The sequence below is a fragment of the Rhizobium bangladeshense genome (assembly GCF_001662075.1).
Classification (GTDB): domain Bacteria; phylum Pseudomonadota; class Alphaproteobacteria; order Rhizobiales; family Rhizobiaceae; genus Rhizobium; species Rhizobium bangladeshense_B.
Map to the genome: position 1 here is coordinate 1 of NZ_LYPL01000024.1, position 54,241 is coordinate 54,241.

Annotated in this window: 50 protein-coding genes and 3 pseudogenes; 24 read left to right on the top strand and 29 right to left on the bottom strand. The window is 61.9% G+C overall.

Annotated features, from left to right (window positions below):
- The 14 genes and pseudogenes from A7X77_RS33255 to ccoN form a co-directional block, all read right to left on the bottom strand.
- A pseudogene (locus A7X77_RS33255) lies at nucleotides 1-125 on the bottom strand (5-aminolevulinate synthase); the annotation flags it as partial.
- 371 nt (nucleotides 126-496) lie between these two features.
- A complete protein-coding gene (locus tag A7X77_RS29530; protein ID WP_064686374.1) occupies nucleotides 497-1,174 on the bottom strand; it encodes a CBS domain-containing protein in 678 nt (225 codons plus the stop codon).
- A gap of 74 nt (nucleotides 1,175-1,248) precedes the next feature.
- Complete coding sequence (locus A7X77_RS34240; RefSeq protein WP_280950412.1) at nucleotides 1,249-1,371, bottom strand: hypothetical protein; 123 nt, start codon at nucleotides 1,369-1,371, stop codon at nucleotides 1,249-1,251.
- Complete coding sequence (gene ccmE / locus A7X77_RS29535; protein WP_064686375.1) at nucleotides 1,368-1,850, bottom strand: cytochrome c maturation protein CcmE; 483 nt, start codon at nucleotides 1,848-1,850, stop codon at nucleotides 1,368-1,370. The genes A7X77_RS34240 and ccmE overlap by 4 nt, the downstream gene beginning before the upstream one ends.
- A 462-nt stretch (nucleotides 1,851-2,312) precedes the next feature.
- The gene (locus A7X77_RS29545) at nucleotides 2,313-2,978 is read right to left on the bottom strand and encodes a Crp/Fnr family transcriptional regulator (RefSeq protein ID WP_064686377.1); all 666 of its coding nucleotides are present in this window, start codon (nucleotides 2,976-2,978) and stop codon (nucleotides 2,313-2,315) included.
- 30 nt (nucleotides 2,979-3,008) lie between these two features.
- Entirely contained in the window at nucleotides 3,009-3,167 is a 159-nt protein-coding gene (gene ccoS / locus A7X77_RS29550; protein ID WP_064686378.1) for a cbb3-type cytochrome oxidase assembly protein CcoS, read from the bottom strand.
- Nucleotides 3,164-5,449: a cation-translocating P-type ATPase gene (locus A7X77_RS29555; protein WP_064686379.1), complete on the bottom strand. Its 2,286-nt coding sequence runs from the start codon at nucleotides 5,447-5,449 to the stop codon at nucleotides 3,164-3,166. The genes ccoS and A7X77_RS29555 overlap by 4 nt, the downstream gene beginning before the upstream one ends.
- Nucleotides 5,446-5,931 carry a FixH family protein gene (locus tag A7X77_RS29560; protein WP_064686380.1) on the bottom strand — a complete coding sequence of 162 codons (486 nt, stop codon included), beginning with the start codon at nucleotides 5,929-5,931 and terminating at the stop codon, nucleotides 5,446-5,448. Before A7X77_RS29560 ends, A7X77_RS29555 begins: the two co-directional genes overlap by 4 nt.
- On the bottom strand, nucleotides 5,928-7,496 hold the full coding sequence (gene ccoG / locus A7X77_RS29565) for a cytochrome c oxidase accessory protein CcoG (RefSeq protein WP_064686381.1): 1,569 nt from the start codon (nucleotides 7,494-7,496) through the stop codon (nucleotides 5,928-5,930). Before ccoG ends, A7X77_RS29560 begins: the two co-directional genes overlap by 4 nt.
- 169 nt (nucleotides 7,497-7,665) lie before the next feature.
- Nucleotides 7,666-7,851 (bottom strand): hypothetical protein, encoded by a 186-nt coding sequence (locus A7X77_RS32780; protein WP_082928883.1) that lies wholly within the window; start codon nucleotides 7,849-7,851, stop codon nucleotides 7,666-7,668.
- A 10-nt stretch (nucleotides 7,852-7,861) separates the two neighbouring features.
- Nucleotides 7,862-8,725, bottom strand: a complete 864-nt coding sequence (ccoP, locus tag A7X77_RS29570) for a cytochrome-c oxidase, cbb3-type subunit III (RefSeq protein WP_064686382.1) — start codon at nucleotides 8,723-8,725, stop codon at nucleotides 7,862-7,864.
- A gap of 1 nt (nucleotide 8,726) precedes the next feature.
- Nucleotides 8,727-8,879: a CcoQ/FixQ family Cbb3-type cytochrome c oxidase assembly chaperone gene (locus A7X77_RS29575; RefSeq protein ID WP_003568501.1), complete on the bottom strand. Its 153-nt coding sequence runs from the start codon at nucleotides 8,877-8,879 to the stop codon at nucleotides 8,727-8,729.
- A gap of 8 nt (nucleotides 8,880-8,887) precedes the next feature.
- Entirely contained in the window at nucleotides 8,888-9,622 is a 735-nt protein-coding gene (gene ccoO, locus A7X77_RS29580; protein ID WP_064686383.1) for a cytochrome-c oxidase, cbb3-type subunit II, read from the bottom strand.
- A gap of 8 nt (nucleotides 9,623-9,630) precedes the next feature.
- The gene (gene ccoN / locus A7X77_RS29585) at nucleotides 9,631-11,253 is read right to left on the bottom strand and encodes a cytochrome-c oxidase, cbb3-type subunit I (protein WP_064686384.1); all 1,623 of its coding nucleotides are present in this window, start codon (nucleotides 11,251-11,253) and stop codon (nucleotides 9,631-9,633) included.
- 237 nt (nucleotides 11,254-11,490) lie between these two features.
- Between ccoN and A7X77_RS29590 the strand changes: the two genes are divergently transcribed.
- The 3 genes from A7X77_RS29590 (at nucleotide 11,491) to A7X77_RS29600 (ending at nucleotide 14,850) form a co-directional block, all read left to right on the top strand.
- Nucleotides 11,491-12,222: a Crp/Fnr family transcriptional regulator gene (locus A7X77_RS29590; protein ID WP_064686385.1), complete on the top strand. Its 732-nt coding sequence runs from the start codon at nucleotides 11,491-11,493 to the stop codon at nucleotides 12,220-12,222.
- 26 nt (nucleotides 12,223-12,248) lie between these two features.
- Nucleotides 12,249-14,174, top strand: a complete 1,926-nt coding sequence (locus A7X77_RS29595; RefSeq protein WP_064686414.1) for a hybrid sensor histidine kinase/response regulator — start codon at nucleotides 12,249-12,251, stop codon at nucleotides 14,172-14,174.
- Nucleotides 14,175-14,406: 232 nt separating this feature from the next.
- Nucleotides 14,407-14,850 (top strand): pseudoazurin, encoded by a 444-nt coding sequence (locus tag A7X77_RS29600; protein WP_064686386.1) that lies wholly within the window; start codon nucleotides 14,407-14,409, stop codon nucleotides 14,848-14,850.
- 527 nt (nucleotides 14,851-15,377) lie between these two features.
- On the opposite strand, the gene hemN is transcribed toward A7X77_RS29600, so the two are convergent.
- Nucleotides 15,378-16,730 (bottom strand): oxygen-independent coproporphyrinogen III oxidase, encoded by a 1,353-nt coding sequence (gene hemN, locus A7X77_RS29605; protein WP_064686387.1) that lies wholly within the window; start codon nucleotides 16,728-16,730, stop codon nucleotides 15,378-15,380.
- Nucleotides 16,731-16,975: 245 nt separating this feature from the next.
- Here hemN and A7X77_RS29610 point away from each other — a divergent pair, with 245 nt between their 5' ends.
- Nucleotides 16,976-17,308, top strand: a complete 333-nt coding sequence (locus A7X77_RS29610; protein WP_064686388.1) for a hypothetical protein — start codon at nucleotides 16,976-16,978, stop codon at nucleotides 17,306-17,308.
- A gap of 131 nt (nucleotides 17,309-17,439) precedes the next feature.
- The gene (locus tag A7X77_RS29615; RefSeq protein ID WP_064686389.1) at nucleotides 17,440-18,165 is read left to right on the top strand and encodes a response regulator; all 726 of its coding nucleotides are present in this window, start codon (nucleotides 17,440-17,442) and stop codon (nucleotides 18,163-18,165) included.
- Nucleotides 18,166-18,221: 56 nt separating this feature from the next.
- Here the strand turns inward: A7X77_RS29615 and rbsK are convergent, their stop codons facing one another.
- From rbsK to A7X77_RS29645, 6 genes are all read right to left on the bottom strand, one after another.
- The gene (rbsK, locus tag A7X77_RS29620) at nucleotides 18,222-19,151 is read right to left on the bottom strand and encodes a ribokinase (protein WP_064686390.1); all 930 of its coding nucleotides are present in this window, start codon (nucleotides 19,149-19,151) and stop codon (nucleotides 18,222-18,224) included.
- Nucleotides 19,148-19,609: an RbsD/FucU family protein gene (locus A7X77_RS29625; protein ID WP_064686391.1), complete on the bottom strand. Its 462-nt coding sequence runs from the start codon at nucleotides 19,607-19,609 to the stop codon at nucleotides 19,148-19,150. The genes rbsK and A7X77_RS29625 overlap by 4 nt, the downstream gene beginning before the upstream one ends.
- 43 nt (nucleotides 19,610-19,652) lie before the next feature.
- A complete protein-coding gene (locus A7X77_RS29630) occupies nucleotides 19,653-20,681 on the bottom strand; it encodes a LacI family DNA-binding transcriptional regulator (protein WP_064686392.1) in 1,029 nt (342 codons plus the stop codon).
- Between the two features lie 16 nt (nucleotides 20,682-20,697).
- On the bottom strand, nucleotides 20,698-21,609 hold the full coding sequence (locus A7X77_RS29635; protein WP_064686393.1) for a carbohydrate ABC transporter permease: 912 nt from the start codon (nucleotides 21,607-21,609) through the stop codon (nucleotides 20,698-20,700).
- Entirely contained in the window at nucleotides 21,609-22,727 is a 1,119-nt protein-coding gene (locus tag A7X77_RS29640) for a carbohydrate ABC transporter permease (protein WP_064686394.1), read from the bottom strand. The genes A7X77_RS29635 and A7X77_RS29640 overlap by 1 nt, the downstream gene beginning before the upstream one ends.
- A 71-nt stretch (nucleotides 22,728-22,798) precedes the next feature.
- Nucleotides 22,799-24,439, bottom strand: coding sequence for an extracellular solute-binding protein (locus A7X77_RS29645; RefSeq protein ID WP_064686395.1), 1,641 nt, complete (start codon nucleotides 24,437-24,439; stop codon nucleotides 22,799-22,801).
- Nucleotides 24,440-24,780: 341 nt separating this feature from the next.
- Between A7X77_RS29645 and A7X77_RS29650 the strand changes: the two genes are divergently transcribed.
- Nucleotides 24,781-25,848, top strand: a complete 1,068-nt coding sequence (locus A7X77_RS29650; protein WP_064686396.1) for an ABC transporter ATP-binding protein — start codon at nucleotides 24,781-24,783, stop codon at nucleotides 25,846-25,848.
- Nucleotides 25,849-25,926: 78 nt separating this feature from the next.
- On the opposite strand, the pseudogene A7X77_RS29655 reads toward A7X77_RS29650, so the two are convergent.
- Together A7X77_RS29655 and A7X77_RS29660 are read right to left on the bottom strand one after the other, a co-directional pair.
- Nucleotides 25,927-26,906, bottom strand: a pseudogene (locus A7X77_RS29655) (zinc-dependent alcohol dehydrogenase family protein).
- 60 nt (nucleotides 26,907-26,966) lie between these two features.
- Nucleotides 26,967-27,803, bottom strand: a complete 837-nt coding sequence (locus tag A7X77_RS29660) for a universal stress protein (RefSeq protein WP_064686397.1) — start codon at nucleotides 27,801-27,803, stop codon at nucleotides 26,967-26,969.
- A gap of 197 nt (nucleotides 27,804-28,000) precedes the next feature.
- Here A7X77_RS29660 and adhP point away from each other — a divergent pair, with 197 nt between their 5' ends.
- The gene (adhP, locus tag A7X77_RS29665) at nucleotides 28,001-29,068 is read left to right on the top strand and encodes an alcohol dehydrogenase AdhP (RefSeq protein WP_197486912.1); all 1,068 of its coding nucleotides are present in this window, start codon (nucleotides 28,001-28,003) and stop codon (nucleotides 29,066-29,068) included.
- A 270-nt stretch (nucleotides 29,069-29,338) separates the two neighbouring features.
- On the opposite strand, the gene A7X77_RS29670 is transcribed toward adhP, so the two are convergent.
- Nucleotides 29,339-30,163, bottom strand: a complete 825-nt coding sequence (locus A7X77_RS29670) for a universal stress protein (protein WP_064686398.1) — start codon at nucleotides 30,161-30,163, stop codon at nucleotides 29,339-29,341.
- A 231-nt stretch (nucleotides 30,164-30,394) separates the two neighbouring features.
- Between A7X77_RS29670 and A7X77_RS29675 the strand changes: the two genes are divergently transcribed.
- The 4 genes and pseudogenes from A7X77_RS29675 to A7X77_RS29690 all read left to right on the top strand — a co-directional run.
- Entirely contained in the window at nucleotides 30,395-30,733 is a 339-nt protein-coding gene (locus A7X77_RS29675) for a TraR/DksA family transcriptional regulator (protein WP_064686399.1), read from the top strand.
- A gap of 165 nt (nucleotides 30,734-30,898) precedes the next feature.
- The gene (locus A7X77_RS29680; RefSeq protein WP_064686400.1) at nucleotides 30,899-31,354 is read left to right on the top strand and encodes a pyridoxamine 5'-phosphate oxidase family protein; all 456 of its coding nucleotides are present in this window, start codon (nucleotides 30,899-30,901) and stop codon (nucleotides 31,352-31,354) included.
- 164 nt (nucleotides 31,355-31,518) lie between these two features.
- On the top strand, nucleotides 31,519-31,845 hold the full coding sequence (locus A7X77_RS29685) for a hypothetical protein (protein ID WP_064686416.1): 327 nt from the start codon (nucleotides 31,519-31,521) through the stop codon (nucleotides 31,843-31,845).
- Nucleotides 31,846-31,900: 55 nt separating this feature from the next.
- Nucleotides 31,901-32,664: pseudogene (locus tag A7X77_RS29690) on the top strand (DUF4010 domain-containing protein); the annotation flags it as partial.
- Between the two features lie 64 nt (nucleotides 32,665-32,728).
- On the opposite strand, the gene A7X77_RS29695 reads toward A7X77_RS29690, so the two are convergent.
- Nucleotides 32,729-33,313, bottom strand: coding sequence for a cysteine hydrolase family protein (locus A7X77_RS29695; protein ID WP_064686417.1), 585 nt, complete (start codon nucleotides 33,311-33,313; stop codon nucleotides 32,729-32,731).
- A gap of 159 nt (nucleotides 33,314-33,472) precedes the next feature.
- Nucleotides 33,473-35,845, bottom strand: a complete 2,373-nt coding sequence (locus A7X77_RS29700; RefSeq protein WP_064686401.1) for a putative bifunctional diguanylate cyclase/phosphodiesterase — start codon at nucleotides 35,843-35,845, stop codon at nucleotides 33,473-33,475.
- A gap of 121 nt (nucleotides 35,846-35,966) precedes the next feature.
- On the opposite strand from A7X77_RS29700, the gene A7X77_RS29705 reads away from it, so the two are divergent.
- Complete coding sequence (locus tag A7X77_RS29705) at nucleotides 35,967-36,773, top strand: transporter substrate-binding domain-containing protein (RefSeq protein ID WP_064686402.1); 807 nt, start codon at nucleotides 35,967-35,969, stop codon at nucleotides 36,771-36,773.
- Between the two features lie 104 nt (nucleotides 36,774-36,877).
- Here A7X77_RS29705 and fdhA read toward each other — a convergent pair whose 3' ends face one another.
- Nucleotides 36,878-38,068, bottom strand: coding sequence for a formaldehyde dehydrogenase, glutathione-independent (fdhA, locus tag A7X77_RS29710; protein ID WP_004674667.1), 1,191 nt, complete (start codon nucleotides 38,066-38,068; stop codon nucleotides 36,878-36,880).
- 612 nt (nucleotides 38,069-38,680) lie between these two features.
- Between fdhA and A7X77_RS29715 the strand changes: the two genes are divergently transcribed.
- Nucleotides 38,681-39,115 carry a hypothetical protein gene (locus A7X77_RS29715; RefSeq protein WP_064686403.1) on the top strand — a complete coding sequence of 145 codons (435 nt, stop codon included), beginning with the start codon at nucleotides 38,681-38,683 and terminating at the stop codon, nucleotides 39,113-39,115.
- 273 nt (nucleotides 39,116-39,388) lie between these two features.
- On the opposite strand, the gene A7X77_RS29720 is transcribed toward A7X77_RS29715, so the two are convergent.
- Entirely contained in the window at nucleotides 39,389-40,294 is a 906-nt protein-coding gene (locus A7X77_RS29720; protein ID WP_064686404.1) for a DMT family transporter, read from the bottom strand.
- Between the two features lie 111 nt (nucleotides 40,295-40,405).
- On the opposite strand from A7X77_RS29720, the gene A7X77_RS29725 reads away from it, so the two are divergent.
- Nucleotides 40,406-41,278 carry a LysR substrate-binding domain-containing protein gene (locus A7X77_RS29725; protein WP_064686405.1) on the top strand — a complete coding sequence of 291 codons (873 nt, stop codon included), beginning with the start codon at nucleotides 40,406-40,408 and terminating at the stop codon, nucleotides 41,276-41,278.
- On the opposite strand, the gene A7X77_RS29730 is transcribed toward A7X77_RS29725, so the two are convergent.
- Nucleotides 41,256-42,245, bottom strand: coding sequence for a GlxA family transcriptional regulator (locus A7X77_RS29730; protein ID WP_064686418.1), 990 nt, complete (start codon nucleotides 42,243-42,245; stop codon nucleotides 41,256-41,258). The genes A7X77_RS29725 and A7X77_RS29730 overlap by 23 nt on opposite strands.
- 105 nt (nucleotides 42,246-42,350) lie before the next feature.
- Here A7X77_RS29730 and A7X77_RS29735 point away from each other — a divergent pair, with 105 nt between their 5' ends.
- From A7X77_RS29735 to A7X77_RS29780, 10 genes are all read left to right on the top strand, one after another.
- Nucleotides 42,351-43,253, top strand: a complete 903-nt coding sequence (locus tag A7X77_RS29735; protein WP_064686406.1) for a 3-keto-5-aminohexanoate cleavage protein — start codon at nucleotides 42,351-42,353, stop codon at nucleotides 43,251-43,253.
- 7 nt (nucleotides 43,254-43,260) lie between these two features.
- Nucleotides 43,261-44,751 carry a carnitine 3-dehydrogenase gene (locus tag A7X77_RS29740; RefSeq protein ID WP_064686407.1) on the top strand — a complete coding sequence of 497 codons (1,491 nt, stop codon included), beginning with the start codon at nucleotides 43,261-43,263 and terminating at the stop codon, nucleotides 44,749-44,751.
- Between the two features lie 9 nt (nucleotides 44,752-44,760).
- Nucleotides 44,761-45,921, top strand: coding sequence for an acyl-CoA dehydrogenase family protein (locus A7X77_RS29745; protein ID WP_064686408.1), 1,161 nt, complete (start codon nucleotides 44,761-44,763; stop codon nucleotides 45,919-45,921).
- Between the two features lie 4 nt (nucleotides 45,922-45,925).
- A complete protein-coding gene (locus A7X77_RS29750; RefSeq protein WP_064686409.1) occupies nucleotides 45,926-47,980 on the top strand; it encodes an acetate--CoA ligase family protein in 2,055 nt (684 codons plus the stop codon).
- A 7-nt stretch (nucleotides 47,981-47,987) separates the two neighbouring features.
- Complete coding sequence (locus tag A7X77_RS29755; protein WP_064686410.1) at nucleotides 47,988-48,770, top strand: carnitinyl-CoA dehydratase; 783 nt, start codon at nucleotides 47,988-47,990, stop codon at nucleotides 48,768-48,770.
- Nucleotides 48,771-48,888: 118 nt separating this feature from the next.
- On the top strand, nucleotides 48,889-50,478 hold the full coding sequence (locus A7X77_RS29760; RefSeq protein ID WP_064686411.1) for an ABC transporter substrate-binding protein: 1,590 nt from the start codon (nucleotides 48,889-48,891) through the stop codon (nucleotides 50,476-50,478).
- Between the two features lie 97 nt (nucleotides 50,479-50,575).
- Nucleotides 50,576-51,583: an ABC transporter permease gene (locus tag A7X77_RS29765; protein ID WP_064686412.1), complete on the top strand. Its 1,008-nt coding sequence runs from the start codon at nucleotides 50,576-50,578 to the stop codon at nucleotides 51,581-51,583.
- Nucleotides 51,580-52,407, top strand: a complete 828-nt coding sequence (locus tag A7X77_RS29770) for an ABC transporter permease (protein WP_040113022.1) — start codon at nucleotides 51,580-51,582, stop codon at nucleotides 52,405-52,407. Before A7X77_RS29765 ends, A7X77_RS29770 begins: the two co-directional genes overlap by 4 nt.
- A complete protein-coding gene (locus A7X77_RS29775) occupies nucleotides 52,400-54,031 on the top strand; it encodes an ABC transporter ATP-binding protein (RefSeq protein ID WP_064686413.1) in 1,632 nt (543 codons plus the stop codon). The genes A7X77_RS29770 and A7X77_RS29775 overlap by 8 nt, the downstream gene beginning before the upstream one ends.
- Before the next feature lie 26 nt (nucleotides 54,032-54,057).
- Nucleotides 54,058-54,241 (top strand): CocE/NonD family hydrolase (locus tag A7X77_RS29780; RefSeq protein WP_156668167.1); only part of this gene is annotated, 184 nt, incomplete at its 3' end.

Consider the following 54,241-nt stretch of genomic DNA (forward strand, 5'->3'; position numbering starts at 1 on the left):
TCGGCCGTATGGCGCGTCGCGCGCGGAAAGTTGCCGCGGTGACGCTCGAGATCGGCAAAAACGCGGTAGCGGCCCTCGGCATGAAGCCCGTCCAGCTCGTTTTTGAAAAATGCTTCGAAATCCATCACATGCTCCTTTTGCATGGCCCAAGCGATACATGGGACCAGCCGGTCGGTATTTGATCTCCGTCAAGTTCGGCGCAAGTCGCCCGCTTTGCTGGTCGTGATCGCAGCTTTCAGAATTTGGTTGTCCCGCAAACGCTGCGACAGATCAGCGTGCTGGCCGAGGCCCGCCGGCTGCATGACAGGAACACGCCGTCGACGTGATTGCTTTCCATCGAAGATTGGAGCCCGGCAACCGGGCGAATGTCAAAAGGCGAGTCGGGATTTTCCGTGTCAAACAGGGAAGTTGACAGACGGCTTGCTCGATCTTGATAGATCGAGCAAGCCTCCTCGTCACTTGGCGCGATGACGGCGCGCCAATGCGACCCGAGCCTTCAATCCTGGCTGTGAACCGGCGACACCAGCAGGCAATCCTTGTAGCCGGCGATGCCGCCAAGCCCTTCGACGAGAACCTTGATCGCCCTGCGCTTGAGCTCGGATTCCACCTGGCCGTCGACCGTCACCTGGCCGTTGCGGACGGACACCTGCACCTTTTGCGGGGTGAGACCGAGATCTGATCTGAGCCGGGTGCGCACCGCCAGCCGGATGGCATCGTCTTCTCGCGGCAATACCGTCGTCGGAGCCTCGGCGATGACTCGCAAAATATCCCTTCGGCTGACGATTCCGACCAGACGTTCGTCTTCGACGATCGGCAGCCGCTTGATGCGGTGCACCTGCAGGCTTTCGGCGATATCGGAGACTTCGCTGTCCGGCCGCGCGACGATGACATCCTGGGACATGATGTCGGCGACGCACCATCCGTTGCTGCCGATATAGCGTTCGAGATCGATTTCGGAGATCAATTCCGGTGCGCGCGCGTGACGGGGCGCAAAACGAACTTCCCGGCGTAACAGCAGATCGCCTTCCGTGACCATGCCGCAGACGCGTCCATGATCGTCAACGACGGGAAGGCCGCTGACGTGGTTTTGCAACATCATCGCGACCGCATGACGTACGCTGACATCAGGGCTGATCGAAACCACATTCGTGGTCATTATATCCCTTGCTTGCATGGTCGCTGCCTCACTGCTCATGATTATCGTCAGAATATGCTAGAGGCCGGCCGGTCGGATTGCTTTGATCTTCGTCAATCTGTTCCGGCCATCATCGCCCGGTCATGGCGGCGCGCACCGATGACAGGCACGATCGAGACGATCAGCGCCGTCGCCAGCGCCAGCACCAGGGCGTAATGGCCGATCTCGATGATCATGGCGTCGCCTTCGCCTCCTTCCGCTGGTTTTGTCCCCCTTGGCCTTCCTGCCACAGCCCCTGCGCCTTCAGCCGGTCGGCCACCTCCTTCGGCATATAGGTCTCGTCATGCTTGGCGAGCACGGTGTCGGCGACAAAGACGTTCGTGCCTGACGCAAACATGCCTTCGGTGACCACACCCTGGCCCTCGCGGAACAGATCCGGAAGGATGCCGGTATATTGGACCTTGACCGCATTGGTGCTGCCGTCGGTGACTGTAAATTCCACCGTCGAGCCGGTGCCGCGCACGACGCTGCCCGCGCCCACCAGCCCGCCGAGCCGGATGCGGGTCTCCGGCGCCACCGGGGTCTTGGCCAGATCCGCCGGCATGTAGAAATAGGCCACCGACTGGCTGAAGGCGAACATCACCAACAGCACCGCCGCAAGGATGAAACCCATCCCGCCCGCGATCACCGCAAGGCGCTTCTGCTTGCGCGTCATCTCGAATCTCCTTGAACTGTCATGCGAGGCTCCCGCGCCAAGGCGGTCAGCGGCTTCGCGAGCGGAAGAACTGCGACGATGGCGAGCTTCGCCCATCGGCGCGCATGCGGCAGTTTCCGGCGGTCCTCAGGCTGCTGTTCGCTTGCCCTGAATAGCCGTGCAACTTCGGCACGGGCATATTCGTACTCGTTGCGCCCGAGCTGGTTCGTCTCCACCTCCCCGTCGAGTTCGCAAAGCTGTCTCTATAGACCCGGCATGCGTCGTCGGCGCCACGGTCGATGCGGGCCGGGCTCGAAGCAAGCGGATGAAGAAGGGAGGCGATGACGGCAGTCGCGATGACCGCAAAAACAATCCAGATAAGCATGACGTCCAGGTGCCTTTTGCGCCTGAACATAACGGAGCAAGCGATCGCCACATTGACGCCGGTCAAATTCCGGCGCTGTTACCGCCCTGCTTTCGAGGTCAACACGCTTTGCGCAGCAGATCGACGCTGTCGACCAGGACGACCTTGCCTCTGACTTCGACCCCTGCAGGAACAAGCGCGGCGAAAGCCCGCGAGAGGGCTTCGGGCGCAAGCCCCAGTTTGCCGGCCAGAATTCTCTTCCGGTACGGCAGCCGAAACGTGGCCTGCGATGCTGACGCCGGGCACCGGCTGGCGAGGTAATTTGCAACACGCTGGGCGGCCGTGTGCAGCCGGGCTCCCGCAATGCAATCCATCGCGCCGAGCAGATGCCGGGTCATGATGCGCATGACGTTGTGATGCATGACGGGATATCGGTCGGTGAGCGCCCGCAATTGCGAAAGTTCGAACAACGCGACCTCCGCCCCGTCTGCTGACCACGCGCTATAGGCGTAGGCGCCGCCTCCCGACAGCAGATATTCGCCGAACGTGTCGCCCGGCTCGCAGATGCAGATATCTGCCTCGCGCCCGGCGGTCTCCGACTTTGAAAGCCGCACGAAGCCGCGCATGACGCAATAGACGAAGGAACCCTGCTCGCCCTCGGCGATGATCCGCTCGTCCGGTGCGAAGCTCCGGAACTGAGCCGTGGCGGCAAAGTCTTCTATCGTCGCCTCGTCCAGGCTGTCGAACAGATCAGACCGCAAAAGTATGGGATTTTTCGCAAGCATCGGTCGTCCTTTCGTTGGCCTGTGTGCGGTTCAAGATTTTTTCCGATCGGTCTCGTCCTCGTCGAGGATTCGCCAGGCGGCGCCCTCAAGATCGTCGTACTGGCCGCTTTTCAGCGACCAGAGGAACGCCAGCAGGCCCATTCCTCCCATCAGCAGCGCGATCGGTATCAGATAGATCAGCATGTTCATGCGGTTTTGACCTCCGCATTCTCGCGGGCGCGCGCCACGGTCGGCAGGCCGGGCCGGTCGCCGAAGGCGTTCAACCGGAGCGCGTTCGTCACGACGATGATCGACGATGTCGACATGGCCACCGCCGCGATCAGCGGCGTCGCCAGTCCGGCGATCGCGATCGGCACCGCCAGCACGTTGTAACCGATGGCGAGGGCAAAGTTCTGCCGAATGAGGCTGGCGGATCGTCGCGCAACGGCGATCGCTTCCGGGACGGCATCAATCCGGTCGTGGAAAAAGACGAGGTCGGCGGCCTGCCTGCCGATGTCGGATGCCGTGGCAGGCGCCATCGAGACATGCGCGGCGGCAAGCGCGGGAGCGTCGTTGATGCCGTCGCCGATCATGAGCACGCGGTGGCCTTCGGCGCTCAGCTTCCGGCATTCCTCGACCTTCTGTTTCGGCGCCAAAGCGCCCATGGCCATGTCGATACCGAGAGCTTGCGCCGTATTGTCGACGACGGTCTGCCTGTCGCCTGAAATCATCAGCGTTTCAAGGCCGGTTGCGGCAAGCTGGCGGACGGCCGAGGCCGCGCCCGGGCGAAGCGTGTCGTCGAACAGGAAACGGGCGAGATCGGCGCCGTTCTTCGACAGGACCACTTCCGAAAACGGGCTTTCGGCCCCGGGCGTGAAGGCCGTTCCGCAGGCAAAGGCCCGGTTGCCCAGCCGGTAGACGTCCGCTCCTTTCCGGGCTTCCAGTCCCCCGCCGGGGATCTCCGTGACCCTGTCGAAGGCGACGGAGGAAACAGGCTCCATGTCCCGCACCAGAGCCTGGGAAAGGGGATGGCGTGAATGTGCCGCCAATGCGCAGGCGATGGCGGTATTGTCCGCGTCGATCCTTTCGGCCCGCACGAGGCGGGGCCGGCCCATCGTCAGCGTGCCGGTCTTGTCGAAGGCCACGATATCCGCCTCGGCCAGCCTTTCGAGGGCCGAACCGTCCTTGACCATGATGCCATTGCGGAAAAGCTCGCCGGCGGCGACCACCTGGACGACGGGCACGGCAAGACCCAATGCGCAGGGGCAGGTAATGATCAGCACCGCGACCGCGACCAGCATAGCCTGTTTCCAGTCGCCGCCACACAAGCCCCAGGCGAGGAAGGAGGCGAGCGCCAAAAGGTGCACGGCCGGGGAATAGAGTGCTGCGGCCCGATCGGCGATCCGGCGATAGCGAACCCTGCCACCCTCGGCCGCTTCCATCAGGCCGATGATCTCCGAAAGAAGCGAATCCCTCGCCACTTTCGTCGCCCGCAGAACGAGCGAGCCGGTCAAGTTCATCGCACCCGAATTCACCGCGCTGCCTGCGGCGACAGCGACCGGGCTGCTCTCGCCGGTGACGATGGAGAGGTCGACGTCGCTCTCGCCGCTGACGACTTTGCCGTCGACGGGAACACGTTCGCCGGCCGCAATCGCGATGTCATCTCCGACCGCGATCTCTTCCACCGCGACGTAGTGCCGCGATCCGTCCGGCATCATCAAGAGCGCCCCACGCGGCGCCAGTCTCGCAAGCCCGTTGATCGCCGCGCGCGCCTTTTCCCGCATTACATGATCGAGGGTTCTGCCGATCAGCAGGAAGAACAGCAGGGACACCGAAGCGTCGAACCAGGCATGTTCACCATGATGCATGGTCTCCCACAAGGAGACGGCATAAGAGAGCGCCACGGCAAGCGAGATCGGAACGTCCATGTTGGTGCGCCCACGTTTCAGCGCGTTCCAGGCCGATTTGAAGAAGAAGCGTCCTGCATAGACCAGCGCGGGCGCCGCGATCATCGCCGAGATCCAGTGAAACATGTCGCGCGTCGCCGCATCGGCGCCCGACCAGACCGACACCGAGAGCAGCATGATGTTCGCGGCGGCAAAGCCGGAGACGCCGATCGCCAGCAGCAGCTGGTTCCGGATCCTGTCGGTTTCGGGCGCCGTCGACGTGATGAGATGCGCGCGGTATCCGGCCGCATTGACCACCGCGAGCATTTCGGAAGGATCGGTCGTCCGCCCGTCGATCTCCTCCTGATAGACGCAGCTAACCCGTCTGGCGGTGAGATTGACCCGTGCTTTCCGGACAAAGGCGAGCGCCGACAGCGCGCTTTCGATGGTCGATATGCAGCCGCCGCAATGAATGTCGGGTACGCTGAGGTCGAGCTGGTGCAATCCGGCCCCGAGCGGATGGCTGGCAAGGCGGACTTCCTCGGCGCTGGAGGATGTCGCGCTGAGGGCGAGAACGCTTTCCGTATCCATCGAGCAGCAGGTCATTGGCCGAACTCCGCGGTATCGAAGCGCTTGGCCTCGTGCATGATGACCACGCCGTTCCGCCTCGATATAGCTTCGACGATCCAGTCGCCATCGGCGACCTCATGATCGGCTTCGAACCGTCCCCCGCCGGTCTTGCGCAACGTCAGGCTGAAATCCTCATGATCGCCGACGGGCCGTCTGAAGTTCAGCGTGACATCGTCGATGATCGCAGGCGCGCCCCCCTTGCCGTGGATCTCGTAGCGGATCGCGCTGCCCTTGAGGGAGAGAGCGCCCTCGACGCCTGAGGCGGCCATCGCCTTCATCGCTGCCGCCTTGCCATTGAATTGCTGGCTGGCCACATAAGTATTTTCCACAACCAGGCCGCTCCAGCTGGACGAGGCATAGACGGCCATGGTGACGTTGATGGCGATCACCACGGCGAAGAATGCCGAGATCGCAAGCAGCATGTGCCAGCCGGTAAAACCATGAGTGGAAGCCTTCATTTCCCGTCTCCCGGTGCATTGAACGCCGCGCGATAGGTCGCCCGGTCGGCATGGCCCGTATCCTCGATGACGAAGAGGAATTCATTGATCTCGGCTCCGTCGGGCTTGCGGGTGACGAAGACCTTGAGCGTCGTGGCCGCGTCGGGTTCGGCGTGGACAGTGAAGCTGCGGCCATCCTGCCGGCCGAATTCGGGAATGCGCATTGTGCCCCCCTCCAGCCCGACGAGGATGATGGTGACGTCCCGCGGCGTCGGCACCATGTTGAGGACGCGCAGCGTATAGCCGTTGCGGATTGAACCGTCGCTTTCCAGAACATATTGAGGATTGCGGTCGTGGACGACGTTGAGCTCGAGCCGTTCGCGGAAAGCGAGATGGACGACCATGGCGATGCCAATCGATGCCCAAACAACGGCGTAGAAAATGATTCTGGGGCGAAAGATGATGCGCCAGTCGAAATGCCGGACCGCCGGGATGAAGCTTCCATCGTCGTTTCGGACCTTGGAGGGCTGGATGGCTGTCCGCCCTCCGTCCGTAGCAAGCGACATGTTGCTCGAATATTCGCTGAGCGTCGCATAGGCGATCAGGCCGCGCGGCTTTCCCAGCTTGTCCATGACGCCGTCACAGGCGTCGATGCAGAGGGCGCAGGTGATGCATTCCATCTGCTGGCCGTCGCGAATGTCGATCCCCATCGGGCAGACCGCGACGCAGGCATTACAATCCACGCAATCGCCGACCGGCAGGCCCTTGGCCTGGGCCTTCTTGGTGTGGCGCGACCGCTGCTCGCCCCGCCAGTCATTATAGGTGACCACAAGCGAATTCTCGTCGAGCATGGCGCCTTGGATGCGCGGCCACGGACACATATAGGTGCACACCTGCTCGCGCATGAGACCGCCGAGAACATAGGTCGTGGCGGTCAGAATGGCGATCGTGGCATAGGCAGGGGCAGGAGCACTGCCGGTCAACAGCGACGCTGCCAGGCTCGGCGCGTCGGCAAAATAGAAGATCCATGCTCCGCCAGTGGCCACGCCGATCAGCAGCCAGATCGCATGCTTGGTCACCCGCTTCCTGATCTTGCCGAAGGTGAAGGGGCCAGCGTCGAGCTTCATCCGCGCGTTACGATCGCCTTCGATGGCGCGTTCGACGACAAGAAAAAGATCGACCCAGACGGTCTGCGGACAGGCGTAGCCGCACCAGGCGCGGCCGACCGCAGCGGTGACGAGAAAGAGGCCGAACCCGGCCATGACCAGCAGCCCCGCAACATAGTAAAATTCCTGCGGCCAGATCTCGATGAAGAAAAAGAAGAAGCGTCGCGAGGAGAGGTCGATGAGGATTGCCTGGTCAGGTGCAAAGGGACCGCGATCCCAACGGATCCACGGCGCGAGGTAGTAAATGCCGAGCGTGATCAGCATCACGATCCATTTGAACCGGCGGAATCGCCCCTCGGCGCGCTTTGGAAAAATCTTCTTGCGCGGCGCATAGAGAGGCTGGCGGTTGCGCCGGGCATTGACCGGCTCGACGCTGACGCGCTCGATGTCGTTTGGATCGGGAGCGGTATAAAGATTCATGGGACCTGTCCGGTTTCAGCCGCTCTTGTCCCATCCGCGGCACATCCGTTCCTTGATGCAGATCAAGAAAGACCTTTCCGGAAGCGAAAAGGCCACGCCTGGGGTAAGGGCGTGGCCGGAGGACAGCGGGGGAGAAACACCGCTGGGACGTCCTCGACAGGAACTGACACTACCGACTCGTCTCCTTGTGATCTTTGAGACTGGTCAAACTTACGATCGAATTGCCGATTTTTGCCGGGTCGTCCTGCTCGGCAGACGGAGGTATCGGTGTAGCGCGCGCCGAGACACGCGAACGGATGGTGGCTCGCGGCGTGCCGTAGAGACCGAGGATTGGATTGTGGTCATGAACTGTCATGGCTTTCTCCTTACGTCCCGCCGCCCAGCGAATGGACGAAAATGGTCAGCTCCTTGACCGTCGTGTCGCCGAGACGTCCCGCCCAGCCCGGCATGACGCCGTGCTTGGGAGAGGCCACCTGACGAAGGATGGCGTCTTCGCCGCGCGCCTTCAGCCAGATGGCGTCGGCGAGATCCGGCGCGCCCATTTCCGTCTTGCCTTTGGCCTCTTCACCGTGACATACGGCGCAGTTGTCGATGAAGACCTGCTTTCCCGCCTCCGGGAGCGCGGGATCGGAGGGCGTATTGGTTAGTCCCCAGACATAGGCGGCGACCTGTTTCATCTGGATGGGTTGAAGAACATCGGTAAAGGCCGGCATCTCGGAAGCCTGGCTCTCCGTATCGCCGTCGAAGCGGATCCCATGAGCGATCGTGGTCTGAATGGCATCGAGGTCCCCGCCCCACAGCCAGTCATCGTCGTTGAGATTCGGGAATCCCGGGCCGCCGCTCGCGCCCGAGCCGTGGCAGGGCGCGCAATTGACCTTGAATGCCGACGCGCCGCCGGCGATGGCGAATTCACGCAAAGCCGGATCCGCGTCGATTTCCTGCACCGTCTTGGCCGCGATCAGATCATGGAACTTCGTCTGGGATGCCTTGGCGAGATCGAGGTCCTGCTGCAGTTCGGCGCGCGTCGAGTAGCCGAAATAACCTTTCGTGGCGGAGGTGATCATCGGGATTGCCGGATAGGCGATGGCGTAGCCGATCGCCCATAAGATCGTGACGTAGAAGGTCCAGACCCACCAGCGGGGCATCGGATTGTTGAGCTCGCGGATGCCGTCCCATTCATGTCCGGTCGTTTCGACGCCGCTCAAATCATCGATATGTTTTTCCGACATCTCAATCGTCCTTCAAGGGAATATCGGCGGCTTCTTTCGCCGTCTGTTTGCTGCCTGGGCGAAGGGTGAATACGACCGCGCCGACGAAGAATGCCGCCATTGCCAGGAGGCCCCAGCTGTCGGCGAAGTGTCTCATTGCAGTATAGGTTTCCATGGATCCCCTCACCGGTAGCCGGTCGCGTCGTCATAGGTCGAGAAATCGACCAGCGTTCCAAGCATCTGCAGGTAGGACACCAGGGCGTCCATTTCGGTCAGCCTGGCCGGGTCGCCGTCGAAATCGCCGACCTTCGCCTTCGGATAGCGCGCAAGCAGGGCCGCCGTGTCCGCATTTGGATCGGCCTGAGCCCTCATGTCGGCCTCGGCATTCGCCAGCATGTCGTCGTTGTAGGGCACGCCCACGTCCTCATTGGCCTTGAGGTCCATCCCGACATCCTTGACCGTCACCTCCTGCTCCTTGAGAAAGGCATAGCTTGGCATGATGGATTCCGGCACGACGGCGCGCGGATCTGCCAGATGCTGGACGTGCCATTCGTTCGAGTAGCGTGCGCCGACGCGGGCAAGGTCCGGCCCTGTCCGCTTCGATCCCCACTGGAACGGATGGTCGTACATCGATTCCGCGGCGAGCGAGTAATGGCCGTAACGTTCGACTTCATCGCGGAACGGCCGGATCATCTGGCTGTGGCAGAGATAGCAGCCTTCGCGGATGTAGACATTCCGTCCGGCGAGCTCGAGCGGCGTGTAGGGCCGCATGCCTTCCACTTTCTCGATCGTGTTCTGAAGGTAGAACAGCGGTGCGATTTCAACGATGCCGCCGATGCTGACGACCAGCAGCGAGCCGACCAGAAGAAGCGTCGCGTTCTTCTCGAGGATCTTATGTTTATCAAGTAGCGATGCCATGTCTCACCTCATTCGGCAGGCTGTGCCTGGGGCACGAAAGTGGTCGGGATTGCCGCTTCGTCGCGCAGCTGACCGCGGATCGTCATGAAGACGTTCCAGGCCATGACGAGGCCGCCCGCCAGGTAGAGCGCTCCGCCGACCGCACGCAGCACGTAGTAGGGGATCATCGCCGCGACCGTTTCCGCGAAGGAATAGACGAGGAAGCCCTGGGAATTGTATTCGCGCCACATCAGCCCCTGCTGGATGCCGGCGACCCAGAGCACGGCGGCGTAGATCACGATGCTGAGCGTTGCGAGCCAGAAGTGCCAGTTGACCATCCGCAGGCTGTAGAGACGCTCGCGCCCCCACAGTTTCGGCGTCAGATAGTAGATCGCTCCGAAGGTGATCATACCCACCCAGCCGAGAGCACCCGAGTGCACGTGGCCGATCGTCCATTCGGTATAGTGGCTGAGCGAATTGACCGCCTTGACCGACATCATGGGGCCTTCGAAGGTCGACATGCCGTAAAAGGCGATGGCGACGATCATCATCCGGATGATCGGGTCGGTGCGGATCTTGTCCCAGGCGCCCGAAAGGGTCATCAGACCGTTGATCATGCCGCCCCAGGAGGGCATCCAGAGCATGACCGAGAAGACCATGCCGAGCGTCTGCGCCCAATCGGGCAGCGCCGTGTAATGCAGATGATGCGGGCCGGCCCAGATATACATGAAGATCAGGGTCCAGAAGTGAATGATCGACAGCCGGTAGGAATAGACCGGCCGGTTGGCCTGCTTAGGCACGAAATAGTACATCATGCCGAGGAAGCCGGCGGTGAGGAAGAAGCCGACGGCGTTATGGCCGTACCACCATTGGGTCAGCGCGTCCTGGACACCGGAGAAGAGCGAATAGCTCTTCGAACCGAGGAACGAGGCCGGAACCGCCAGATTGTTGACCACGTGCAGCATTGCGATGGTGACGATGAAGCCGAGATAGAACCAGTTCGCCACATAGATATGCGGCTCTTTGCGCTTCAGGATCGTTCCGAGATAAACGGCGAGATAGGCAATCCAGACGATGGTCAGCCAGAGATCGACATACCATTCAGGCTCGGCATATTCGCGCGCCTGGGTGATGCCCAGAACATAGCCGGTTGCCGCCATGACGATGAAGAGCTGGTAGCCCCAGAAGACGAACCAGGCGAGGCTGCCGCCGAAGAGGCGCGCGCGACAGGTGCGCTGCACCACGTAGAACGACGTCATGATCAGCGCGTTGCCGCCGAAGGCGAAGATAACGGCCGATGTATGAACCGGCCGCAGCCGGCCGAAATTGAGATAGGGCGCGATGTTGAAGTCGGGAAAGGCCAGCTGCAACGCAACTACGACGCCGACCAGGAAGCCGACCACGCCCCAGAATACCGTGGCGATCAGGCCGTAGCGGATCACCTCGTCGAAATAGCCTGAGAGGTCGACTTTCCGCCGTGGATCCGCCGGTGCGAAGTCGACCTTCCTCACAAGCAGCAGGGTTCCCGCAACCAGGCAGAGGGAAAGTATGCCCATATGAACCGCAAAGAGATGATCATGCGCGAATGCGGCTGCGAGCAGCGCTAGAAACGCTGCGACCGCGACCACCATCGTTTCCGTCGTGTAATTCATGATGTCGTCCCCAGTGCACAGACGACCGCCTCGCGGCCGGCTTTCTCGGATTTCGAGGCAGGACTGTCATGAAGCCGGGAACGGCTCCTTGATCTACATCAACAAGCGGACTGGAAGCGGCGGACGAACCGCAGCTGTTACACACTGTTACAAACTTTCACCCTTTGGCACCGTCTGCTCATTCCTGTGTGACGCAGCGGCTTTCTACTGCACCTATCGCTACAGGGGGACACGACGATGCTGATGCAGAACAACCACGCGTTCGACAATGCCGACAAGACCTTAGAAGCCCTTCATGCCGGCGAATCGTTGTCATCGCTTTTTGTGCGTTCGGCGGCCGAGCCCGTCGCAGCCGGCAAGGCGATTTGCTGGGAGGGCGATAAGGCCAACCATCTCTTCCAGGTGGAAGAAGGCGTCGTCCGCCTGCACCGCATCATCGGCGAAGGTCGCCGCGTGATCACCGCGTTTCATTTCGCTGGCGATCTCATCGGCGCCTCGTTGCAAAACGAATTCCTCTTCACGGCCGAGGCCGTCACTGAATGCAAGATCCGCCGGATATCGCGCAAGAGTTTCCACGAAGAGGTCGCTCGGTCGAATGCGCTCGGCCCGGCCTATATCTCGCTGCTCTGCCAGGAGGCGGCCGCTGCGCATGAACAGATGGTGCTGCTGTCGAAGAAGAGCGCCGAGGAGCGCCTCTGCAGCTTCATCGTCAAGCTTGCATCCCGCCGAAACTCGCAGCCGCGCCAGGGTCTGCTGCGCGTCCCGATGAACCGCCAGGACATTGCGGATCATCTCGGCCTGACCATCGAGACAGTGTCCCGCACGATTACGAAACTTGCCTCGCGCAACATCGTTGTTCCCGAGGGCAGGCACGACCTCAAGATCGTCAATCTCGCCCGGCTGGTACAGTTGTCGGGCGACGCTGATGATTTTTCGGAGGATTCCTGTCATAGGGTCAACCTGCACTGATGCAACAAGCCGCAGGATCGACGTTCATGCCCCATCGCCTCGTGTCACCCAGAACCGCATCGCCGCAGGAGCTGGATGCCATGGTGCACGTGCTCGACGGCGCAGATATCCTGGTCCATCGTTTCGATGGGACGATCACGCACTGGTCCATCGGCTGCGAGAACATGTATGGCTGGGCAAGGGAAGAAGCGGTCGGCGAGCAGGTCTACGACCTGCTGGCGACGAAATTTCCCGAACCGGCGGAACATATCCGCGACCAACTGAAGGCGCGCGGCTTCTGGCAGGGCGAGATCGTTCATCGCCACAAGAGCGGCCACGACATCTATGTCGCGTCTCGCTGCGTGCTGGTCAGTCTGCCGGACGGCGAGCTTGCCGTCATACAGACGAACAGCGACGTCAGCGCGCTGAAGCGGGCTCAGGAAGCGGTCAAATCCCGCGAAGCGCATCTCAGCTCGATCCTCGATACCGTCCCTGACGCGATGGTGGTGATCGACCATAAGGGAACAGTGCTGTCGTTCAGCAAGGCTGCCGAGAAGCTGTTCGGAATGCCGGCGGAGCAGATCTGCGGCCGCAACGTCAGCAACCTGATGCCGAACCCCTACCGCGACGCTCACGACGGCTATATCGACCATTATCTCGAAACGGGCGAGAAGCGCATCATCGGCTATGGGCGCGTGGTAACGGGCCAGCGGGCCGACGGCACGCAATTCCCAATGGAACTGCATGTCGGCGAGGCGACAGCCAACGGTGAGCGCATCTTCACCGGTTTCGTCCGGGATCTGACGAGCCGTTTCAGGATCGAGGAGGATCTTCGCCAGGCGCAGAAGATGGAGGCGATCGGACAGCTGACAGGAGGTCTCGCGCATGACTTCAACAATCTGCTGACCGTCATCAGCGGCAATCTCGAAATGATCGAGGACAAGCTGCCGCCCGGCAGCCTTCGCGACATTCTGAGGGAGGCCCAGGCCGCCGCACAGGACGGCGCGATCCTGACGGGCCAACTGCTGGCCTTCGGCCGGCGCCAGCCGTTGAATCCCAAGCATGCCGATCTCGGGCAGCTCGTCACCGGCTTTGCGGATCTGCTGCGGCGAACGCTCGGCGAAGATATCAAGCTGTCGACCGTCATCGACGGGTCGGGCCTCGACGTCCTCGTCGACAGCTCGCAGCTTCAAAACGCCATTTTGAACATCGCCTTGAACGCGAGAGACGCCATGCCGAAAGGCGGCAGTCTGACGACGACGATTTCGCGCGTCCATCTCGATGCCGACTATGCAAAAATGTATCCGGAGGTGCGCAGCGGCAACTTCGTCCTCATTGCAATGACGGATACCGGCGCCGGCATGACCGAGGAGGTCAGGAAGCGCGCGATCGAACCTTTTTTCACCACGAAGGAAGTCGGCTCGGGAACAGGTCTCGGGCTCAGCATGGTTTATGGTTTCGTCAAGCAATCCGGCGGGCACCTCCAGCTTTACAGCGAGGTCGGACGCGGCACGACGGTCAGAATCTATCTGCCGGCCGTCAACGGGGCAAAGCCTCATGAATCCGCGCCGGATCATGGCGCCGGCGAGAGCCAGCTGCCGCGCGGGGACGAGATGGTGTTGGTGGTCGAAGATGACCCCCGCGTACGCCGCGTGGCCGTCGCCAGGCTCGCTTCGATGGGCTATATGGTGTGCGAAGCCGAGAACGGCCACCGCGCCCTCGATCTCCTCAGGGTAAATCCCGACATCGCGCTCCTGTTTACCGACATCGTGATGCCGGGCGGGATGACGGGTGACGAACTGGCACGAGAAGTGCGCATCTTGCGGCCCGACATCGCCGTTCTGTTTACCTCGGGATATTCCGAGCCGGGTCTCGTGGGCAAAGGCATCGTTCCCGGCGCAAGGTGGCTGCGCAAGCCCTATACCGCAAGGGAACTGGCGTTGAAGCTCCGCGAGCTTCTCGACGCGAAGTGAGCTCGGATTTGCGGCCATCCGAATGCTCCCGCAGCGCCGACGTTCTAGGAGCGTGCGTGTTCTCCGGTCATTCCTGCATCGCTCGCGGGCGGCCATAGCGCTGGGCAAGCAGCTGAAATTTCGGATCGTCGGCTTTTTCCCCGAATTTGACGGGCGTCAAAGAACCCAGTTCCGGCATCTCCTAAAACAGATTCATGAGGCTGATCGAGCCTCGCAGAACAGGAGATGGCAAATGCGTTTGAAATTCGGTCTGATCGCTGCAGCGGCAGCCTTGATTGCCTCGGCAGCGCCGTTGATGGCCGCCGACCACCAGGTTCAGATGCTCAACAAGGGCTCGGACGGCGCGATGGTGTTCGAGCCCGGCTTCCTGAAGATCGCCCCCGGCGACACCGTCACCTTCGTTCCCACCGATAAGAGCCACAATGTCGAGACCTTCAAAGGCCTCATTCCGGATGGCGTTGCCGAATTCAAGTCCAAACCGAACGAACCATATCAGGCGAAATTCGATGTTCCGGGCGCCTATGTCCTGAAATGCACGCCGCATGCCGGCATGGGCATGGTTGCCCTGATCCAGGTCGGCGACAGCCCGGCCAACATCGAAGCGGTCAAGATCGCAAAGGTGCCGAACATGGTGCGCAAGCGGCTCGATGCCGAGCTCACCCACATCACCCAGTGATCAACGGCAGGCGCGGATGGCCGCGCTTGCGCGCCATCCCGCACAATGGAGAGCCATGATGTTCAAGCCCATGACGATTGCTTTCGTGGCGGCTGTTTGTCTCGCAGGCGCAGTGGGCGAGAGCCGTCGATCATGTGGTGCTCGGTAGGCAACCTCGCGACACGGCTCCTTCAGGCGGCCTGCGCGGCCGCCAACGAGACGCTGGACCGGCCGCCCGCCGAGATCGAGCTGCATTTCAATGAGCCGTCCGGGTCCTCCGAGCGACAGCAGCCGACGGCCGTGACGTCAATCAGGAGCTGAACGTCGCGGCATCGGGATCCGCTGTCCGATTGCGATTTGCGAATTCGGATACGGGCTTTGCCGTGATCTCGGAGCTTTCGAACCTCCCGGGCGCACTGCCTGCGATCTATCGAAACCTCACCGCCTGAGGGCATGAGCGAACAGGCCGGAGCCACCCGACTGGCGCCTCCGGCGTGGCTTGATGTTCTTTGTTGTCACGAAAATCCGCCGCCCATTTCGGGCGACCATCAGGCTGCCTTGCTGTGCGTGCGTCCGGGCGAGCCGAAATAGGCGTCGAATGCCGCCGCAACGGCACGGACCATGAAGCGTGCATCCTGGGATACGACAATCCGCTCACCGCTGATCGTCACGACGCCGTCGGCCATAAGCTCGCCGAGACGATCGTTGCGCTCGACAAGGAAGCCGGCGTCGAAACCCGATCCGTTGCTCAACGTGCCGAGATCGGCTTCGAAATCGCACATCAGCCTCTCGATGATCTTCGCCCGAAGCTTGTCCTCTTCGCTGAGAAGATATCCCTTGGCGGTCGGCAGGACGCCGGAGGCAACCCGCTCCGCATAGAGGCAGAGAGGCACGTGGTTCTGCATATAACCGGCCGGCAGCCGCCCGATCGCAGATGCACCGAGACCGATCAGGCTGTCGCAATCATCCGTGGTATAGCCCTGGAAGTTTCTTCTCATCGCGCCGTTGCGCGCGGCAAGCGCCAGCTGATCGTCGGGCAGTGCAAAGTGATCGAGCCCGATGCGCTGATATCCGGTCTTCTGCAGCTCCTCGGCGATGGCTTCCGCCTGCTCGTTGCGCTGTTTTGCGTCCGGCAGCGTGCTTTCGTCGATCAGGCGCTGATGCTTCTTGAAGGCGGGTATGTGGGCGTAACCGAAAACGGCGAAACGTTCGGGACGCAGCCTTGCCGCCAACCGAACTGTTTCGACGCAGGATTGGACAGTCTGTTTCGGAAGGCCATAAATCAGGTCGAAGTTGATGCTGCTCACGCCGGCCGACCGCAGGCCGACGACCGCCGTCTCCGTCTGCTCGAAGGACTGTAGACGATTGATGGAGGCCTGCACGATCGGATCGAAGCTCTGAACGCCGAGGCTGGCGCGGTCGATACCGTTTTCGGCGAGCGCATCGATCATGGGGGCAGCTAACGTGCGCGGATCGATCTCGACGGCGACGCCGGCATCCGCCTCGAAGGCGAAGGCGCTCCGGAGCTTTGCCATCAGAGCGGAAAATTCCTGCGGTTTCATGATCGTCGGCGTGCCGCCGCCGAAATGCACGTTCTTGACGGGCACGTCGTTGCCAGCCGCAAAGGAGACGAGCTCGATCTCCTCCTTCATCACGTCAAGATAGTCGGCGACCGGAGCGTCTTGCCGGGTGATGGTCGTGTGGCAGCCGCAGTACCAGCACATCGAACGGCAGAACGGGACGTGGAGATAAACCGAAACTGGGCCGGCGTTGGCGATATCGGCGATGCCACCTGCATATTCATCCGGCCCCACGGCGGCTGAAAAAGCCGGCGCCGTCGGGTAACTCGTATAACGCGGAAGTCGCGCATCGCCGTATTTGGCGATCAGATCATCGGACATTGTCGCATCCCTTTTCAAGAGCAGGATGCTTTATGACCTCCAGCCGCGCCGGCTTCCTTGTCCCAAATCAATGATGAGGTCTCAGCCAGGAAACATCCGGATATTTGACCACAGCGCGATGTTCGGCGTGGATCGCCTCGGCCTCTTCACTTGATCGAGGTCAAAGCATCTTTCAGCCTGGCCCTTAGCTTGCAGAGAAATCTGGCGGCAGCCGCGACGACGAGCCAATGATCCGGAGCGATAAAATGCCCTATGAAATCGTCACAGCAAGCCTGGACGTCAAAGACAAATCGGGTCGCATCGAGGTGCGCTTCGGGCCTGAGATCAAGACCCTCGTGGTCTCGCGACGCGCCCTGCTGTCGGTGGCGTCGCCGCCGCGGGCAACGGAACTCCGCCTTCGTCAGCACGTCGACACGTTCTGCCAGATCGCCGCGCGTCGCCTCGCCTCTGCGAGCGGCGACACGCTTCGGATCACCGCCAATGATGTCCGTAGATGGCTCTGCGCCTGGCAAATCTCGGAAAGCCCGGTGCCAATGCCGGCGGCTCACCATCCGTTGCACGACGCCCAATCTGGATGATCTCGGCCGGATCGGTTCCCGCTTCCGATGAGGACAACGGACCACGTGCTGGTGACACCGGCTTGAGCGGCATGTTAAAGACAGTGCCATTGGATACGATCTGTAACGAGCAACGGCTTGGCGGATGGACAATGGCAGCACCGCAGCATGACGCGCATCTTCTCGTCGTCGACGACGACCCGCGCATTCGCCAGATGTTGACGCGCTATTTCGAGGACGAGGGTTATACGGTCTCTTCCGCGGCCGACGGCACCGAAATGCGCGTGCGCCTGCGCCAGCAGAATTTCGACGCCGTTCTGCTCGACCTCGTTCTTCCGGGCGGCGCGGACGGCCTTGACCTTGCCCGCGAAATCCGCGCCCAGTCCGATGTGCCGATTATGATGCTAACGGGCCGCGACGACGTCGTCGACCGAATTGTCGGTCTGGAGGTCGGCGCCGACGATTATATCGCCAAGCCCTTCCACCTCCGGGAAGTTCATGCGCGCCTGAAATCGATCCTGCGCCGCCGGCAACCTCCCGCGCGCAACGCCGAAGCGGCCGGCGAGGAGATCATCGGCTTCGAGGACTGGAAACTCAATCTCAGCCGCCGCCAGCTGCTCGACCCCGTGGGCACGGAGATCGAACTGACGACCGGCGAATTCGATATGCTGACGACCTTCGTGCGCCATGCCGGCCGGGTCCTGACCCGCGACGTGTTGATGGACCTGACCAGGGGCCGAAACCTCGAAGCCTTCGACCGGACGATCGATGCCCAGATCGTCCGGCTGCGACGCAAGATCGAGACGGACCCGAAGAAGCCCCAATTCATCAAGGCAGTGCGCGGCGTCGGCTACGTCTTTACCGCAAGACTGGATTGACGGTTTCAGCGGAGGTGGTGGCTTCGCTGCTCCTTCGGGTTCCTCGCATTCGTCGCTCATGCCGACCGCAGCAGTGTGTCGATCTCGGCGCGTGAAGGCATGGCGGGGGCGGTGCCCGGGCGTGTGACCGCGATGGCAGCGGTCGCGCAGCCGAAACGGACGGCTTCGATCGGCGCCTGTCCTTCGGAAATCGCCGTCGCGAACCCGCCGAGAAACGCGTCGCCGGCTCCGGTTGTGTCAACGACATTTCCCGCGGCAAATGCGGGGACGAATTCGCTCTGCCCGGCGGCGTGATAGTATGCCCCGCGTGCGCCGAGCGTAATGATCACCGCTTGCGCTCCTCGATCGACCAGTGTGCGAGCCGCTGCACGTGCCTGCTCATCGGTTTCGATCGTATGGCCCACCAATTCCGCTGCTTCGACTTCATTGGGGACGATGAAATCACACAGGCCGTAGATGCTGTCCGGGATCGCCCGCGCGGGCGCCGGGTTGAAGATCGTCGTCGCCCCTGCCCTTTTCGCCATCGACAATCCATGCATAGCGGCCTTGAGCGGCTGTTCGAGCTGGGTCATGAAGATGGCGGCGCTTTCGATCTCCGCCCGGTTCGCATCGACATCCTCGATGCCGATGAGGCCCGCCGCGCCCGGCGCGACGATGATGGCATTGTCGCCGCTCACCTCGTCGACGAAGATGAAGGCGGCGCCGCTGGAAACGCCGTCCATCTTCATCACATTGGCTTTGACGCCCGCCTCCGCATAGGCTGAAAGCGCCATCGCGCCGAACGGGTCGTTGCCGACCCGTGAGATGAAGGTCACCTTGCCGCCCGCCTTTGCCGCGGCAACTGCCTGATTGGACCCTTTGCCTCCCGGCCCAAGCGTGAACCCGGAGCCCATCAGCGTCTCGGCAATATGGGGCAGGCGCTTTGCCTTATAGGCAGTGTCGGCGGCAAAAATGCCTAAAATGACGATCCCGCTTTTCTCGCTCATCGGACCGCCTCCTCCGCCGGAATGACGCCCTTGGTCAGCAGGAAACATCCATAGAACCGCAGTTCCCCCGTTGCGATCACGCAATAGGCCTTCTTGGCTATGTCGTAGAAGGCCATGCGCTCGACAGGATACATCGGCGACGGCTTGCCCTCGGCGCGATCGACAATCGCCTGGACTTCCTGCTGAATCGGCGGAATTTCATCGGGCTTGCCGATCACTTCCATGCGGCCCACCGACGGCTGGATCGGTGTGTCCAGCGGCAAGACCGACAGGACCGCGTCGATTGCCTGCGGCGCGGGAATGTTTTCCATGGTCAGCAATTTACCGAGACGCGTCTGGCGGGCAATTGAATCCGATGGAAAATTCATGTCGGAGATGACGAGATAGTCGCCGTGTCCCATGTTGCTAAGTGCTTGCAGTATGTCGCCGTTGAGCTCGGCCCGAATTCCTTTGAGCATTGGTCTTCCATCCTTCTCTCGTCGCCGGAGCACCGGCCGTGCCTCAATTGGTATGTCCTGTCATATCCGCCTTGGGTTGCGGGCATGGGCCGCTGGAACCGCGCACGATCAGCGATCCGTCGACCGTTTCGTCTGCCGTGCCCGGCGGCTCCGCCAGCAGAAGGCTGACCGCGCGCCGTGCCAGCATGTCGGCCGGCTGGCGTACGGTCGTCAGCCGCGGCACCACCAGATTGGCGAGCGAAATGTCATCGAAACCGGTGACGGATAGTTTTCGCGGCACGTCGATCTTGAGGTCCCGGGCCGCGCGTAATGCGCCGATCGCCTGCTGGTCGCTGGCGGCCGCGATCGCCGTCGGCCGGTCCTGCGCCCGGCGCGAAAGCAGGTTACGGGCAATTCTTTCGCCGGACTCGTAGTCGAACCTGCCGTAAGCGATTTCCAGGTCAACGGCCTCGCCGGTTTTGGCGAATCCGTCCATGCGGCTGACAAAGGCCTCCTTGCGTATCCGCCCTGCCTCGGTGTCGGTCGGCCCGGCAATATAGGCAATGCGCCGGTGCCCCAGCCCATAGAGATGATCGGCAATCAGAGTGGCCGCCTGCGCATGGTTGGTCGACACCAGGGGAAAGGTGCCGAAGCGCCGGTCGAGCGATATAACTGGGACCGAAGCCGGCAGCTCAAGTCCGGAACCGTCGCTCGAAGCCACGACGATGATGCCTCGCACCGCCCGGTCGAGAAAGGCCGAAACGTGGCTCTGCTCCGCCTCGCTGTCGTTATGCGAGCTTGCCAGCATCAGGCTGTGCCCGCATTCGAGCGCCGCACGCTCGATGCTTGCCGCAAGCTGCGCAAAAAAGGGATTGGTGATGTCGGGAACGACGAGGCCGATGACGTCGGTCCTGCTGGTGCGCAGCGCTCTTGCGGTGACGTTCGGCCGGTAGCCCAGCGCCGAAATGGCGTTGTTGACCTTTTCGCGCAGCACCGGTTTGACCGCGGCTTCGCCCGACAACACGCGCGAAACCGTTCCCACGGATACGCCCGCATGTTCGGCCACGTCCTTGACTGTCGGCATCTTCGCCATGTCTCACATCCCGCAGCTATTTTACGGCGCCCGCGGTCATCCCGGCGATGATATGCTTTTCCAGCACGACGCCGACGACGACCAGCGGCAGGATTCCGGCGGTGGAAAGGGCGGCCATCGACCACCAGTTGATGCCCTGGCTGCCTGTCTGGCTGGCGATCATCACCGGCAGCGTGTTGGTATTGGTGGAGGTCAGCAGCGCGGCGAAGAAATATTCGTTCCAGCACAGGATCAGCGCCAGCAGGAAGGCGGCCACCATGCCCGGCAGAACCAGTGGCACGATGATGCGGGCAAACGCGCCCCAGACCGACAGGCCGTCGACCAGGGCTGCCTCCTCGAGCTCCACCGGTATGGTGGCGAACTGGTCGCGCATGATCCAGACGACGATCGGCAGGACCATCAGCGTATAGACGGCGATCATGCCGGCATAAGTGTCGAGCAGCGCCAGTTCCTTGTAGAGAACCAGGAACGGCAGGGCGAGGACGACCGGCGGCATGATGAGCTGCGACAGGAAGAAAAAGGAGATGTCGGAATTGCGCATATGGCCGAACTTGTAGGAAAAGCGGCTGAGCCCATAGGCCGCCAGCGATCCGAGCACGACCGCAAGAGCGGATGCCGTGACCGAGATGATGACGCTGTTCCAGAGCCGGCGCATGAATTCGTCGCGCACCGTGGATATCTGCGAAATCGTATCGGGAGAGAGCCCGAGCGAGCGCCAGCCGAGCCAGCTGGGGGTAAAATTGAACCAGGGGATCAGATTGCCGCGCATGACATCTGCGGCTGTTTTGAACGAGGTCGAAACCGTCCAGAACAGCGGGAAGATGCAGACACATGCCCAGACGACGAGCAGGCCGTAGACGGCAAAACGCATGGCCCACCAGCGAATGCGCTGGCCCCGCCCGTATTTTTCGAAATCGATGCGAACCATCAGAGCCTTCCTGTCATCCGCTTCACAACGCGGTCGGAAATCTTCATCAGCCCCGTCATCCCAATGACGATGATCACCAGATAGACGAGCGCAAGCAGCGTCCCGTAGCCGACATTCGAACGGTCGCGGTATTCGCGATAGATGAAACTGGTGACGGAATCGGTCGCCCCGCCCGGGCCTCCCGATGTCACGGTAATGATGATGTCGGCGAGCTTGAGCTTGAAGATGATGCGGATCATCACCGCCGTGACCGACACCGGCAGCATCAGCGGGAAAATGACCTGCCAGAAGCGCTGCCAGCGGGTGGCGCCGTCGACTTCGGCCGCCTCCAGCACCTCCCGTGACAGGGCCTGCAAGCCGGCGAGCAGCATGATCATCATGAAGGGAATGAAGGTCCAGGCATCCATGATCATGATCGACAACCGCGCCGTCAGCGGATCGCCGAAAAACGAAGGATTTTCCCAGCCGAGCCAGCGGGCCAGGCGCGCGATCGGGCCGAAGCGGGTCTCCAGCATCGATTTACCGACCATCCAGCTCACCGCGACCGGCGACAGCATCAAGGGAACGAGGAAGGTGACCCGCCAGAATTTTCGGGCAAGGATTTCCTGGTTGAGGAGCAGCGCCAGGCCGAATGCGATCGCATATTCCACAACGATCGCCAGGGAATAAAGGATCATGTTGAGCAAGGCGTTGGCATAGAACGGGTCGGCGATCATCCGTCGCACATTGTCGAGCCCGTTAAAACGCCGCCCGGCGGAAGAGGCGAGATTCCAATCGGAAAAGCCGATCCAGAGCGCAAAGAGCAGTGGGAAGACCACCATCGACACGACGAAAAGCGCGGCCGGCAGAACAAAAAGCGCTTTCTTGCCGGCCTCGCCGTAAATGACGACGCGCGTGACGCAAAGAACCGCGGCCCAGAGGAAATATGCATAGAGGACGGGTCGCCAGTTCGCAAAACCCCATTCGGTCCAGCCCAGTTCATGGACCCCCTGCAAGACAAAGGACGCTATGAACCATGCGGCGCTGAGCCACAGAGCCGCGCGGCCCCAGAAACGGCGGCTCGCGGAAATGGAGCCGGCTTCGACCGTGTGCAGCAGGTCGCCTTCGACTGTCGACATGATATTCCTCGCCCGGATAGAAAGGCGCCGGCGGAATCGCTTTCGATGCGCCGGCGCGTTTGGTCAGTGGATCAGAGCCCAAGGCTCGCCCGATAGAGTTTCAGCTGGCTGTCGCGGCCGATCTGGTCGGTGATCTTTTCCCAGGCGGCTGCAATCGCATCGGCGGTTTCCTGCGCCGACTTGTACTGTCCGGCAAAGCCCTTCGCCAATTCGTCCTCGGCCACGGAGTAATACTGGAAGATACCGGGGATGCGCGGTTCGATCGCGGCGTTCGGGTGGTTGTAGCTGTCGGCGTTCGAACCGAGATAGTCCTCGATATAAGCGCGGTCGTAGCCTGCCTTTTCCCATTCGTCGTAGTTGAAGTTGGACTGACGGTAGGGCTGGAAGCCGGACGGATAGGCCGACGTCCATAGCGACAGATCCTTGCCGCCGAGATGGGCGGCGGCGGACCAGGCCGCCTTGCGTTTTTTCTCGTCGCTGGAGACCCGCTTGGTGACGTAGATGCCCCAGCCGAGATAGGCCATGTTGGGGGCTTCGTTATACTTTTCTTCCCATTGACCGGTCTTGCGGTTGTAGACGCGGTTGGAGCCGCGGTTGATGCCGAAGCCGACGACGTCGCCGACGACCGAGGTGTCCGAGGTGCGCGCGCCGGAACCGACGTCGCCCCACCACATCAGCATTGCACCGGTGCCCGCCAGGAACTGCGAGAAGGCCGTGGTGCCGGGGTCGGCATTGATCTGATCGGCCGGATAGGCCTTGGCCGCGATCAGATCCAGTACGTCCTGGATGGCCTGGACCCATGCGGGATTATTGACCAGCGGCTTCATGTTGTCAGGATCGAACAGCCAGGCCGGGTCGCCCGGATATTTGGCATAGGCGGTCGCGCGGTTCTCGATGAAATAGAAACCGAACCCGCCCCAGCCCTTCAGCGGATCGAGGTAGCCGTAGGCCGGCTGGCCCGTCAGCGGGTCGGTTTTGCCGATCAGCGCCTTGGATGCTGCGTTGACCTCCTGCCAGGTCTTCGGCGGTTCGGCCATGCCGCTGATCGAGCCTTCGCCGAAGTAATCCTTGCGGTAAGCGAAGGTGTGGCAGTCGCCGTCGATCGTCACGCGATAGGTCTTGCCGTCCCAGGTGCCGACCGGGGGCTTCAGGTAGCTCACCAGGTCGTCGGCTTCGATCTGCTTTGCCGCCCAGTCGGGCATCTCGTCCAGAAGCCCGCGTCCGGCTGTGTCGCCTTCGAAGGGGGCGCCCATTTCCAGAATGTCGAAATCGACAGTGCCGGTCGCAATCGACTGCTGAAGGCGGGCATTGTAGTCGGCTTGCGCAAGGTCGATCCAATTGATCTTGGCGCCGGTATAGGCTTCCCAAGGCTTCAGGAAGCCGCGGAACAGGAAGTTGTGCAGATTCTGGTTGTTGAGCCCCATGAAGGTCAGCTCGACACCGGCGAATTCGCCCTGCTTGACATTGGCCTTGGTCGGGCCCAGGCAGAGTTCGCCGACCTTCTGCCAGTCTGCGTCCGTCGGCGAGCCCTTGCCGACGCCCGGTATCTGCAGGATCTGGGCGCGCAGATCATCGGCAGCGAACGCCATGCCGGGAATTCCGCCGACCGCGCCTGACAGGCCGAGTAGTGCTGCCGCACTCGCCGTTCCGCGCAATACGTCGCGGCGGCTTGCCTGACGGCGCATCAGTGCATCGTATATTTCGACTTTCATGTCTTCCTCCTCCACGCTTCGTTGGGCTGCCGCCAGCCGGTCTCTCCGAACTGGTTCCGGTCCGATTTTTGGACTGGTTTCGTGCAGAACTATCTGGTAAGCAAGAAAATGAAACGTTTCATAATTCTTGCTTGAAACCGCTCCTCTCGGTCTCGCCATCGAGCATTAGACGGCAAGCGGCAAAAGTCAATAAGAAATGAAACGTTTCATGGAGGAGGTCTCACGGTCTCTCGGGCAGCGGCGCAACGCGGTTGCCTCGAGCCCAATGCCCGTGGATATTGTTACGCGATGCATATCCCTTGGGCCGCCCCTGGGGTGGCCGGAAAGCGATTGGGAGGAATATGGCTGAGGTTAATATTTCGGAGGCGCGTAAGGCCTACGGCGCCCTAAACATCCTGCACGGCGTCGATATCGAAATTCGCGACGGCGAGTTCGTGGTGCTGGTCGGCCCGTCCGGCTGCGGCAAGTCGACCTTGCTGCGCATGGTCGCCGGCCTCGAAAGCATCACAGGCGGCACCATCTCGATCGGCGGAAAGGTCGTCAACAATCTGCCGCCGAAGGACCGCGACATTGCGATGGTCTTCCAGAGCTACGCGCTCTATCCGCACAAGACCGTTGCCGAAAACATGGTCTTTGCGCTGCGCCTGCAGAAGCAGCCGGCCGATGTCATCAAACAACGGCTGCAGGCGGCGGCCGAAACCCTCGACCTCGTGCCCTATCTTGACCGCTATCCGCGCCAGCTTTCCGGCGGCCAGCGGCAACGCGTGGCGATGGGACGCGCCATCGTCCGGTCGCCGCAGGTCTTCCTGTTCGACGAGCCCCTGTCGAATCTTGATGCCAAGCTGCGCGTGCAGATGCGCAAAGAGATCAAGGAGCTCCACCAAAGGCTGAGGACCACGACGATCTACGTCACCCATGACCAGGTCGAGGCGATGACCATGGCCGACAAGATCGTGGTCATGCAGGGCGGCAAGATCGAGCAGACCGGAACGCCCCTGGAGCTCTACGATCGTCCGCGCAATACGTTCGTGGCGACTTTCATCGGCTCGCCGTCGATGAATCTGCTGAAAGGTCGCTATAAGGCCGATGGTGCGGTCTTCGTCACCGAGACCGGCGACGAGATTGCACTCGGTTTCACGCCGGAGGCGTCCGATGGACAGGCCGTGCTTCTCGGCGTGCGGCCCGAACATCTGTCTCTCATCCCGGGCGGCCTGGAGACCACCGTCAACGTCACCGAACCCACCGGCCACGAGACGATGGTGTTTCTGCGCTACGGGTCCGGCGAGCTTGTCGCGGTGTTGTCCGAACGTCACGATTTCGAGCCGGGGCAGGTCGTGACGATAGCGGCCCGGCCGGGCAAGCTTCATCTGTTCGATGCGGAATCCGGCAAGACGCTGCGGCGGGACTGACGTCCGGGACGTCCCGTCGATCTGCAGGCGCAGGCGGGCGAGGAGCCGCGACGATTCCCGCAAAAGCCGCTTCGCCATTCATGGCGTAAGAACGGCCGCCCCGCTCAACCGGCCGGTGCGCAGATCGTCGAGCGCCCGGTTGGCGTCGGCAAGCGAATAGCCGGTCGTGTGCGTCTTGACGCCTGCCTGACGGGCAACGGGAAAGAATTCCTCCGCGTCGCCACGGGTGAGATTTGCCACCGAAACCACGCTTCTTTCGCCCCAGATCAAGGCATAGGGCATCTCTGGGATATCGCTCATATGAATGCCTCCGCAGACGACCCTGCCTCCCTTTCGCACCGCCTTCAAGGCGGCCGGCACGAGCGCTCCGACCGGAGCGAAGATGATGGCTGCATCGAGCATGACGGGCGGACGCTCGTCAGAGCCTCCCGCCCAGACCGCGCCGAGGCTGAGGGCGAAACGGCGAGCCGTATCATCGCCTGCCCTCGAAAACGCGTAGACGTCGCGGCCCTGCCAGACGCAGACCTGGGTGATGATATGAGCGGCCGCGCCGAACCCGTACAGCCCGATCCTCATGCCGTCGCCAGCTTTCTTCAATGAACGCCATCCTATGAGACCGGCGCAGAGCAGCGGCGCGAGCGCGACGGGATCAGCCAGCTCGTCCAGTGCGAAGGCATAATCGGCATCTGCGACGACATGGGTGGCGAAACCGCCATCGCGCGTGTAGCCGGTAAATTGCGGCTGGTCGCAAAGGTTCTCCTCTCCGTTGCGGCAGAAGGAGCAGCCGCCGCACGTATTGCCGAGCCAGGCTACGCCGACCCTTTGTCCGATCCGCAACGTGGAGACTCCCTGCCCGACCGCTTCGACGATGCCCTCTCATGGCCGGGAACGAGCGGAAGCTTCGGGCTGGCAAGGTCGCCGTCGCATACCTGGAGATCCGTCCTGCAGACGGCGCAGGCCTCCACCCTCAGCATCAATTCTCCCTTTCCCGGCACGGGATCGGGCCGCTCGACCGGACGAAGAGGTGACCCGGTCGCTTCGAGGATCATTGCCTTCATCAGTTCCTCCTCATCTGCGGCGCCCCTTCCCGGAAACGCCGGCCGGAGCATATTGCGCATTCAATGCGCGAGAAAGAGCGGACGATCGGCGTTCTCGAGCATAAAGCGGGTGACCCCGCCGAAGATGCGCTCGCGCATGCGCGAGTGGCGGTAAGCGCCCATGACGATCATCTCGGCGCCGATGTCGCGGGCATGACGGCATAGCACCTCGCCCACCGTCCGGCCGCCGCTCGCCAGCACCTGGAGGGTTGCCCTGACGCCATGCCGTGCGAGATAGGCGGCGATATCGGCGCCCGGTTCCTCGCCGTTGGCGTTGGTCGAAGCCTGCGGATCGACAATGGTGATATCGACCATGTCGGCCTGGACCAGCAGTTCCATCGCCGCACGGATCGCGCGCCCTGCCTCGTCCCGCGAATCCCAGGCGATCATGACGCTGCGCGGTTCAAGCGTTGATGCATGGCCCGCCGGCGTCAGGAAGACCGGCGCCGTCGATTGGAAAAGCGCGCCTTCCAGGGCGGATCGGCCGAGGGCCTCGTCGCTGCGGGCACGGCTGCCGATCAGCACCAGATCCGCATAACGCGCCCGTTCGCCGATCTGCGTATCGGCCCAACCAAGTTCGGCATAGAGTGTCTCGACGCCGAAGGAAATGCCCTGCGGCTCGAGCAGAGCCCCTATCTTCGCCGCCTGCTCTTCGAGCCTTGCGACATCGCTCCGGCGCTCCTCCAGCCAGGAATTCAGGACGATTTCTCCGTAGCCGGCGATCGGCGGCGGAGAGATAAGCGAAACCACCAGCACGGAAAGATGGGCCTTTGCCTGCCGGCAAAGTTCGACAGCCGAACGGATGTCGTCGGCGCCCTGATTGACGCCGATAATATTCAATATGGTCTTGAATGGCATGATCCTACTCTCTTCTCGCTATCGGATGCGGGACACGGGCAGGATGATCCCCGAAGGCGAAGCACGCTTTGATCGACGTCAAGCTCGGGCACGAATCGGCCCGATCTTCCGCCTTTTTCCTTGCGATGGGTCAATGTGCGAGGCGCACGCGCCATGCATCATCCGCGCCGGACAAACATGGTGAAGGGATAAAGATCATGCCGAGCAAGATGATGAAGGCGGCGGTGGTGCGCGAATTCGGCAAGCCGCTCGCAATCGAATGCGTGCCAGTCCCTGTCCCAGGCGCGGGCGAAATTCTGGTGGAGGTCGTCGCCTGCGGCGTATGCCATACCGATCTGCATGCCGCAGAGGGCGATTGGCCAATCAAGCCAATGCCTCCGTTCATCCCCGGGCACGAAGCAGCCGGCATTGTCGCCGCCCTCGGTCCCGGCGTCACCGAATTCAAGGAAGGCGATGCTGTCGGCGTTGCCTGGCTGCATGATGCATGCCTGCGTTGCGAATATTGCGAAACCGGCTGGGAAACCCTTTGCGAGCACCAGCACAATACCGGCTACAGCTGCAACGGCGGCTTTGCCGAATATGTCATCGCCTCGGCCGCCTTCGCCGCCCGCCTGCCCGCCCGTGTCGATTTCGCCGAGATCGCGCCGATCCTCTGCGCCGGCGTGACGACTTACAAGGGACTGAAGGAAACCGAGGCGCGGCCCGGTGAGTGGGTGGCGATTTCAGGCGTCGGCGGCCTCGGCCATGTCGCGATCCAATATGCCAAGGCCATGGGTCTCAAGGTCATCGCCCTTGATATCGCAGCCGCCAAGCTCGAACTCGCCCGCCATGTCGGCGCCGATCTCGCGCTGAACGCGCTTTCCGAGGATACGCTGGAGACGGTGCTGAAGGCGACGAGCGGCGGCGCGCATGGCGTTCTTGTCACCGCCGTCTCGCCACCGGCCTTCTCCCAGGCTCTCGGCATGGTGCGTCGCAAGGGTACCGTCAGCCTCGTCGGTTTGCCGCCGGGCAATTTTCCGACACCGATCTTCGATGTCGTGCTGAAGCGCATCACAGTCCGCGGTTCGATCGTCGGAACGCGCCGCGACCTCGACGAAGCGCTTGCCTTTGCCGCGGACGGCCGGATCCGGGCCGAGATCGGCAAGGTGCCGCTCGACGACGTCAACGATATTTTCGCCGGCCTTAAGGCGGGAACGATCGAGGGCCGCATGGTGCTCGATATCGCAGGACAGGCATCCGCAGCGGCGGAGCAGTCCGCCGCATAGCCTGCCCGTAGCCGCGGCTTTTCCTGCAGGGGGGCCGCGGGGACGTTCGCAAAAGACTGCGGCGGATGTCCGCATTTTTGTCAGCGCCGCAGCTCATCTTTGACGTCATGCGGGCCACGCCATCGGCGGATGCGCCTCGACCGTTTCGCCAGCGCCATGGCCTTGGCTTCGCCGGCCTCTGTGATCGGTTCCGCGGCCTTACCGGTATCGACAATGCGATCCGGGCGCCGCCAGTTCCGAAGCCGGTTCTCGAACACCGTACCCGGAGCCTCAATGCGACAGCAGGACAGGCAGGGTGATGTTGGTCAGCACGGCCCGCGTGGCACCGCCGAGCACGAATTCACGCAGGCGCGAATGGCCGAAGCCGCCCATGACGAGAAGGTCCGCCCGCATTTCGCAGGCCTTGCTCTGCAATACTTCTCCGACCGGCTCGCCGCGGGCGCGCAGCCGTGATGCCTCCGCCTTCACGCCGCTCTTGAGCATATTCTCGATGAGATAATCGCCTGACTCGTATGTCACCGGCTTCTCGTCCATGACGGAGAGCAGGAAGACCTTGGACGCCCGCTCCAGGAAGGCCGAGGCGTCGTGGGCGGCCCGCGCGGCGGCGCGGCTGCCGTCCCAGGCGATGGCGATGTGATCCATCCGGCCGCCGAAAGGCGCGGGCGGATAAAGGATGAGCGGCCGACCGGATCCGAACAGCACCGCCTCGACGATCGGACGGGACAGTGCCGCCAGTTCCAGAAGCACGAGATCGTAGGCGCGCGCGGCTTCTGCCAGCGCTTCGACGACGAAGGGCTCCTCAACCTTGATCTCGCGCGTACGCAGGTCGACGGAAGCTGCCTTTGCCTCGTCCACTGCCTTCTGCGTCAGCACCGAAGCGCGCTTGCGGCTTAGCGCTCCGGCCTCCCGCGCCATCTGTGCCGCATCGATGATCAGCGAGGACAGCGTATTGGAGACGTGGGGAATGGTAATCTCGACCGCACAGACCGTCAGCGTCGCCTGCATGTGACGCGCAAGGGCGACGGCGTTGGCGACCATGAATTCCGATGTCGCATCCGGATAGGTGAGGAGTGGAAGAAAGATATGGCGTTTCATGGTGTACTCCACAGCAGAGAGTGGGTGTCTGATACCCATACTCTGGCGCTCTGCCGGAATTGCGCATTGATATGCCTCAAATCGAACGTCTCGCAAGCACGCATTGACGCGGATCAATGCAGCATTCCCCGACGGCCGTAGAGTGACCGCCACTGTTCGATAACCGACTGTCGGTCGGTTGAATGGACTGGCAGAGGCCGGCATGGGCCGCCCGTTCCCGGGAAGCGATCGGTGAAGCACGAAGATCTGGAAGACAAACTGAAAACCGCGAAAGCGGACCTGCAACGCCGGCTGTCGGCGATCGACGCCGATCTCGGCACCGCGCTGGACCCGGATAGCGAAGATCGCGTTACCCAGCTCGAAAACGATCAGGTGCTGATGGAAATGCGAAGGGAAGCGGGTGCGCAAATCCAGCTGATTGACGCAGCCCTTGAGCGTCTGAAACACGGGACGTTCGGACGCTGTGTCAGCTGTCTCGCCCCCATCGAGACCGCCCGACTGGATGCTATTCCCTACACGCCCTACTGCGCGACCTGTGCTCGCCTGGCGGATGAGAGGCGTTCCTCTTAGGCTGGACAGGGAGCGCCGCCGACTCATGCTGGTTCCTCCTGTCACGACTTCGATGCTTAAGCCCTCAGCCGGGCATGATCGATCCAAGGCGAAATTGCTCTTTATCAATGCGCGAAATGAGCGTTGGCCTAGAGTGACTCCTCGATCAGTCGAGAGGAGCGTCTCATGTCATTGGGTTTACGGGAATTCACGCTGGCTGAATGCTATGCCATGCTGGAAGAAGCACGATTTGGGCATCTGGCCTGCTGCAAAGACGGCCAACCATATGTCGTGCCGATCTATTTCTCTTACGAAAAAGGCGTCGCATACTGTTTTTCGATGCCCGGCCGCAAACTGGAATGGATGCGGGAAAACCACAAGGTCTGCCTTCAGGTGGATAAGCGCGTGGGCAGAGGCTGGACGAGCGTCATCGCCGAAGGAAAGTTTGAGGAATTTCCCGATACGGAAATCTGGCGCGGCGAACGCCACCACGCCTGGGAAATGTTGCAGAAGCACTCTGATTGGTGGGAAGTCGGTTCGCTCAAGCCGAAAGAGCTTCCGGTGCTCGTCGAATCTCCGCACATCTTCTTTGGAATCCTTGTCCGGAAACTGTCAGGCCGCGCCGCTTTTGCCATCGACTAGAGCTTTTCCCGGCTCGTGGGCCGAACAGCTCCACCCCGGCTTGACCTTCGTCAAAGCGAGACTGATTTAGACCTTATAAGCTGCTTCTTCACATAAGGGTGGCCGTGGACTTGCGATATGGAATTTCAGCGAGCGGAGGCCTATCATCGGTTTGGAGGCTTTAGATGCTTTCGACAGAGCGAGATTTAAAGCGGGGCGGTGAGCGCTTTCCCATTCCTTCGCAAGGCGAAGTCGAAGGCAGGCTTTTGATGTTCGAAGTGGTTGCCGTCACCTGCCTGCAGGAGCTTCTCGCAAAAACGGATCCGCATCTGGTTTTCAGGCTTCGCCGAAAGCTCATTCGCAATCTGAAGGAGAGGTGCTCGCCGTTGAAGCTCTGTGCAGACGACGAAAAGGCAGCAAAGGAGTTCGCGCTGCAGCTGTTCAGCGCCGCTCTGGAAGCGGCAGAAGCCGGGGTGCGAACCGGTAGCCAAAATCCGCAGAAGACCCGCTAGGAGCAACTGCTCCCTCTCATCCTCGCCCTACAATCACGAGCGCCGCTGTGGGTGGAATGGGGCCGTCGATCCCTGGCAAATGATCAATCCCTTCGAGCTGTGGATGCTGACCATATTCGTGGCAGCGGTTTCATTTGCGGGCTATGTGACGATCAAGCTCAGCGACGCCAGGGCCGGACTGCTGCTGACGGTGCCTGCGGCGGTATCGTCTCCTCGACGGCCCTGACACTTTCCTTCGCTCGTCAATCGAAGCAGATGTCGGCGCTATCGCCGCTGCTTTCGGCTGGAGCGATGCTGGCGGGGGCCGTATCCTTGAGCCGGGTGCTATTGATCTGCAGCGTCATCGCACCACCAGCGGTGCTGATGGAGCTTGCGGCATTCCTCGGACCGGCTGCCGCCGTGCTCGCCATCGGCGGCGGCCTCGCCGGCTTCTCGCCGCGCTCCGACGACGGTCCCGACTTTTCACCGAAAAATCCGTTGGAGGTGATGGTCGTTTTGCGCTTTGCTCTTCTGCTCGCCGTCATGACCATCGTGACGCGCGCGGCGTTGGCATATTTCGGAACGCAGTCGCTGGTTGCCGTCGCCTTCATCACGGGCCTGGGCGATCTTGACGCGATAACCCTGTCGATCGCGAAGCTCCCGTCGTCAAACGTGCCGGCGGATGCGGCCGCGCATGCGATCACTGTCGCCGCCTTCGCCAATCTTCTTGCGAAAACCGTTCTCGCGGCGATCGCGGGAAGCTTGAGCTATGTGGTTCGGCTGGGAGTCGTGAGCGGTATTGCCACGCTCGCCGGCGTTGCCGGCTTGTTGCTGACCTAAGCGCGTCGCATCAAATTTAATTCATGCGAGGCGCTTTACTCTTTTACCACTGCTCGAAACTTTCTTAGCCGAGGTCGCTCAAGAACTCATCCGTCTCCATGAGTTCCAGCTGGACAGAAAATCGATCGTGCAGCAGTTCCAGCGACGCGTCATAAGTGTCGTCGGCGCTGCTGCAGACGGCGTCCTTCAGCACGATGACGCGATAGGCAAGATCGATGGCGCCAAGCGTCGTGGCGAGCACGCAGACATCCGTTTCCCCGCCGGTGATCACAAGGGTGTCGACCCGCTCCGACTGAAGAGTCTTATGGAGGCGGCCGTCGATCCAGGGCGAATAGGTGCGTTTGTCGAAGTATCGCGCCGGCGGAACAAGCGAGGCCAGGGAGGTAGCCAGGTCGACGAGCTCAGGCGGGAGGTGCTCGCCCGTCATCATCCACCATTTCTGGTAATAGTCGCGCCATTTTCCCGGCATCGCATCCGGATGCTGGGGCGGGACGAAGCGGGTAAAAATCGTCCGGGACGGATGCCGGCCAGCAAGCTCCTCGATCTGTGGAGAGATCCGAACCATCCAGGGCACGTGCCATGGGGTTTCTTCCGCAAACATGCGCTGCATGTCGACGCAAAGGTGCCGCCACTCGCCGATCCCGCCCATCAGATCCTCCATTCATCTTCGGGCGTCAACCGCTGCCCGGAACGAAAGTTCCCGAGTGGTGAAAGATCGAAGGCTCTCAAGCATGTCGCGCGAAACTGGGCAGCAGTATTGCGCAAAACAAGATCTAAGGGAGCGAATCTGAAAGATTGCGACGCGCTTTTAGGCAATGGCTCCCGATGTGATCGTCCGTGATCCGCCGCCGCTCTCCGATTTGACGAAGCCGTCGATTTCGCGGAGAGGAACTGGTTTGGAGAAGAAATAGCCTTGGAGATCGGTGCAGCCGAGGGCGGTCAGAAAGTCGCGTTGATATTCGGTTTCAACCCCTTCTGCCGTCGTCGAGATGCCGAGATTACGGCTGAGAGTGACGATCGCGCCGATGATGGCCGCACCGTTGGCTTTTGCGCCGAGCTGGGAGACGAAGGAACGATCGATCTTGATGCGGTCGATGTCGAAACGCACCAGATGGCTGAGGCATGAGAAGCCGGTCCCGAAATCATCGAGGGAAATCTGAATGCCCCGGCTGCGCAGTGATTTCAGTACCGTATAGACATCCGAATTATCCTCGATGAGCGAGGACTCGGTGAGTTCGAGCTCGAGGCGGGATGGCGGCAGGCCGGTCTCTTCAAGCACGGCGAAGACTTCCTCGGCGAAATTTGGTCTTCTTAGCTGGGCCGGTGACACGTTGACCGCCACAAAGGTGTCTTCAGGCCATGTGCAGGCGGCCTTGCAGGCTTCGCGCAAGACCCAGAAACCGAGGGCGTCGATGAGACCGCCCTCTTCGGCTGCGGGGATGAAGCTCGCGGGGGTAAGCAGTCCGCGCTGACTGTGACGCCAGCGCACGAGAGCCTCCGCGCCGGAAGCCGAATATCCGCCCTCGGCGCGATGCACCGTCTGGTAATAGACCTCGAGCGATCCGAAATCCGGCTTGCTGCCGCCCGGGCGAGGTTGGGGACTGCCAGCGGAGGGGGCCGTGCCTTTGGTCAGAACTTCGCGCAATTCGTTCTTGAGAATGTCGCGCGCATTTCTGCCGCCGTCCATGGACGGGGAATAGACGCGCCACTGGCCTCTCCCGCCCATCTTTGCCTCGTAAAGTGCGACGTCGGCATAACGCATGACGTCATCGGCATTTCGCCCGGCATCCGGCACGATGGTGACGCCGATCGAACCGCCGACCCGGGCGACCGCTTCGCCCCTCAGAAGTGGGAAGGGCCTGCCAAGTTCAGCAACGATCGCGTCGCATATGGACAGCAGGATTTGGTCGTCATCCTTGATGTCCCGCAGAAGCAGGGCAAATTCGTCGCCCCCGAGCCGGGCGAGCGTGTCATCAGGGCGAAGGACGGACCGAATTCGCTCGGCGGCCATCCTGATGAGTTCATCACCGGCGGCATGGCCGAACGTGTCGTTCACCGCTTTGAAGCGGTCGAGGTCGAGAAGTGCGACGGCCGAGCGCTCGGTCGAATGCCGCGTATCGGTCAGGCACTCCTCGAACCGTATGGCGAACAGGGCGCGGTTGGGAAGGTCGGTCAGCACGTCATGCAAGGCAAGCTGCCTTGCATGCAGCTCGCTTCTCTTCAATTCGCCGAGACTGCTCCGCAGCCGCACAAGCAGCACCGAAAACAGCACGGCGATCACCAGGGCGGCAATCGAAAGCGCCGGCATCAATCGGCCGATCACCCGCGAACCTGGAAGATCGGGTCGCCATACGATGAAGCCGATCGGTTCACCATTTGCCGTCGCGTCGATTTGGAACGCGACCTCATTTTCGTCGGCATCGGCCGTGCGGGCAAAGCGCGCGCCGTTGAGGCCCTGCTGCCGGCTCAACTCGTCTAGGGCCGCACCATCGAGAAACCGCACGACGATCAGGAATTGCCGCTTCGGCTGCGGCTGTCCGTCGCGAGCTTCGTTGATGGTGACGATGCCGACGATCGTCGGCCGGCCTTCCAACCGCATCAGATTGGCCAGCGCATGGTTGGGGCGAACCGCGCTCGCCCGACGGCTCTCCAGCGAGGATGGCATTCGGTCGCTGAACGTCGGAGTGTGGTGTGCCGTAAGACGGCTATCCCTGAGGAGCGGCAAAAACAGAGGCTTCATCCAGCGATAGCGTTTTTCCGTTTTCGCGTCGGTCAGCATGCTCAGCTGAGCCTTCTCGTCGACGACAAAGGCCTGATCGTATCCGAAGGCGGACATTGCGGTTTCGCTGATTGCGCTGCCGGCCGCCCCGGTCAGAACCGTATCGAGGCTGGAGGAAACACCTGCCGAACGGGACGCGGGATAAACGCGGGCGAGATAGCCGTTGCCGAACTGACCGATGACATGGGCGACCTGATCGACCTGTTCGCGCAGGCGCGCATTTACCAGCTGACGCTGGCGATCAAGGGCCGCAGCGTCGCTTTCGGCTCCCGCCCAGAGCGCCGATAGCACGACGAGTCCAATTGCTCCGAGCCCGCTGATGGCGATCAGAAAGAGAATTCTTCCCGAAGCGATCCAGGACTTCTGGAACGTGTTGGAGCTGGATGGAACAACTATGTGCAAGCCTGGACCCCTGGACACCACGTACGGGCGCATTCGTCAACGCTAACAAATAAGCGTTCACGTAGAATTAAAGGCTGCGGCGCACTATAGGGCGATCGATCACGCCCAGGGGGTTTTGGCGATGTTGCGAATATCCATTCAGACTTTATTGCGCGGCGCGCTGATGGTGGGCGGGTTGGGTGTCGTTTTGGCGGCGGTCTCGACGCTGCCGGTGGTCGCGCAAGAGCGAATGCCGATGAGAGTTGCCGTCGAAGGTGCGTTTCCGCCCTTCAACTATCTCGATGCGAATAACAAACTTCAGGGTTTCGACATCGATATTGCCAATGCCCTTTGCGAGACCGGCAAGTTCGAATGCCAATTCATCATCGAGAAGTGGGACGACATGATCCCCGATCTCATTGCCGAAAAATACGACGCGATCATTTCATCGATGTCGATGAGCCTGGAGCGGCGCCAGAAGGTCGCTTTCACCGAGAAATACTACAACAGCCCGTCAGTGTTCATCGCGCGGAAGGATTCGCCGATCACTGACATCAGTCCCGCCGCCCTCAATGGCAAAAAGCTCGGAGTGACGTCGTCGACGGCGCAGGAATCTTATGCCAACCATTTCTATCCCGACATGAAAAAGACGGTATTCCGGTCGTCGCCGGAATTGTACAAGGGCCTGTCGGATGGGCGCGTCGACATTATCCTGGAGGATAAGCTAGCCATTTACGACTGGATCGCCAATACGAAGGCGGGAACCTGCTGCGCGTTCAAGGGGCCGGATCTGGTCGACGTCACTTATTTTGGCGAAGGTGCCGGGATTGCGGTGCGTCTGGACGACAAGGAGCGCCTTGCACGCCTGAACGAGGCGTTGAAGACGATCAAGGAAGACGGGACTTATGACATGATCAATGCCAAGTATTTCCCGTTCAGCATCCAGTAGCCGGCAACAGAATTTTCGTGACTGCTGCGAGATGGCCGGTGTTCCCGGCCATCTCCGTTTTGAGCAAAAGCGCGCTGCGGCACACTCTTGCGCGATATTTGTCGTCAGGCGGCTTTCGCGACCTCTCCATGCGGGTCGAGAACAAATTTCGTCGCCGCGCCATGGTCGAAGCTCTCATATCCCTGGACGGCTTCGTCGAGCGGGATGACTTTGGCGTTGACGATGTCGGCGATCGGCAAGCGGTCGTGGAGGATCGCCTGCATGAGCTGGCGATTATATTTGAGCACCGGCGTCTGGCCAGTGTGGAAGGATTGCGCCTTGGCCCAGCCGAGGCCGAAGCGAAGCGAAAGATTACCGTGTTTGGCGGCGTTGTCGACGGCACCGGGATCCTCGGTGACGTAGAGGCCGGGAATGCCGATCGACCCTGCGGCGCGGGTGATCTCCATCATCTGGTTGAGCACGATCGCCGGCTGTTCGCCGCCCGAATGGCCGCGTGCCTCGAAGCCGACCGCGTCGATGGCGCTGTCCACCTCGTTGCTGCCGACGACCTCAGCGATCATGTCGCCGAGACGATCGCTCTTGGAGAGATCGATCGGTTCGAAACCGACCTTGGCCGCATGCGCCAGGCGGTCCTTGTTGAAATCACCGATCATGACGACGGCGGCGCCGAGGATGCGAGCCGAAGCCGCAGCCGCAAGACCGACGGGGCCGGCGCCGGCGATGTAGACGGTCGAGCCGACGCCGACGCCGGCGCGCACTGCGCCATGAAAGCCGGTCGGCAGAATATCAGAGAGCATGGTGAGATCGCGGATCTTCGCCATTGCCTTGTCGCGATCCGGGATTTTCAGCAGGTTGAAATCGGCATAGGGGATGGTGACATAGCGTGCCTGGCCGCCGATCCAGCCGCCCATGTCGACATAGCCATAGGCGCCACCGGCGCGGGCCGGGTTCACGGTCAGGCAGACGCCGGTGTCCTGGGACTTGCAGCACCGGCAACGGCCGCATGCGACATTGAACGGCACCGAGACGATATCGCCGATGTCGAGCATTTCGACGTCGATCCCTTTCTCGATGATCTCGCCGGTGATTTCGTGACCGAGGACCAAGCCCGGCATCGCCGTCGTGCGGCCGCGGACCATGTGCTGGTCGGAGCCGCAGATGTTGGTCGAGATCACTTTCAGGATGACGCCGTGTTCGATGCGGCGGCCGTCGGGCGCTTCCAGCTTCGGGTCGTCGATGTCGCGAACTTCAACCTTGCCCGGCCTCAGATAGACGACGCCTCTATTCTTGCTCATGGATTCCTCCCATTTGTTGAGTGCCTCGATCTGCAGCGGATGCAGTCGATGGCAATGCTTTCCTCCGGCCTGCCTCCTCTGCAGTCCGGTATTCACACGCCGCATCGGGCGATGTTCGAATTTCGCAGATAGCGGGGACAGACTGGATCGAGGAGAGAGTGAGTACGATAGGGGCTGGCCCGTCGTGCCGCTCTCGTCATCGCCCGCCGCAATCCGTAGATCTGCTGCGAAAAGAGCTGATTTAGGGCTACAGAACCTCCTTTCGATCCATCTGGATATCTTTCCGGATAACTATCCGGTCGTTCCTGAGGATTTCAGTCCTTACCACCGTGGCGGCGTGCCGGCGGCCTGCCTGCCTACTTCATGTCGCTCGCTTGCGCGGCAGCGCCGTGAACGTGACAAGAAAACCATGCCTGACGAAAAACAGAGCCCGAAAAAACGACACGGGTGCCCCTCAAGACGACAATCGGCAAAGTCGTCATCTCCGCCGGTAATCAGATTCTGTCGGCCAGGGCAGATGCCGTTTCCAATCGTGATTGGACATCGGCTGCGTCCTGAGCCACGCTGTTTTTGGGAGCGGACCGTCTATTTTTCCGAAGATAGGAGGCCGGAATGGAACAGTATGCACTGGAGCAGCTGAAAACAGTTGCGAAGATCAGCACGAGTATAAAGCCCCTTGAACTGACGCGGCGCGAACGCATTGAACGCTGGGCCGAATGTCTCGATCGCAGCCCCAGACCGTTTTTGAAGACGCTTCACGAGACGGAGTATCAGCCGATCGCAGATCGGCTTGCCCTGCGGGGTGACGATACCCCGATCTCCGTTGCGTTCGCTGATCCCATTCTGCGGGCGGCCGGAATGGAAAATGACAGCTATGGAGAAGCCAAACGGTTTTTCGAACTCAGCGACGAACAGTTGCACGAGCTTGTCTGCTTCTGTCATTTTGGTGAAAGCGTTAGCGCGGCGGCAGTCGCTCGCCGCGTACGAAGGATCGCAGATCCCAGACCAAGCGGGTTTTTCGCTCAGCTTCGTGCGTTCTTTGGCTAAAAGGCCATGACGCTGTAAGACTGGCGTTCGCCGCGACGAAGAGGCCTGCCACGGCAGTCGGCAGGTCATCCGCCTCGGCAAACACGAACAGGACCAGCGCAAAACGGTTGTTCCGGTGGACCGGAGGATGGGCTTCGCGTTTTTCCCAGCAAAACCGCTACGCGCTTTGCTGGAATTGCCCTAAAGCGCGTCGCATCAAATTTGATTGCGACGCGCTTTAGCCCTTTGTTTTTATGGTTGTCCCGGAACCGCGGCACTTCCGGGCGACATGCATTAGCCGTCGTAAGACCGCCGTCCTCGGTTGAAGTCGACCGCGGTATGCCAGAACACGGCGCCGAGGATGATCGCGCCGCCGAAATAGGTGGCGACGGGCGGCTGTTCTGAAAATAGCAGCCAGACCCAGAAGGGCGTCAGCACGATTTCCATCGTGCCGATCAGTGCCGCCTCGGCCGGCGGCATCCGCTTTGCCCCGGCGAGGAAGAGCACCAGCGCGAGGGAGAAATTGGTGGCGCCGAAGGCGGCGAGGACGATCCAGTTGTGCAGGTCGAGGGAGCCGACCGAGCTGAAAGGCGCGAAGATGACGAGGGTCAGGAAGGCGCTGACGACGGTCGGCGGCAGGCTCGGCACGCCGGGATCGGTGCGCGGAATGATGATGACGAGCGCGAAGGACGCGGTCATGCCGAGCGCCAGCAGATCGCCCCAGCCGGTGCCGCCGCCGATCGAGGAGGCGACGATGACGCCGACGCCGAAGAGGGACACGGCGCCGGCAATCATCGTCCGCCTGGCAACCCTCTCCTTGAGGATGAGCCAGCCGAACAGAGCCGCGATGAAGGGCGTGGTCGCATAGATCATCGTCACATTGGCGACGGTGGTCATGTAGAGCGCCCCGATGAAGCATCCCTGACTGAAAGTCTGGCATGCGATCATCGCAAGACCGGACGGATGGAAGACGGAACGCCATTGCCGCCGCGAGATGCCCCCTTCGAGGAAAAGGCAGGGGATCAGCAGGAACAGGCCGCCGAACAACGACCGCCAGGCGATCGCCGTCCATACGTCGGTCGTGAGCAGCCGCGAGTAAACGCCGCTCGCACTCCAGGCGAGTGTCGCGGCAACGATGAGAAGCACACCCTTCTCATGCTCGCTGCCTGCGAGGCGTGCAGTCGGATTTTCAATGGTCACGCAGAGATTCTCAAAGAAGGAAGTCGAACGCCGCTCATTTCTGCGCCACGAATTGACATTAGACAAACGAATAGTAGTGATAGCTATCATCGATTTTTTCTATGGCTGCCAATGCAAGAACCGATCGAAAGCGACCTTCTCAGAACCTTCCTTATTGTCGCCGAGACGTCGAACTTTTCGGCGGCCGCGCAGCGCATCGGGCGGACGCAATCTGCCATCAGCACCCAGATCAAGAGGCTCGAGGCAACAATCGGCGAAACTCTTTTTGAGCGCGGCGCCCGCGGCGTGGTGCTGACGCGTCAGGGTATCCAGCTCGTGCCCTATGCCCGCAGGGTCATCGATCTCCTGAACGAGGCGGCCGCGACGATCCGCAGCAAGCCGCTCGACGGCCCGGTGCGCATCGGAATCCCCGAGGAATACAGCCAGACGGTGCTGCCGGCGGCGCTTGCGGCTTTCGCGGTTCGCCATCCGGCAGTCGAAGTCACCGTCTCCTGCGATTATACGGTCCGCAACCTCGCAGCCCTGGAACGGGACGAACTCGATCTCGCCGTCGTATTCGACTGGAGCGATCAGAACAAGGGCGAGGTTCTCTGCGTCGATCCGACCGTCTGGGTCACGTCGATGGTGCATCGGCTGCATGACATTGATCCCCTGCCGGTTGCGACCTACCGCAACTCCACCTGGTCGCGCGATTTTGCGCTGCGCTCGTTGGAGAAGATCGGCCGCAGCTACAGGATCGCTTTCATCGCCGATACCGGTTCGGGGCTGAAGAATGCCGTGACCGCCGGCCTTGCCGTCACGACGCTTTCCCGCAGCAGCATTCCGCCCGGCTGCCGCGAATTGACCGCCGAGGATGGCTTTCCGCCAGTCGATTCCTCGAAGGTCGTACTGCGCCGCAATAGTTTCCGCTCCAGCGAGGCCGTGCGGGAATTGGCCGAAATGCTGCGGGACGCATTCCAGCCTATGTCGGTGCCGATGATATGACGCGGCGGTGCAAGCGGCGCCGCGTCTCCGACGGGCTTTCGGAAAAACTCGCCCGGTAGCTTCTCGCAAAGGCCGAGGCCGAATTGAAGCCGGTCGCTGCCGCGATGTCGGCGAAGGAGGCCGTCGTCTCGATCACCTTGCGTCGCGCCGTGTTCAGCCGCAGCGCTAGATAATGCACATGAGGCGGCGCGCCGATGCTCTGCTGGAAAAGATCCTGCAGATGCCGGGCGCTGATGCCCACCCTCCGGGCGAGCCGCGCCAAAATCAGTGGCTGCTCGATATGCTCCTCCATCAAATGCACCGCCTGCGTCACGCGCGGGTCATGCAGGCGCAGTCCCGCCGACGCGGCGGAAAGCATTTCGTCGGCGTGGAAGGAAGGCTGCTCGTAACGGAACAGCCGGCTGACTTCGAGCGCCAGCGAATAACCCTGCCGCTGCCGGATCACCTCCAGCATCAGGTCGACGGTCGGCAGCGAACCTGATGTCGTCAGCCGCTTGCCGTCGATGACGAAACGATCCTTCACGGCCCTGACCTCGGGATAGGCCAGGGCGAAATCCTCGTAGTCTTCCCAGTGGACGGTCGCCGGCAGTCCGTCGAGCAGGCTTGCTTCGGCGAGCAGCCAGGTGCCGGACTCAATGCCGGCAACGATGGTGCGGTAGCGGGCTGCCTGCGAGAGCTGCATCTTCAGCGCCGGCGTGGCGCTGCGCCGCCAGTTGTAACTGGCCAGCACGAACAGCGGCGTCTCCTCGGTCGTCGCCCGGAAACTTCCCTCAGCCGGGACGGCGATGTTGCTGGTGGTAGGGACCGGCGCTCCGTCCGGCGTCAAGAGCCGCCAGCGATAGAGTTCGCTGCCGGCGATGCGGTTGGCGCCGCGCAGCGGCTCGATGACCGACGCAATCAGGATCAGGTTCGTCTCCGGCAGCACGAGAAGATCGATATCGAGACGTTCCGTCGATCGCTGCAGCAAGGTCGCCTCCCATTGTTCCAATAATGTATCAGCAACTTCCGAAAATGCAAAGCATCTCCGTCGATCCTGCCGCGTAATGCCCGATAAGACGGGGAGAACAAAAATATGCCTCTAGCGATGAATCGCGATGTTTTCATCACCTGTGCCGTCACCGGCGCCGGCGATACGGTTTCCAAATCCAGCCATGTTCCCATCACTCCCAAGCAGATCGCGGATTCCGCGATCGACGCCGCCAAGGCTGGGGCGGCTGTTGTTCATTGCCATGTCCGAGATCCGGAAACGGGGGCCGCCAGCCGCCGCAACGAGCTCTACAGGGAGGTCACCGATCGCATCCGCTCGGCCGATATCGACGTCGTCCTCAATCTGACGGCCGGCATGGGCGGAGATCTGGTTTTCGGCAATGTCGAAAGCCCCCTCCCCGTCAATCAGAAAGGCACTGATATGGCGGGTGCCAGCGAGCGCGTCAGCCATGTCGCCGAATGCCTGCCCGAGATTTGCACGCTCGACTGCGGCACGATGAACTTCAACCTCGGCGACTATGTCATGACCAACACGCCGGCCATGCTGCGGGCCATGGCGAGGAAGATGACGGATCTTGGCGTACGGCCGGAGATCGAGGCGTTCGACACCGGACATCTCTGGTTCGCCAAGCAGCTTGCCGAAGAGGGGCTGATCGAAGACCCGGTGCTGATCCAGCTTTGCATGGGCATTCCATGGGGTGCGCCCGACGATCTCAACACCTTCATGGCAATGGTCAATAACGTGCCTCCGAGCTGGACCTTCTCGGCCTTTTCGATCGGCCGCAACGCCATGGCCTATCCGGCCGCGGCGGTTCTCGCCGGCGGCAACGTCCGTGTCGGCCTGGAGGACAATCTCTTCGTCGGCAAAGGACAGCTCGCCACCAATGCGCAGCTCGTCGAAAAGGCGGTGCAGGTGGTGGAAGGCATGGGCGCGCGCATCATCGGGCCGGAAGATGTGCGCAAGAAGCTGAAGCTGACGAAACGCTGAGGATATCATGACCAAGATCAGCAAGGCGGCCTGTATCGGCGGCGGCGTCATCGGTGGCGGATGGATCGCCCGTTTCCTGCTGGCCGGCATCGACGTCGATGTGTTCGACCCGCATCCGGAAGCCGGCAGAATCGTCGGCGAGGTCATCGCCAATGCCGAAAAAGCCTATGCCATGCTGACCGGCGCGCCTCTGCCGCCGCGCGGCAGGCTCCGTTTCTGCCAGACGCTGGCGGAAGCCGTCACTGACGCCGACTGGATCCAGGAAAGCGTGCCGGAAAGGCTCGATCTCAAGCGCGGCGTGCTGAGCGAGATCGATGCGGCGGCGCGGCCGGATGCGTTGATCGGCTCGTCCACCTCGGGCCTGTTGCCGACCGATCTGCAGCGCGACATGAAGCATCCTGAACGCCTCTTCGTCGCGCACCCTTATAACCCGGTCTATCTGCTGCCGCTCGTCGAAATCGTCGGCGGCGAGAAGACCGCGGCGGCGACCATCCGGGCGGCGATGGAAAGACTGCCGCCGATCGGCATGAAGGGCGTCCACATCGCCAAGGAGATCGAGGCCTTCGTCGGTGACCGGCTGCTCGAAGCGCTCTGGCGCGAGGCGCTCTGGCTCATCCACGACGACATCTGCACCGTCGAGACGCTCGACGACGTCATCCGCTATTCCTTCGGCCTGCGCTGGGCGCAGATGGGCCTGTTCCAGACCTACCGCATCGCCGGCGGCGAGGCCGGCATGCGCCATTTCCTCGCTCAGTTCGGCCCCTGTCTCGCCTGGCCCTGGACCAAGCTCACCGATGTCGTCGACCTCGACGACGCCCTAATTGAAAAGATCGGCCGGCAATCCGACGAACAGGCGGCGGGGATGTCAATCCGCGAACTCGAACGGATCCGCGACGAAAATCTCGTCGGCATCCTGCAGGCGCTGAAGGGTGGTGATGGCGGCAAGGGCTGGGGCGCCGGCAAGCTGCTGAAGGACTTCGAGCAATCGCTTTGGGCGCAAGGCGGAGGCGAGACCATGCCCGCCGATCCTTCGAGGCCGCTGCGGCTTGTCGAAACCAAAGTGAGCCCGGCCTGGGTCGACTATAACGGCCATATGACCGAGCACCGCTATCTGCAGGTCTTCGGCGATACATCCGATGCATTGCTGCGTCTCGTCGGCGTCGACCTTGCCTATGTCGAGGCGGGGCACAGCTATTATACGGTGGAAAGCCATATCCGCCATCTCGGCGAGGCGAAGCTCGGGCAGGCGATCCATTCGGCCTGCCAGATCCTGACCGCCGACGAGAAACGGCTGCATGTCTTTCACACTCTGCACGACACGGCGACGAACGAGCTCATCGCGACCGCCGAGCAGATGTTGCTGCACGTCGACAGCAGGGAAGGCAAAGCAGTGGCGGCACCGGCCGCGGTGCTCGACAGGGTGAAGGTGATTGCCGCGTTCCATGCGGAACTGGCGCTGCCTGAGGGCGCTGGCCGTCACGTCGGCCAGAGGCGGTAGGAGAACGGTATGGATTTCGGTCTCAGCCAGGAACAGGAAATGATCGTCGAGACGGTTCGTGCCTTCGTCGAAACCGAAATCTATCCGCATGAGAACGAGATCGAGCGCAGCGGTATCGTCCCGCCGGAACTTGGCCGCGAGATCCAGCGCAAATGCATCGAGCTCGGTTTTTACGCCTGCAATTTTCCCGAAGAGATCGGCGGCGCCGGCCTCGATCATGTCACCTTCACGCTGGTCGAACGGGAACTCGGGCGCGGCTCGCTGGGTCTGACGGTTTTCTTCGGCCGGCCTTCCGGCATCCTGATGGCCTGCGAGGGCGAGCAGCGCGAACGCTACCTGCTGCCGGCGGTGCGCGGCGAGAAGATCGATGCGCTTGCCATCACCGAGCCCGACGCCGGTTCTGACATGCGCGGCATGAAATGCGCTGCCCGCCGCGATGGCGGCGACTTCGTGCTCAACGGTACGAAACACTTCATCTCGCATGCCGATGTCGCCGATTTCGTGATTGTCTTCGCCGCCACAGGCGAGGAGGAAACGTCGAAAGGCATCAAGAAGAAGATCACCGCCTTTCTCGTCGATCGCGGCACGCCTGGATTCGAGATCCTCAAAGGCTATGATTCCGTTTCGCATCGCGGCTACCATAACTCTACCCTCAGCTTTACCGATTGCCGGATCCCTGAAGCCCAGGTGCTGGGCGAGGTGCATCGCGGCTTCGATATCGCCAATCAATGGCTCTACGGCACACGGCTGACGGTCGCCGCCACCTGCGTCGGCCGGGCGCGGCGCGTCTTCGAGATGGCCCTCCCCTATGCCGCCGAACGCAAGCAGTTCGGCAAGCCGATCGGCGCCAATCAGGGCGTGTCGTTTAAGCTTGCCGATATGATCACCGAGATCGACGCCGCCGACTGGCTGACGCTTGCCGCCGCTTGGCGGATCGATGCCGGCCTTGCCGCGGACCGGCAAATTGCCTCGGCCAAGCTCTATGCCTCTGAAATGCTGGCCCGCGTGACGGATGAAGCGATCCAGATCTTCGGCGGCATGGGCCTGATGGACGACCTGCCGCTTGCCCGCTTCTGGCGCGATGCGCGCGTCGAGCGCATCTGGGACGGCACCTCGGAAATCCAGCGGCACATCATCAGCCGCGATCTGCTGCGGCCCCTGGGAGCGTGAGCCGATGACCCCTCGCCCGCTCGACCGCCTGCTCAGACCGCAAACGATCGCCGTCTTCGGCGGCCGCGAGGCGCGCCGGGTGATCGAGCAGTGCGATCGCATGGGTTTTGCAGGCGAGATCTGGCCTGTTCATCCCAAATTGGACGAGGTGCTCGGGCGGCCCTGCTATCGCTCGCTATCCGATCTGCCACGCGCACCGGACGCCGCCTTCGTCGGCGTCAATCGAACCCTTACCGTCGACATCGTTCATGGCCTTTCGCGCGCCGGCGCCGGCGGCGCGGTTTGTTATGCATCGGGCTTCAGCGAGGCGACGGCGGAGCTTGCCGATGGCGCCGAACTGCAGCAGGCTCTTGTAGCGGCGGCCGGCGACATGCCGATCCTCGGGCCGAACTGCTACGGGCTGATCAACGGCCTCGATGGCGCGCTTCTCTGGCCCGACCAGCACGGCATGAAGCGTATCGAACACGGCGTGGCGATCCTCACGCAGTCTTCCAATATCGCGATCAACCTGACCATGCAGACTCGCGGGCTGCCGATCGCCTATGTGGTCACGGCAGGCAACCAGGCGCAGACATCGCTTGCGGATGTCGCCTGCGCGCTCATGGACGATCCGCGGGTCTCGGCGGTCGGCCTGCACGTCGAAGGTTTCGGCGATCTCTCCGCCCTTGAACGACTGGCCACCATTGCCGGCCGGTTGAAGAAGCCGGTCGTCGTGCTCAAGGTCGGCAGGTCCGAGCAGGCAAGACATGCGGCGGTATCGCACACCGCCTCGCTTGCCGGCAGCGATGCGGTAGCGGACGCCGTGCTCGCTCGCCTCGGTATAGGCCGTGTCCAGAGCCTGCCGGCCTTGCTCGAAACGCTGAAGCTGCTGCATGTCGCCGGTCCTCTCCCCGGCCATTCGATCTCGTCCATGAGTTGCTCCGGCGGCGAGGCTTCGTTGATGGCGGACGCCGCCGTCGGCCGCAAGGTGGAATTCCCGGCCTTGCAGCCGCAGCAATTGCCGCGTCTGCGGCGGGCTCTTGGCGAGATGGTGACGCTCTCCAATCCGCTCGACTACCACACTTTCGTGTGGGGTGATTTCACCCGCCAGACAGAGGCCTTCAGCGCCATGTTTGCAGGCGGTAATGCCCTCAATCTCGTTGTTCTCGATTTCCCGCGGGGCGACCGCTGTGATGCGTCCGAATGGGCGACGACGGCGGATGCGGTCATCGCGGCGACTTCCGCCACCGGCGCGCTGGCCGGTCTTCTCGCGACCCTGCCCGAAAATATGCCGGAGCCGGTCGCCGATCGACTGATGGCCAATGGCATCGTCGCTTTCTCCGGTATCGATGAAGCCATAGCTGCGGCGGAAGTCGCCGCCGGCATTGGCCAAGCTTGGAATAGCCCGCCTCCCCTGCCGCTGCTCGACGTCGCCCCCACGGCCGGCGAAATCGAGACGCTGACGGAGAGCGAGGCGAAGGCCGAGCTTGCCGCCTGCGGCCTCCCTGTTCCCTGGGGGCTGCAGGCTTTTTCTCCCCGCGAAGCCGCCAAGCAGGCCGAACGGCTCGGCTTCCCCGTCGCTCTTAAGGGGCTCGGCATAGCGCACAAGACCGAGGCAGGGGCGGTCGTGCTCAACCTCAGGAGTTCGGAGGCGGTATCGGATGCGGCAGCGGCGATGGCCTGCGATGCCGGTTATCTCGTCGAGAAGATGGTCGGTCCTCCGGTGGCGGAACTCATCGTAGGCGCCACCCGCGATCCCGTCTTCGGATTGTCGCTGACATTGGGAGCGGGCGGAATTTTCGTGGAATTGCTCGAAGATTCCGTCATCCTGCCGCTTCCGACGACGAAAACCGAGATCTATTCTGCGATTTCGCGTCTCAAGATTGCGAAATTGATTCATGGCTATCGCGGCCGGCCAAGGGGCGATCTCGAAGCCGCCGTCGATGCTGTCGCAGCTACGGCAGAATATGTCGTAACGAATGCGGTGCGCCTGGAGGAACTGGACCTTAATCCCTTGATGGTTCTTCCCGAAGGGCTCGGTGTTGTTGCTATTGATGCTCTCATACGGCGAAGGAGGTAGCACGGGTTTGAGCGACCATATTGGCACACGACGTGACGGCGGCGTGCTGGAAGTCGTCATCGACCGGCCGAAGGCGAACGCCATCGACCTTGCGACCAGCCGTGCCATGGGATTGATCTTCCGGGATTTTCGCGACGATCCTGAGTTGCGCGTCGCCATCGTGACGGGCGCCGGCGAAAAATTCTTCTGCGCCGGATGGGATCTCAAGGCGGCTGCGTCAGGCGATGCGGTCGATGGCGATTACGGAGTGGGCGGCTTCGGGGGGCTGCAGGAACTGCGCGACTTGAACAAGCCCGTCATCGCAGCCGTGAACGGCATCTGTTGCGGCGGCGGACTGGAGATAGCGCTTTCGGCCGATCTGATCATCGCCGCAGAGCATGCGAGTTTTGCCCTGCCGGAAATCCGTTCGGGCACGGTCGCCGATGCGGCCTCGATCAAGCTGCCGAAGCGCATTCCCTATCATATCGCCATGGACATGCTTTTGACGGGGCGCTTGCTCGACGTGCACGAGGCGCATCGCTGGGGCTTCGTCAATGAGGTTGTGCCGGCCGAAGGGCTGATGGGGAGAGCCTGGGAACTCGCCCGCCTGCTCGAAAGCGGGCCGCCGCTCGTCTATGCGGCCATCAAGGAAATCGTACGCGAAGCGGAGGGTTCGACGTTCCAGACTGCCATGAACAAAATCACCAAGCGACAGTTTGCGACGGTCGACAGGCTCTATTCGAGCGAAGATCAATTGGAAGGCGCGCGGGCCTTTGCCGAGAAGCGAAGCCCTATTTGGAAAGGAAAGTAAGAGGCGGCGGCAACCGCAGCATTTTCCCGCATGATGCGGGCACCGGAGGTGGAGAGGAAACCGCCTGCCGATCCTGCCCGGAAGTTCTGTCAACGCACCACAAAGAAGGAACAGGGGAATGAACGACTATACCAAATATCTCACAAGCCGCGTCACTGCGGGCGGATTGAGCCGCCGCGAATTCATGGGACGCGCCATGGCGGCCGGCATCACCCTTGCCGTCGCCGACAAGCTGTTCACCGAAAGCGCCGAAGCCGCCGAACCGAAACGCGGCGGCCACCTGAAGCTTGGCCTCGAAGGTGGTGCCGCCACCGATTCCAAGGATCCGGCGAAATTCCTGTCGCAGGTCATGTTCTGCATCGGCCGCTGCTGGGGCGACATGCTGGTCGAATCCGATCCGCTGACGGGTGCCGCCGTTCCGTCGCTTGCCGAATCCTGGGAACCATCGAAGGATGCCGTCACCTGGACCTTCAAGATCCGCAAGGGGGTCAAGTTCCACGATGGCAAGGAACTGACGATCGACGACGTCGTCGCGACGCTGAAGCGTCATACCGATGCGAAGTCGGAATCCGGAGCGCTCGGTGTCCTCGGTTCGATCAAGGAGATCAAGGCCGACGGCGGCAATCTCGTGCTGACGCTCAGCGAAGGCAATGCCGACATGCCGCTGCTGCTGTCGGACTATCATCTGGTCATCCAGCCGAATGGCGGCGTCGACGATCCGCTGGCCTCGATCGGCACGGGCCCGTACAAGCTGACGAGCTTCGAGCCTGGCGTGCGCGCCACCTTCGAGAAGAACAAGGACGACTGGCGCAGCGACCGGGGTTATGTCGACTCGATCGAGATCATCGGCATGAACGACGCGACCGCCCGTATCGCCGCACTGTCGTCCGGCCAGGTGCACTACATCAATCGCGTCGATCCGAAGACCGTCAACCTGTTGAAGCGCGCCCCCAACGTCGAGATCCTCGCGACCGCCGGTCGCGGCCATTACGTCTTCATCATGCATTGCGACAAGGCGCCGTTCGACAACAACGATCTGCGCCTGGCGCTCAAATACGCCATGGACCGCGAGACCATGGTGGAGAAGATCCTCGGCGGCTACGGCAAGGTCGGCAACGACTTCCCGATCAACTCCACCTATGCGCTGTTCCCCGAGGGCATCGAGCAGCGGGTCTACGATCCCGACAAGGCGGCCTTCCACTACAAGAAGTCGGGCCATAGTGGCTCGGTGCTGCTGCGCACCTCCGAAGTCGCCTTCCCCGGCGGCGTCGATGCGGCCGTGCTCTATCAGGAAAGCTGCAAGAAGGCCGGCATCGAGATCGAGGTCAAACGCGAACCGGGCGACGGCTACTGGACCAATGTCTGGAACGTCCAGCCCTTCTCGACGTCTTATTGGGGCGGTCGTCCGACGCAGGACCAGATGTATTCCACCGCCTATCTCTCGACGGCGGACTGGAACGACACCAAGTTCAAGCGTCCCGACTTCGACAAGCTGCTGTTGCAAGCCCGCTCCGAGCTTGATGAAGCCAAACGCAAGGACATGTATCGTACCATGGCTATGATGGTGCGCGATGAAGGCGGCGTGATCCTGCCGATGTTCAACGACTTCGTGAACGCCTCCACCAAGCAGGTGAAGGGCTATGTCCACGATATCGGCAACGACATGTCGAATGGATACGTCGCAACCCGCGTCTGGCTGGACGCCTGATGGCATGGGGCGCAGCGCCCCTCCGATCTCCGACGAAGCTGGGACCGTGGGAAGAAAACCCGCGGTCCTCCCGACGTTTTAGCCAAAGGCACTAGCCATGACCAACCCTGCCCCAAGCAATATCTTGCCGGGCTTGAGGCTCCGACAGCGTTTTCCGTTGCTTGCCCTCATCCTCGAGCGCTTCGTGCTCAGCATCGTCCTGCTTTTTGCGGTTTCCATCCTGATCTTCGGTGGGCTCGAAGCCCTGCCTGGCGATTTTGCCACCACCTATCTCGGCCAGTCGGCAACGCCGCAGGCCGTTGCCAATATCCGCCAGGATCTCGGACTGGACCGGCCGGTGACGACACGTTACGTCGAGTGGCTCGGCAATGCCGTCCAGGGTGACTTCGGCACCTCCTGGGCCAGCAAGAATTCGGTGAGCGAACAGATCGGCAAGCGGCTTGGCAATTCGCTCTTTCTGGCGGGTTTCGCGGCGGTGATTTCGGTGCCGCTCGCTGTTGGACTCGGCATGTTCTCGGTGCATTTCCGCAACCGCATGCCGGATAAGATCATCAATGTGATCTCGCTTGCAGCGATCTCGCTGCCGGAATTCTTCATCGGCTACCTGCTGATCCTCTTCTTCGCTGTCAAGCTCGGCATGGCGACCTTTCCGGCGACCGTTTACGACAGCATGGGCTTCGCCGAGCGGCTGAAGGCGATCGCGCTGCCGACTGCGACCCTCGTGCTTGTCGTGCTCGCGCATATGATGCGCATGACCCGGGCGGCGATCCTCTCCGTCATGTCGTCGGCCTATATGGAGACCGCCGAGCTTAAAGGACTCAGCGCCTTCCGCGCGATCGTCAAGCACGCCGCCCCCAATGCGCTGGCGCCGATCATCAATGTCGTGGCATTGAACCTCGCCTATCTCGTGGTCGGCGTCGTCGTCGTCGAAGTGGTCTTCGTCTATCCCGGCATGGGGCAATATATGGTCGACGCGGTCACGGTGCGCGACATGCCCGTGGTGCAGGCCTGCGGCCTGATCTTCGCGGCCGTTTACATCTTCCTCAACATGATCGCCGACATTCTTGCGATCATTGCCAATCCCCGGCTGAGGCATCCGCGATGAGAGCAAGAGACATTCCCATCACCGCCTGGATCGGCATGGCGGGCATCGCCATCGCCTTCATCTTCGCTGTCTTCGCGCCCTGGATCGCCCCCTACGGAGAGACCCAGGTCGTCGGCGACGTCTGGCAGCTGCCTGACGATAAATACATCTTCGGACTCGATAATCTCGGCCGCGACATCCTTTCGCGGCTGATCTATGGCGCGCGCACGACACTCTTGGTCGCCTCCGCCGCCACCATCATCTCCTTCTCGCTCGGCGTCATTTTGAGCTTCACCGCGGCTGTCTCGCGCGGCATCATCGACACGGTCTTTTCGCGTTTCAACGATTTGATGATGTCGATCCCGACGCTGATCTTCGCACTGGTGGTGCTGGCCGTGCTGCCGCAAAACCTGGTCGTGCTGATCCTCGTCATGGCGATCCTCGATTCCACCCGCGTCTACCGCCTCGGTCGCGCTGTGGCGCTCGATGTCGCGGTGATGGAATTCGTCGAGGCGGCCAAGCTGCGCGGCGAAGGCAAGCTCTGGATCATCTTCCGCGAGATCCTGCCGAACACGCTGTCGCCGCTGCTGGCCGAGTTCGGACTGCGCTTTGCCTTCTCGATCCTCTTCCTCTCGACGTTGTCCTTCCTCGGCCTCGGCATTCAGCCGCCGGCGGCCGACTGGGGCGGCATGGTCAAGGACAATAAGGACGGCATCATCTTCGGTATCTCGGCAGCACTGGTGCCGGGCACGGCGATTGCGACGCTTGCGATCTGCGTCAACCTCGTCGTCGACTGGCTCCTGAAACGCACATCCAGCCTCAAGGGAGGGCGCGGCGATGCCTGAGCTTCTTTCCGTTCGCAATCTCAAAATCGAAGCGACCAGCTATCCGCCCGGTGAAGCGCCCAAGCGGGTAACGATCGTCGACGGTGTTTCTTTCGACCTGCAGAAGGGTAAGGTTCTCGGCCTGATCGGAGAGTCGGGCGCGGGCAAGTCGACGATCGGCCTCTCGGCGCTAGCCTACGGTCGCGGCGGCGCCGAAATCACCGGCGGCGAGGTGCGGCTCGCCGGTACCGATATTCTGGCGCTCGGCAAGAACGGCATCCGCAAAATCCGTGGCGCCCGGGTCTGCTACGTCGCGCAATCGGCTGCCGCCGCCTTCAATCCGGCGCATAGGCTCGGCGATCAGGTGATCGAAGCATCCGTCAAGCATGGGCTAATGAGCGGGGAGGAGGCGCGCAAACGTGCGCTTTATCTCTTCCGTGTCCTCGGCCTGCCCAATCCGGAGACCTTCGGCGAACGTTTTGCCCACCAGGTCTCCGGCGGCCAGTTGCAGCGTGCGATGACAGCGATGGCGCTCTGCTCAAATCCTGAACTCATCGTCTTCGACGAGCCGACCACGGCGCTTGACGTCACCACGCAGATCGACGTGCTGGCGGCGATCAAGCATGCGATCGAGGAGACCCACACGGCAGCCCTCTACATCACCCATGACCTAGCCGTCGTCGCGCAGATTTCGGACGACATCATGGTCCTGCGCCATGGAAAGCAGGTCGAATATGGCAGCGTTCAGCAGATCATTGAAGCGCCGCGACAGGACTATACCCGGGCGCTCGTCAATGTCAGGCAGGCCTATCGCGAGGAAGCGGCCGATCAGTCCACGGCGCTGCTCAAGGTAGAGAATGTCAGCGCCGAATATTCGAACGGCTTCAAGGTGCTGCATGATGTTTCCTTGCACGTCCCAAGGGGTCAGACGCTCGCCGTCGTCGGCGAATCCGGTTCCGGCAAATCGACCTTGGCGCGCGTCATTACCGGGCTCCTGCCGCCGAGCAGCGGGCGCGTCGTCTTTGACGGCAAGCCGCTGATGCCGGCTCTCAAGAGCCGGCCGAACGACGATCTCAGGCGCATCCAGCTGATCTATCAGATGGCCGATACGGCGATGAACCCGCGCCAGACGGTGCGCGACATCATCGGTCGGCCGCTGACCTTCTATTACGGCCTGAGGGGTGGTGCGAAAACCGCACGGGTGAAGGAACTCCTCGACCAGATCGAAATGGGCAACGGCTTCATCGATCGCTACCCGGCCGAATTGTCCGGTGGTCAGAAGCAGCGTGTGGCGATCGCCCGAGCCCTTTCCGCCAAGCCCGAGCTCATCCTCTGCGACGAGCCGACTTCGGCGCTCGATCCGCTGGTGGCGGAGGGTATCCTCAAGCTGCTGCTGCGCCTGCAGCAGGAAGAACAGTTATCCTATGTCTTCATCACTCATGACATTGCCATCGTTCGGGCGATCGCCGACGGCGTGGCGGTGATGCATCGGGGCAAGCTGGTGCGCTTCGGCCCGAAATCGACGGCGCTGTCGCCGCCCTTCGACGATTACACCGACCTGCTGTTGAAATCCGTGCCGGAAATGGAAATCGGCTGGCTGGAACGCGTGCTCGCCACGCGCCGCATGGAAAGCGCGGGTCACTGAAAGACCGGTGACTGAAAGGAATGAGCATGACGTCGCGCGGCTTTACCACCATCGAGAATGAATGGATCACGCTGAAGGATGGCACGCGGCTTGCCGCGCGCATCTGGATGCCCGAGGGCGCCGATCAGGATCCCGTTCCCGCCGTCTTCGAATTCCTGCCCTATCGCAAACGCGACGGCACCAGTCCTCGCGATGAGTCGACCTACCCGG

Excerpts from the sequence above, each read along its gene's own strand:
- A7X77_RS29530 (WP_064686374.1), bottom strand. The coding sequence starts at position 1,174 with ATGCAAGCAAGGGATATAATGACCACGAATGTGGTTTCGATCAGCCCT.
- A7X77_RS34240 (WP_280950412.1), bottom strand. The coding sequence starts at position 1,371 with ATGATCATCGAGATCGGCCATTACGCCCTGGTGCTGGCGCTGGCGACG.
- ccmE (WP_064686375.1), bottom strand. The coding sequence starts at position 1,850 with ATGACGCGCAAGCAGAAGCGCCTTGCGGTGATCGCGGGCGGGATGGGT.
- A7X77_RS29545 (WP_064686377.1), bottom strand. The coding sequence starts at position 2,978 with ATGCTTGCGAAAAATCCCATACTTTTGCGGTCTGATCTGTTCGACAGC.
- ccoS (WP_064686378.1), bottom strand. The coding sequence starts at position 3,167 with ATGAACATGCTGATCTATCTGATACCGATCGCGCTGCTGATGGGAGGA.
- A7X77_RS29555 (WP_064686379.1), bottom strand. The coding sequence starts at position 5,449 with ATGACCTGCTGCTCGATGGATACGGAAAGCGTTCTCGCCCTCAGCGCG.
- A7X77_RS29560 (WP_064686380.1), bottom strand. The coding sequence starts at position 5,931 with ATGAAGGCTTCCACTCATGGTTTTACCGGCTGGCACATGCTGCTTGCG.
- ccoG (WP_064686381.1), bottom strand. The coding sequence starts at position 7,496 with ATGAATCTTTATACCGCTCCCGATCCAAACGACATCGAGCGCGTCAGC.
- A7X77_RS32780 (WP_082928883.1), bottom strand. The coding sequence starts at position 7,851 with ATGACAGTTCATGACCACAATCCAATCCTCGGTCTCTACGGCACGCCG.
- ccoP (WP_064686382.1), bottom strand. The coding sequence starts at position 8,725 with ATGTCGGAAAAACATATCGATGATTTGAGCGGCGTCGAAACGACCGGA.
- A7X77_RS29575 (WP_003568501.1), bottom strand. The coding sequence starts at position 8,879 with ATGGAAACCTATACTGCAATGAGACACTTCGCCGACAGCTGGGGCCTC.
- ccoO (WP_064686383.1), bottom strand. The coding sequence starts at position 9,622 with ATGGCATCGCTACTTGATAAACATAAGATCCTCGAGAAGAACGCGACG.
- ccoN (WP_064686384.1), bottom strand. The coding sequence starts at position 11,253 with ATGAATTACACGACGGAAACGATGGTGGTCGCGGTCGCAGCGTTTCTA.
- A7X77_RS29590 (WP_064686385.1), top strand. The coding sequence starts at position 11,491 with ATGCTGATGCAGAACAACCACGCGTTCGACAATGCCGACAAGACCTTA.
- A7X77_RS29595 (WP_064686414.1), top strand. The coding sequence starts at position 12,249 with ATGCCCCATCGCCTCGTGTCACCCAGAACCGCATCGCCGCAGGAGCTG.
- A7X77_RS29600 (WP_064686386.1), top strand. The coding sequence starts at position 14,407 with ATGCGTTTGAAATTCGGTCTGATCGCTGCAGCGGCAGCCTTGATTGCC.
- hemN (WP_064686387.1), bottom strand. The coding sequence starts at position 16,730 with ATGTCCGATGATCTGATCGCCAAATACGGCGATGCGCGACTTCCGCGT.
- A7X77_RS29610 (WP_064686388.1), top strand. The coding sequence starts at position 16,976 with ATGCCCTATGAAATCGTCACAGCAAGCCTGGACGTCAAAGACAAATCG.
- A7X77_RS29615 (WP_064686389.1), top strand. The coding sequence starts at position 17,440 with ATGGCAGCACCGCAGCATGACGCGCATCTTCTCGTCGTCGACGACGAC.
- rbsK (WP_064686390.1), bottom strand. The coding sequence starts at position 19,151 with ATGAGCGAGAAAAGCGGGATCGTCATTTTAGGCATTTTTGCCGCCGAC.
- A7X77_RS29625 (WP_064686391.1), bottom strand. The coding sequence starts at position 19,609 with ATGCTCAAAGGAATTCGGGCCGAGCTCAACGGCGACATACTGCAAGCA.
- A7X77_RS29630 (WP_064686392.1), bottom strand. The coding sequence starts at position 20,681 with ATGGCGAAGATGCCGACAGTCAAGGACGTGGCCGAACATGCGGGCGTA.
- A7X77_RS29635 (WP_064686393.1), bottom strand. The coding sequence starts at position 21,609 with ATGGTTCGCATCGATTTCGAAAAATACGGGCGGGGCCAGCGCATTCGC.
- A7X77_RS29640 (WP_064686394.1), bottom strand. The coding sequence starts at position 22,727 with ATGTCGACAGTCGAAGGCGACCTGCTGCACACGGTCGAAGCCGGCTCC.
- A7X77_RS29645 (WP_064686395.1), bottom strand. The coding sequence starts at position 24,439 with ATGAAAGTCGAAATATACGATGCACTGATGCGCCGTCAGGCAAGCCGC.
- A7X77_RS29650 (WP_064686396.1), top strand. The coding sequence starts at position 24,781 with ATGGCTGAGGTTAATATTTCGGAGGCGCGTAAGGCCTACGGCGCCCTA.
- A7X77_RS29660 (WP_064686397.1), bottom strand. The coding sequence starts at position 27,803 with ATGCCATTCAAGACCATATTGAATATTATCGGCGTCAATCAGGGCGCC.
- adhP (WP_197486912.1), top strand. The coding sequence starts at position 28,001 with ATGCCGAGCAAGATGATGAAGGCGGCGGTGGTGCGCGAATTCGGCAAG.
- A7X77_RS29670 (WP_064686398.1), bottom strand. The coding sequence starts at position 30,163 with ATGAAACGCCATATCTTTCTTCCACTCCTCACCTATCCGGATGCGACA.
- A7X77_RS29680 (WP_064686400.1), top strand. The coding sequence starts at position 30,899 with ATGTCATTGGGTTTACGGGAATTCACGCTGGCTGAATGCTATGCCATG.
- A7X77_RS29685 (WP_064686416.1), top strand. The coding sequence starts at position 31,519 with ATGCTTTCGACAGAGCGAGATTTAAAGCGGGGCGGTGAGCGCTTTCCC.
- A7X77_RS29695 (WP_064686417.1), bottom strand. The coding sequence starts at position 33,313 with ATGGGCGGGATCGGCGAGTGGCGGCACCTTTGCGTCGACATGCAGCGC.
- A7X77_RS29705 (WP_064686402.1), top strand. The coding sequence starts at position 35,967 with ATGTTGCGAATATCCATTCAGACTTTATTGCGCGGCGCGCTGATGGTG.
- fdhA (WP_004674667.1), bottom strand. The coding sequence starts at position 38,068 with ATGAGCAAGAATAGAGGCGTCGTCTATCTGAGGCCGGGCAAGGTTGAA.
- A7X77_RS29715 (WP_064686403.1), top strand. The coding sequence starts at position 38,681 with ATGGAACAGTATGCACTGGAGCAGCTGAAAACAGTTGCGAAGATCAGC.
- A7X77_RS29725 (WP_064686405.1), top strand. The coding sequence starts at position 40,406 with ATGCAAGAACCGATCGAAAGCGACCTTCTCAGAACCTTCCTTATTGTC.
- A7X77_RS29735 (WP_064686406.1), top strand. The coding sequence starts at position 42,351 with ATGCCTCTAGCGATGAATCGCGATGTTTTCATCACCTGTGCCGTCACC.
- A7X77_RS29740 (WP_064686407.1), top strand. The coding sequence starts at position 43,261 with ATGACCAAGATCAGCAAGGCGGCCTGTATCGGCGGCGGCGTCATCGGT.
- A7X77_RS29745 (WP_064686408.1), top strand. The coding sequence starts at position 44,761 with ATGGATTTCGGTCTCAGCCAGGAACAGGAAATGATCGTCGAGACGGTT.
- A7X77_RS29750 (WP_064686409.1), top strand. The coding sequence starts at position 45,926 with ATGACCCCTCGCCCGCTCGACCGCCTGCTCAGACCGCAAACGATCGCC.
- A7X77_RS29760 (WP_064686411.1), top strand. The coding sequence starts at position 48,889 with ATGAACGACTATACCAAATATCTCACAAGCCGCGTCACTGCGGGCGGA.
- A7X77_RS29765 (WP_064686412.1), top strand. The coding sequence starts at position 50,576 with ATGACCAACCCTGCCCCAAGCAATATCTTGCCGGGCTTGAGGCTCCGA.
- A7X77_RS29770 (WP_040113022.1), top strand. The coding sequence starts at position 51,580 with ATGAGAGCAAGAGACATTCCCATCACCGCCTGGATCGGCATGGCGGGC.
- A7X77_RS29775 (WP_064686413.1), top strand. The coding sequence starts at position 52,400 with ATGCCTGAGCTTCTTTCCGTTCGCAATCTCAAAATCGAAGCGACCAGC.